General features: G+C 41.5%; 47 protein-coding genes and 8 pseudogenes (1 of these 55 cut by a window edge). 31 read left to right on the top strand and 24 right to left on the bottom strand.

Annotated features, from left to right (window positions below; translation table 11 throughout):
* Nucleotides 1–347, top strand: a 347-nt coding sequence (locus SYN7509_RS0222835; RefSeq protein WP_148298173.1) for a transposase, incomplete at its 5' end; no start/stop codon positions are given.
* A gap of 263 nt (nucleotides 348–610) precedes the next feature.
* On the opposite strand, the gene SYN7509_RS0222830 is transcribed toward SYN7509_RS0222835, so the two are convergent.
* Entirely contained in the window at nucleotides 611–1570 is a 960-nt protein-coding gene (locus SYN7509_RS0222830) for an orange carotenoid protein N-terminal domain-containing protein (RefSeq protein WP_028954542.1), read from the bottom strand.
* A 105-nt stretch (nucleotides 1571–1675) separates the two neighbouring features.
* Entirely contained in the window at nucleotides 1676–2500 is an 825-nt protein-coding gene (locus SYN7509_RS26975; protein ID WP_148298172.1) for a tyrosine-type recombinase/integrase, read from the bottom strand.
* Nucleotides 2501–2883: 383 nt separating this feature from the next.
* Between SYN7509_RS26975 and istA (SYN7509_RS31945) the strand changes: the two are divergent.
* The 9 genes and pseudogenes from istA (SYN7509_RS31945) to SYN7509_RS0222780 form a co-directional block, all read left to right on the top strand.
* A pseudogene (gene istA / locus SYN7509_RS31945) lies at nucleotides 2884–4539 on the top strand (IS21 family transposase); the annotation flags it as partial.
* Nucleotides 4433–5143 (top strand): IS21-like element helper ATPase IstB, encoded by a 711-nt coding sequence (istB, locus tag SYN7509_RS0222815; RefSeq protein ID WP_071994212.1) that lies wholly within the window; start codon nucleotides 4433–4435, stop codon nucleotides 5141–5143. The pseudogene istA (SYN7509_RS31945) and the gene istB (SYN7509_RS0222815), both read left to right, overlap by 107 nt.
* A gap of 131 nt (nucleotides 5144–5274) precedes the next feature.
* A complete protein-coding gene (locus tag SYN7509_RS26965) occupies nucleotides 5275–6906 on the top strand; it encodes a Mu transposase C-terminal domain-containing protein (protein ID WP_009629964.1) in 1632 nt (543 codons plus the stop codon).
* Nucleotides 6907–6947: 41 nt separating this feature from the next.
* Nucleotides 6948–7940, top strand: a complete 993-nt coding sequence (locus tag SYN7509_RS0222805; protein ID WP_202807374.1) for a TniB family NTP-binding protein — start codon at nucleotides 6948–6950, stop codon at nucleotides 7938–7940.
* An 11-nt stretch (nucleotides 7941–7951) separates the two neighbouring features.
* A complete protein-coding gene (locus tag SYN7509_RS0222800) occupies nucleotides 7952–8797 on the top strand; it encodes a TniQ family protein (RefSeq protein ID WP_158506191.1) in 846 nt (281 codons plus the stop codon).
* Between the two features lie 23 nt (nucleotides 8798–8820).
* Nucleotides 8821–9174: a hypothetical protein gene (locus tag SYN7509_RS0222795; protein WP_009629961.1), complete on the top strand. Its 354-nt coding sequence runs from the start codon at nucleotides 8821–8823 to the stop codon at nucleotides 9172–9174.
* 117 nt (nucleotides 9175–9291) lie between these two features.
* Nucleotides 9292–10215 (top strand): tyrosine-type recombinase/integrase, encoded by a 924-nt coding sequence (locus SYN7509_RS0222790; protein WP_202807373.1) that lies wholly within the window; start codon nucleotides 9292–9294, stop codon nucleotides 10213–10215.
* Between the two features lie 187 nt (nucleotides 10216–10402).
* Entirely contained in the window at nucleotides 10403–11065 is a 663-nt protein-coding gene (locus tag SYN7509_RS0222785) for a hypothetical protein (protein ID WP_009630110.1), read from the top strand.
* Nucleotides 11046–12374 (top strand): glycoside hydrolase family 15 protein, encoded by a 1329-nt coding sequence (locus SYN7509_RS0222780; protein ID WP_009630111.1) that lies wholly within the window; start codon nucleotides 11046–11048, stop codon nucleotides 12372–12374. Before SYN7509_RS0222785 ends, SYN7509_RS0222780 begins: the two co-directional genes overlap by 20 nt.
* A 134-nt stretch (nucleotides 12375–12508) precedes the next feature.
* On the opposite strand, the pseudogene SYN7509_RS26960 reads toward SYN7509_RS0222780, so the two are convergent.
* From SYN7509_RS26960 to SYN7509_RS29930, 8 genes and pseudogenes are all read right to left on the bottom strand, one after another.
* A pseudogene (locus SYN7509_RS26960) lies at nucleotides 12509–13002 on the bottom strand (tyrosine-type recombinase/integrase).
* A gap of 215 nt (nucleotides 13003–13217) precedes the next feature.
* Entirely contained in the window at nucleotides 13218–13784 is a 567-nt protein-coding gene (locus SYN7509_RS30830) for an IS630 family transposase (RefSeq protein ID WP_009630113.1), read from the bottom strand.
* Entirely contained in the window at nucleotides 13724–14131 is a 408-nt protein-coding gene (locus SYN7509_RS30825; RefSeq protein WP_202807372.1) for a helix-turn-helix domain-containing protein, read from the bottom strand. Before SYN7509_RS30825 ends, SYN7509_RS30830 begins: the two co-directional genes overlap by 61 nt.
* Before the next feature lie 303 nt (nucleotides 14132–14434).
* A pseudogene (locus SYN7509_RS26950) lies at nucleotides 14435–15064 on the bottom strand (IS982 family transposase); the annotation flags it as partial.
* 211 nt (nucleotides 15065–15275) lie between these two features.
* Nucleotides 15276–15761: a DoxX family protein gene (locus SYN7509_RS0222755; RefSeq protein ID WP_009629896.1), complete on the bottom strand. Its 486-nt coding sequence runs from the start codon at nucleotides 15759–15761 to the stop codon at nucleotides 15276–15278.
* Between the two features lie 20 nt (nucleotides 15762–15781).
* Nucleotides 15782–17101 carry an NAD(P)/FAD-dependent oxidoreductase gene (locus SYN7509_RS0222750; RefSeq protein WP_009629897.1) on the bottom strand — a complete coding sequence of 440 codons (1320 nt, stop codon included), beginning with the start codon at nucleotides 17099–17101 and terminating at the stop codon, nucleotides 15782–15784.
* Between the two features lie 613 nt (nucleotides 17102–17714).
* A complete protein-coding gene (locus SYN7509_RS0222745; RefSeq protein ID WP_028954538.1) occupies nucleotides 17715–18020 on the bottom strand; it encodes a Dabb family protein in 306 nt (101 codons plus the stop codon).
* Between the two features lie 39 nt (nucleotides 18021–18059).
* Entirely contained in the window at nucleotides 18060–18254 is a 195-nt protein-coding gene (locus SYN7509_RS29930) for a hypothetical protein (RefSeq protein WP_148298171.1), read from the bottom strand.
* Between the two features lie 379 nt (nucleotides 18255–18633).
* Between SYN7509_RS29930 and SYN7509_RS26945 the strand changes: the two genes are divergently transcribed.
* The 3 genes from SYN7509_RS26945 to SYN7509_RS0222735 all read left to right on the top strand — a co-directional run bounded on the left by SYN7509_RS26945 (nucleotide 18634) and on the right by SYN7509_RS0222735 (nucleotide 19725).
* The gene (locus SYN7509_RS26945; RefSeq protein ID WP_009630086.1) at nucleotides 18634–19092 is read left to right on the top strand and encodes an ISAs1 family transposase; all 459 of its coding nucleotides are present in this window, start codon (nucleotides 18634–18636) and stop codon (nucleotides 19090–19092) included.
* A 65-nt stretch (nucleotides 19093–19157) separates the two neighbouring features.
* Entirely contained in the window at nucleotides 19158–19310 is a 153-nt protein-coding gene (locus SYN7509_RS30330; protein ID WP_009630085.1) for a hypothetical protein, read from the top strand.
* 31 nt (nucleotides 19311–19341) lie between these two features.
* The gene (locus SYN7509_RS0222735) at nucleotides 19342–19725 is read left to right on the top strand and encodes an ISAs1 family transposase (protein ID WP_009630084.1); all 384 of its coding nucleotides are present in this window, start codon (nucleotides 19342–19344) and stop codon (nucleotides 19723–19725) included.
* 310 nt (nucleotides 19726–20035) lie between these two features.
* Here the strand turns inward: SYN7509_RS0222735 and SYN7509_RS0222730 are convergent, their stop codons facing one another.
* Nucleotides 20036–20986 (bottom strand): glycosyltransferase family 2 protein, encoded by a 951-nt coding sequence (locus SYN7509_RS0222730; RefSeq protein WP_009630082.1) that lies wholly within the window; start codon nucleotides 20984–20986, stop codon nucleotides 20036–20038.
* 261 nt (nucleotides 20987–21247) lie between these two features.
* On the opposite strand from SYN7509_RS0222730, the pseudogene SYN7509_RS31115 reads away from it, so the two are divergent.
* Nucleotides 21248–22021, top strand: a pseudogene (locus tag SYN7509_RS31115) (ISNCY family transposase); the annotation flags it as partial.
* A 14-nt stretch (nucleotides 22022–22035) separates the two neighbouring features.
* On the opposite strand, the gene SYN7509_RS28860 reads toward SYN7509_RS31115, so the two are convergent.
* From SYN7509_RS28860 to SYN7509_RS26930, 3 genes are all read right to left on the bottom strand, one after another.
* Nucleotides 22036–22419: an ISAs1 family transposase gene (locus SYN7509_RS28860; RefSeq protein WP_009630084.1), complete on the bottom strand. Its 384-nt coding sequence runs from the start codon at nucleotides 22417–22419 to the stop codon at nucleotides 22036–22038.
* A gap of 31 nt (nucleotides 22420–22450) precedes the next feature.
* Entirely contained in the window at nucleotides 22451–22603 is a 153-nt protein-coding gene (locus tag SYN7509_RS30320; protein WP_009630085.1) for a hypothetical protein, read from the bottom strand.
* A 65-nt stretch (nucleotides 22604–22668) separates the two neighbouring features.
* Complete coding sequence (locus tag SYN7509_RS26930) at nucleotides 22669–23127, bottom strand: ISAs1 family transposase (RefSeq protein WP_009630086.1); 459 nt, start codon at nucleotides 23125–23127, stop codon at nucleotides 22669–22671.
* 71 nt (nucleotides 23128–23198) lie between these two features.
* Between SYN7509_RS26930 and SYN7509_RS28855 the strand changes: the two are divergent.
* From SYN7509_RS28855 to SYN7509_RS0222700, 4 genes and pseudogenes are all read left to right on the top strand, one after another.
* Nucleotides 23199–23414, top strand: a pseudogene (locus SYN7509_RS28855) (IS1 family transposase); the annotation flags it as partial.
* A gap of 266 nt (nucleotides 23415–23680) precedes the next feature.
* Complete coding sequence (locus SYN7509_RS26925) at nucleotides 23681–23992, top strand: hypothetical protein (RefSeq protein ID WP_009630091.1); 312 nt, start codon at nucleotides 23681–23683, stop codon at nucleotides 23990–23992.
* Between the two features lie 358 nt (nucleotides 23993–24350).
* A complete protein-coding gene (locus SYN7509_RS0222705) occupies nucleotides 24351–24686 on the top strand; it encodes a hypothetical protein (protein ID WP_009630090.1) in 336 nt (111 codons plus the stop codon).
* Nucleotides 24687–24719: 33 nt separating this feature from the next.
* Nucleotides 24720–25616, top strand: a complete 897-nt coding sequence (locus SYN7509_RS0222700) for a tyrosinase family protein (protein ID WP_009630089.1) — start codon at nucleotides 24720–24722, stop codon at nucleotides 25614–25616.
* A gap of 168 nt (nucleotides 25617–25784) precedes the next feature.
* On the opposite strand, the pseudogene SYN7509_RS29400 reads toward SYN7509_RS0222700, so the two are convergent.
* The 6 genes and pseudogenes from SYN7509_RS29400 to SYN7509_RS0222670 form a co-directional block, all read right to left on the bottom strand.
* Nucleotides 25785–26615 (bottom strand): annotated as a pseudogene (locus SYN7509_RS29400) (IS1 family transposase).
* 273 nt (nucleotides 26616–26888) lie between these two features.
* Nucleotides 26889–27095: pseudogene (locus SYN7509_RS29925) on the bottom strand (IS1 family transposase); the annotation flags it as partial.
* A 61-nt stretch (nucleotides 27096–27156) separates the two neighbouring features.
* Nucleotides 27157–27995 (bottom strand): IS5 family transposase gene (locus tag SYN7509_RS27925; RefSeq protein WP_227501586.1). Its coding sequence is split into 2 segments (ribosomal slippage): nucleotides 27157–27611 and nucleotides 27611–27995, totalling 840 coding nucleotides; the frame shifts between segments, so codons are not numbered across the junction.
* Nucleotides 27996–28012: 17 nt separating this feature from the next.
* Nucleotides 28013–28156 (bottom strand): IS1/IS1595 family N-terminal zinc-binding domain-containing protein, encoded by a 144-nt coding sequence (locus SYN7509_RS28840; protein ID WP_084610784.1) that lies wholly within the window; start codon nucleotides 28154–28156, stop codon nucleotides 28013–28015.
* Nucleotides 28157–28331: 175 nt separating this feature from the next.
* Nucleotides 28332–28541, bottom strand: coding sequence for an IS1/IS1595 family N-terminal zinc-binding domain-containing protein (locus tag SYN7509_RS31940; protein ID WP_432205689.1), 210 nt, complete (start codon nucleotides 28539–28541; stop codon nucleotides 28332–28334).
* Between the two features lie 234 nt (nucleotides 28542–28775).
* Complete coding sequence (locus SYN7509_RS0222670) at nucleotides 28776–30611, bottom strand: asparagine synthetase B family protein (protein WP_009630801.1); 1836 nt, start codon at nucleotides 30609–30611, stop codon at nucleotides 28776–28778.
* A 356-nt stretch (nucleotides 30612–30967) separates the two neighbouring features.
* On the opposite strand from SYN7509_RS0222670, the gene SYN7509_RS0222665 reads away from it, so the two are divergent.
* Nucleotides 30968–31678, top strand: a complete 711-nt coding sequence (locus SYN7509_RS0222665; RefSeq protein WP_009630802.1) for an IS6 family transposase — start codon at nucleotides 30968–30970, stop codon at nucleotides 31676–31678.
* Nucleotides 31679–31764: 86 nt separating this feature from the next.
* Here SYN7509_RS0222665 and SYN7509_RS31490 read toward each other — a convergent pair whose 3' ends face one another.
* Nucleotides 31765–31899, bottom strand: a complete 135-nt coding sequence (locus SYN7509_RS31490) for a hypothetical protein (RefSeq protein ID WP_255327339.1) — start codon at nucleotides 31897–31899, stop codon at nucleotides 31765–31767.
* 31 nt (nucleotides 31900–31930) lie between these two features.
* On the opposite strand from SYN7509_RS31490, the gene SYN7509_RS26910 reads away from it, so the two are divergent.
* The 3 genes from SYN7509_RS26910 (at nucleotide 31931) to SYN7509_RS0222650 (ending at nucleotide 34636) form a co-directional block, all read left to right on the top strand.
* Nucleotides 31931–33343, top strand: a complete 1413-nt coding sequence (locus tag SYN7509_RS26910) for an FAD-binding domain-containing protein (RefSeq protein WP_255327338.1) — start codon at nucleotides 31931–31933, stop codon at nucleotides 33341–33343.
* Complete coding sequence (locus SYN7509_RS0222655; protein ID WP_009629903.1) at nucleotides 33340–33612, top strand: hypothetical protein; 273 nt, start codon at nucleotides 33340–33342, stop codon at nucleotides 33610–33612. Before SYN7509_RS26910 ends, SYN7509_RS0222655 begins: the two co-directional genes overlap by 4 nt.
* Before the next feature lie 319 nt (nucleotides 33613–33931).
* A complete protein-coding gene (locus tag SYN7509_RS0222650; protein ID WP_009629902.1) occupies nucleotides 33932–34636 on the top strand; it encodes a hypothetical protein in 705 nt (234 codons plus the stop codon).
* A 62-nt stretch (nucleotides 34637–34698) separates the two neighbouring features.
* On the opposite strand, the gene SYN7509_RS0222645 is transcribed toward SYN7509_RS0222650, so the two are convergent.
* Nucleotides 34699–35493 (bottom strand): RecB family exonuclease, encoded by a 795-nt coding sequence (locus SYN7509_RS0222645; RefSeq protein WP_028954533.1) that lies wholly within the window; start codon nucleotides 35491–35493, stop codon nucleotides 34699–34701.
* 301 nt (nucleotides 35494–35794) lie between these two features.
* Between SYN7509_RS0222645 and istA (SYN7509_RS31845) the strand changes: the two are divergent.
* The 8 genes and pseudogenes from istA (SYN7509_RS31845) to SYN7509_RS26905 all read left to right on the top strand — a co-directional run.
* Nucleotides 35795–36844, top strand: a pseudogene (gene istA, locus SYN7509_RS31845) (IS21 family transposase); the annotation flags it as partial.
* Between the two features lie 466 nt (nucleotides 36845–37310).
* Entirely contained in the window at nucleotides 37311–38054 is a 744-nt protein-coding gene (gene istB / locus SYN7509_RS0222635; RefSeq protein ID WP_227501584.1) for an IS21-like element helper ATPase IstB, read from the top strand.
* Nucleotides 38055–38221: 167 nt separating this feature from the next.
* Nucleotides 38222–39361: a GIY-YIG nuclease family protein gene (locus SYN7509_RS0222630; RefSeq protein WP_009631548.1), complete on the top strand. Its 1140-nt coding sequence runs from the start codon at nucleotides 38222–38224 to the stop codon at nucleotides 39359–39361.
* A 56-nt stretch (nucleotides 39362–39417) separates the two neighbouring features.
* Entirely contained in the window at nucleotides 39418–39831 is a 414-nt protein-coding gene (gene parS / locus SYN7509_RS0222625; protein ID WP_009631549.1) for a type II RES/Xre toxin-antitoxin system antitoxin, read from the top strand.
* Nucleotides 39831–40292, top strand: a complete 462-nt coding sequence (locus SYN7509_RS0222620; RefSeq protein ID WP_009631550.1) for an RES family NAD+ phosphorylase — start codon at nucleotides 39831–39833, stop codon at nucleotides 40290–40292. Before parS ends, SYN7509_RS0222620 begins: the two co-directional genes overlap by 1 nt.
* Nucleotides 40293–40358: 66 nt before the next feature.
* Nucleotides 40359–41048 (top strand): thermonuclease family protein, encoded by a 690-nt coding sequence (locus SYN7509_RS0222615; RefSeq protein ID WP_009631551.1) that lies wholly within the window; start codon nucleotides 40359–40361, stop codon nucleotides 41046–41048.
* Between the two features lie 236 nt (nucleotides 41049–41284).
* A complete protein-coding gene (locus tag SYN7509_RS0222610) occupies nucleotides 41285–42076 on the top strand; it encodes a ParA family protein (RefSeq protein WP_009631552.1) in 792 nt (263 codons plus the stop codon).
* On the top strand, nucleotides 42076–42849 hold the full coding sequence (locus SYN7509_RS26905; RefSeq protein WP_009631553.1) for a ParB/RepB/Spo0J family partition protein: 774 nt from the start codon (nucleotides 42076–42078) through the stop codon (nucleotides 42847–42849). The genes SYN7509_RS0222610 and SYN7509_RS26905 overlap by 1 nt, the downstream gene beginning before the upstream one ends.
* Before the next feature lie 449 nt (nucleotides 42850–43298).
* Here SYN7509_RS26905 and SYN7509_RS27920 read toward each other — a convergent pair whose 3' ends face one another.
* On the bottom strand, nucleotides 43299–44312 hold the full coding sequence (locus SYN7509_RS27920; RefSeq protein ID WP_009631554.1) for a response regulator: 1014 nt from the start codon (nucleotides 44310–44312) through the stop codon (nucleotides 43299–43301).
* Nucleotides 44313–44506: 194 nt separating this feature from the next.
* Here SYN7509_RS27920 and SYN7509_RS0222595 point away from each other — a divergent pair, with 194 nt between their 5' ends.
* The gene (locus tag SYN7509_RS0222595; protein WP_148298170.1) at nucleotides 44507–46189 is read left to right on the top strand and encodes a ShlB/FhaC/HecB family hemolysin secretion/activation protein; all 1683 of its coding nucleotides are present in this window, start codon (nucleotides 44507–44509) and stop codon (nucleotides 46187–46189) included.
* A 71-nt stretch (nucleotides 46190–46260) separates the two neighbouring features.
* Here the strand turns inward: SYN7509_RS0222595 and SYN7509_RS26895 are convergent, their stop codons facing one another.
* On the bottom strand, nucleotides 46261–48401 hold the 3' portion of the coding sequence (locus tag SYN7509_RS26895; protein ID WP_009631556.1) for a two-partner secretion domain-containing protein. 373 nt of this gene lie beyond the right edge of the window; the window shows 2141 of its 2514 coding nt (coding positions 374–2514); its start codon lies beyond the right edge, outside the window; its stop codon occupies nucleotides 46261–46263.

Below are 48401 nucleotides of genomic sequence, written 5' to 3'. Positions count from 1 at the left end.
ATCGAGCGTGCGAAGACACTGAAGTGTTGAGGCCTCTGATAGCACAGCACCCAGACCTAGCAATTGCAGTAGAGTTAGCAGAGGAGTTTTTACGGCTGCTACGCCAGCGACAAGGTGAGGCGTTTGAAGCTTGGTTGACCAAGGCTCTCAAAAGTTCGTTGAAGCCATTTCAATCATTTGCATTCGGTCTTTTTGATGACTACGTGGCGGTTAAGGCAAGCATGATGTTAAACGTGAGCAATGGACCAGTGGAAGGATTGAATAACCGATTAAAAATGTTGAAACGGCAGATGTATGGACGCGCTGGATTAGCATTACTCAGCAAACGTTTCATTCTGTCTCAGTAACTCATATCCAATAGTCATCAGTTCCTCATATTATGACTAGATCACCAAAAGCTCGGAAGAACCCAGGATAGTTGACATTCAACAGATTGCTTTCCTTACGGTGCGAAAGCCCTGAAAGAGAAAAAATTAGGAGCGCTGATTGTCCCCTTGTTTATCACCAACGCTCGGAGTGAATTATCGTTATTTATCAGTTGGCAAACGATTTTTGACGGGATTGCCTGTAAACATTCTGAAGAAATTCTCTGTGTCAACCTCAGAAAGTTTTACTTTATCAAACCAAGATTTAGTAGTTCTTGGGGAGAGGCAAGCACGTCAATTGCTACAAAGAAAATCTCACTTTGAGGATTAAGCAAAAACCGCCATGCGAGAAGAATACCAACACTGTCACCCACCCACGGAGTTTGCACTTTACCTGTCACTTTAATCTGGGTAAATCCCTCTGCTGCTGGCTCCGAGATCCCCCGTTCAGGTATCAGCTTGAGTCCGTAGCATTCTTCACGCATATAAGTGAGGATAGACTCTCGGCTCACAATTGGTTCCTCGAAGGGCGGTTGCAATGCACCGTCTTCAGCAAATAAAGCCACCGCCGCCGGAAAGTCAAAGGCGTTCATATTCTCCATGTAGCTCAAAACTGTAGAGTTGTTGATGCCCTCAATGCTGATTTTAGTTCGGGGTTTAACATCTTTAGGTGGAACCACAGGTTCTGCGACTTCTGGGGTAACCATCGTTGAGCTATATCCCATGTTGAGGACAATATCTCGTAATACCGTCAGTTGCTGACCCCCTTCAAGTTGACGGATGGCTCCAAGCACTTCTGATGCCGTTGCTGACAATTTATAACCTTCTGGAATCGGAGCAACAAGCCCTTGTTTCATCCACTCGCTTAACTGATACCAAAAGCCTAACTTAACATTTGTGCCAAAAGCTGAGTAAGTGCGGCAGATAGGAGTGTCAGTATGGTTAACCAAATCGCACATAACTTGCGTTTGCTCCAATTCAGGCATTTGTTTAATTTGAGTCAGGGTTTTCTCTGCAAAAACCATATCGACTACCTGCATAGCGGCAGCAGTGATTGTAACTCCCATCTCCGTATAGGCAAACCAAAGTAAAGCTAACTGATCCTCAGCCTTGAGTCGCTCAAAAGATTCAACTGTCGCTGGAACCGCATTAGCAACTTTAGTGTCCGGAAAAATAGAGCGTGCAGACTCGATAGTAAAAGACATAATCTAACTCTCCAAAACTAAATTACATTTGATAATATTTGTCGTCAAGCCGATATTGCACAGCATACAATTAACCGAGTTGTTGTAGCTGATAAGACATAAAATTTAGGATGTTTCTCCCTCCACAAAGTTAAGAATTGGGGTAGTGACAATTATTGCTACCGGAAATCGAAATAATCCTAGAATCTCCATTAGAAGTGCGACCGCACGTAAGGAGTATGCGTGCAGATTCGCCGCCTTGCGTTCAGCCGCTTCTCCCCGCCTGTCATACCGCGCTGTCGTCACAGGACTCGCGTGACCCGCCAATTTCTGCACCGTGCTAATGTCTGCCCCCCGGTCTAGCAAATTACTAATAAATGTGCGGCGAAAATCATGGGGAGAGAAAGAAGGAATTTGTGCCTCCAAACCCCGTTGCCGTAAAATATCCAATACTGCCTGGTCGGTCATCCTCCGTTGTTCAACCTTGCCGCCTTTGCGTGTCGGATAAAATAGCGCCCCTAATACGTCTCCCCGCCAGATTAGCCAGTCTATTAATGCCGCCGTCGCCCCATCATCCAGATAAGTCGTCCGATCTTTATCACCTTTGCCCGATCGCACCGTCAAGCAATTATCCACTATATTCCAATCAGACAAATCCATTGCCACTACCTCAGAACGCCGCAGACCCGCTCCATACAACACTGCAATTAACGCTGCATCGCGGCTGCCCTTGACAGATTTATCTTGGGCGCACACATGAAATAAAGCCTGCACTTCTCCTATACTCAAAGCCCTACCCTTCAACAACCTTTGCCCAGTTTTACGCTCGATGGCGATCGCCCTATGGTAATCCTCCGCCGATATTTGCCCTAGCTTCCAAGCTTCTTCTAATACCCGACTCAGCGCTGCCATCATTTTGTTGGCGTTGCTAAAGGCGTATCTTTCGCTCAATTGCGTGTAAATAGCTTGAGTGTGCTGATACCTGAGTTCTGCCCAAGGAAAGCTGATTGCGTCTAGCTCCCCAGCACTGACTATTTTGGCGATCGTTTTCAGCGCCCTCGGGACAGAAAACCGAAATAAGCCTGGAACTTATACTTAGTAGGGATTGAGCCGAGATACGTGTAATTTAGTGCCACTTCACTAGAAACGCTTACCTCATCTCCGTTTCAGCCATACTACATTAGGTGTTGCTGATGTCTGCTAACTAGAATTAGCAGATGTAAATTGACTTAAAAAAGGGTTTTATGTCTGCTAATGCTACTCAAAACTCCCTAAAATCATGTCTGCTAAGGTAAGTGGCACTTTTTTACAGCTATCTCGGCTCAACCCCGTATATGAACGCAAGAGAAATTGGCTTAACACAAGCCAACGCAGCGTGCATCGCTGAAATATCCGAGCGAACGGGTCAACGCATTGAAGCCGGGCAACATCAACCCAATCGTGGTAAAGTCAAAAGTCATAGCAGCACCCAAGATCCATTAGGGGAGGTATGGGACAAAGAACTAGAGCCAATGCTCAAAAAGGAACCTCGGCTCAAACCGATGACCCTGTTTGAATATCTACAAGACACTTATCCAGGCAAATATACCCAAGTCCTGCGAACGATTCAACGACGAGTTCAAACTTGGAAAGCTCTACATGGGCCAAGTCCAGAAGTAATGTTTGAGTTGCGCCATGAACCAGGCATGATGGGACTATCCGACTTTACCCAACTCAAAGGGATGGAGATAACCATTGCTGGCAAGCCGTTTGAGCATTTGCTCTATCACTATCGACTGGCTTATAGCGGCTGGCAATATGCCCAAATTATTCAAGGCGGAGAAAGCTTCATCGCCCTCGCTGAAGGATTGCAAAATGCACTCACAGCATGTGGTGGAGTACCCAAACAACATCGGACAGATAGTCTAAGCGCAGCATATCGAAATCTAGGAGGAAACAAATCCTTAACCCGTCTGTACGATGATCTGTGCGACCATTACCGAATGCAGCCAACCCGCAACAATACAAGCGTTGCCCATGAAAATGGGGCAATTGAATCTCCCCACGGGCATCTCAAAAATCGGATTAAACAAGCAATTTACTTGCGTGGTAGTAATGATTTCCAAAGCCTGGAGAAATATCGATTACTGATTGAAGGCGCGGTTGCCAAACTCAATCAGCGGTGTCAACAGAAGTATGAGCAGGAAAAACCCCATCTCCAATCATTACCAAAATATCGCATTCCTGACTATGAAATTTTAACCGCTTGCGTCAGCACCAGAAGCACGGTTGAAGTTCGGTGCATTCTTTATACAGTGCCATCCCGATTGATTGGACGACAATTAGAATTACACCTTTATCACGACCGAATTTTAGGCTATTTGGGTACGCAATTAGTAGTCGAGCTACCACGACTGCGGGTGACTGATCCCGATAAACGACGGGGGCGGTGCATTAACTACAGACATATAATTGAAGGTTTGCGCCGCAAGCCCAGAGCCTTTATTTACTGCACCTGGCAACAAGACTTACTACCCACTCCAGCATTTCGAGAACGATGGTTAGAATTGACTGCTCAATTTGATTTAGATACGGCAGCCGTGTTGATGGTCGAAGCCCTGTATATTGCCGCCATCCAAAACCAAGAAGCGGCTGTCGCTGACTATTTAGAACGAGAATTAAAAGCTCAAACCCTAACTCTAAAAAGACTCCAACAGCAATTTCGGCAGCATTGTCTTGAAAGTTTTCCACAATTGACCGTTACACAACACGATCTCTCTAGCTATGACCAACTCATTGAGTCCAAACCCCACGGGCATAATCCCCAGTCCGATTTCCCCAATAATAGCCCCCAGTCCTCACCAGCAGCTAATTCTTTACCTCAAGCAACTCAAACTGACTCATATGCTCGCTCACTGGGAATCATTGGAACACCAGGCTATACAGGAGCAATGGTCTTATGCCAAATTCTTACTAGCATTATGCGAACAAGAAACACATCGCCGCAACGCGCTCCGGTTGCAACGGACCCTCGCCGAAGCTCAACTTCCCACCGCAAAAAGTTTTTCCAACTTTGATTTTAGGCATTGCCCTCAGTTCAATCCTGCACCGCTAATGCAGTTGGCTGAAGATCCTGCTTGGTTGGAGCGGGCTGGAAATTGTCTAATTTTTGGTCCCTCTGGAGTAGGGAAGACTCATCTGGCTGCTGGTTTAACTCGTCGGATGGTGGAGTTGGGCAAGCGGGCTAAGTTCTTTGCGGCTAATGCTCTAGTCCAAGAGTTGCAGCACGCTAAACTGCAATTGCAACTGCCAGCTTTACTCAGAAAGCTCGACCGCTTCGACTTGCTGGTGCTTGACGATCTGGGCTATGTCAAAAAGTCTGAGGCGGAAACTTCGGTCTTGTTTGAGTTGATTGCTCATCGCTATGAGCGCAAAAGTCTTCTCATCACTGCTAATCAGCCTTTCAGTCAGTGGGATACGATTTTTTCCGATTCAATGATGACGGTTGCTGCTGTAGACCGCTTAGTTCATCATGGCACGATCTTTGAGATTAAGTCTGACAGCTACCGTCGTCAGGCTGCTACTAATCGCTCGAATAATTCTCAATCATCCTAACCGAGCTATTTTTTATGTTTCTATTCGCAAGCGATCTGTAGTTGTCGTTTCGATCTGAACTTCCTTTTCGCGTCAACTAACCGACAATACTCTGTCGCGACACGTTAAAACACTTGACATTTAACAACCGAGTGATTATCGAGATTAACCAATCTAATCGCCTCCTAGAAGCCCTTGGTCAAGAAAAATTAGCTTTGCCCAATATCATTACTATTTATCGTGCAATTGAGACATTAGACCCAAACTCCAAAGCGATTAGCCGCTATGGCAAGAGGATAGCTTCTCAAATGTATGACCCAGTACTCATCGGTCCACGTCCTACTCGTCCCTTAGAAAGAGTAGAAATAGATCATACAAAACTGCCACTGTTTGTAGTAGATACAGAAAGCCGGATGCCTATTGGCACTCCTTGGCTCACCAGTGTTGTAGATAAGTATTCAGGCGTAAATTTAGGTTATTACGCCAGTTTTAGCAATCCCAGTTATTTATCAGTAATGCAATGTCTACTACACGCTATCGGTGCCAAAAATTATCTTCACTCCCAGTATCCGAGTGTGGAGAATAGCTGGGATACTTACGGACTACCAGAAGTGATTGTGGTTGACAATGGAAAAGAGTTTCATAGCACTCATTTTGAAGATGCTTGCCTACAGCTAGGAATTGTCATCCAATATTGCCCTCCCAAAATGCCCTGGTACAAGAGTGCTATAGAACGCTACTTTGGAGCTTTAAATAGTCAACTACTTTCGGACAAACCAGGGAAAAGCTTTTCTAATTTAATGAAGCAGTATGATTATGACCCACTTAAGAATGCAGTAGTTTCTTTTAAAGCTTTGCAAGAAATTATACATCTGTTTATAGTAGATATTTATAACCAAAGCTCACACCCCGAATTTAAGTCTCCCCGTTCATCTGTCTGGTCAAAAGCCATATCCGAGTTTCCTGCAGCTTTACCTCCATCTAGTCAAGAACTAAAAGTTCTGATTGGTAATATAATTGAGCGCAAAATCACTAGAAGAGGAGTGGAGTTTGAAGGTCTAATTTATAACAGTTATGAATTAGCTCGCCTCCGTTATTCTCAAGGAAAATCTGAAAAGACAACAGTTAAATATGACCCTACTGATTTATCTCGAATTTATGTTTTTGACCAAACAAATCGTCATTTTTTAGAAGTTCCAGCGTTGTCCCAAGAGTATACTCTTGGATTGACCCTCTGGCAGCATCAAGTAGTGAAACAACTAGCACGCTGTGAAGCAGAAAAAGTTGACATTGTAGCTCTAGCCTTAGCTAAAGAGAAGATTCAACGCATTGTCGAGCGGGAATGGGTTTCATCGAAGAAAGGTAAAACTCGCACGGCAATGGCGAGATGGAAAGGCATAGGGTTAGAAGGATTTAACACAAATAGGTGTGAATCCTCTCAAGTTGAGCAACCGTTGATCAATGCTAAAAATCACAGTTTAAGTAATGCCCAAATAATAGGAGATAAATGTGAACCTAGTGTACTAACAGGCATATCTGATATTGGAAATGCCTTCAATTACATATCATCACCAGACTCAAAGTTAGATGTAGTAACAAGAACTAAGCTTGTTGATGACGAACCGAATTCAGATATCAGTATAACTAAAGCAAATTTAGAAACTGGCAATCCTAAAAAAATAAATCCTGGTTCTACTAAAAAGGTTTTTGTTAGTGATAAAGAGAATGATGAATGGCAACCAGATTTATCTGGATGGGATATTACTATTGGGTTACCTGAGTAAGTTTACAGTTTATGCTCCTAAATAAAGAGTCTTTAACAGAGATGGACTGGAAAGAGAGATTATACATTGCTAATAATATTTATGTTGCCTACCCTCGGTTTAAGGAAATTTTATCAGCGATAGATGATTGTCATCATTTTTCTGACCTTAAAGATGAACCTGAATGTTTATTTTTAAAAGGAGAAACTGGAACTGGTAAAACTACTATTCTCAAGAGTTACGCTCAAGCTTATCCAAGGCAAGAAACGCCCTATGGTAGCATTGTTCCATTACTATCTATATCAATTCCTTCTCCGGCAACAGTTAAAAGTGTTGTAAGTAAACTACTTTGGGAATTGGGAGATCCAGCTTACGATAAGGGAACCACAAGTAATCAAACTATTAGACTAATTGGATTGATGAAAGAATGTGAGGTATCTCTGGTTTTTTTAGATGAGTTTCAGCATTTTATTGATCGAGATTCAGCTAAAGTACTTAAAACGGTATCAGACTGGTTGAAAAATTTAATTTTAGATACCAAAGTCCCAGTAGTTCTTGTTGGACTACCTGAAGCTGAAGCTGTTTTTAGATTTAACTCTCAACTAAGCCGGAGGTTTGCTAATAGACATAATCTTAGTTCTTTTTCTTGGTCAAATGATGAAGGAAGAGAATTCCGTACTTTTTTGCACGCAGTAGAATCACAGCTTCCTTTGATATCAAGCTCAAATTTAGCTCAGTTAGAAATGGCTCTGCGTTTTTACTATGCCTCTGACGGAGTTATTGCTTACGTGATGAAGTTAGTTCGTTATGGAACGCATTTAGCTTTAAAACAAGGTCAAGAAAAACTTGATTTTCCAATATTAGCTAGAGCTTTTGAGAAGTATGTAAAAGCTGACAAGTTTCATAAATCGAATCCTTTTATTACCGATAATTTCCTTCTAGATACAGAAAATTATCCCTTTGAAAAACAAAATTTTAACAAGGTAGAAGCTACTAATCAGAGAATTCAACCGAAGAAGAAGAAGCTTAAGGCTTCTGATGTTTTACATAAATAAAGAAAATGCGTTTGTCTTGTAATAAAAAACTTCTGCGTAGACCTCGCCCTTACCCAATGGAGAGTCTAGCTGGCTATATTATCCGACTTACTGAGAATAATCATTATCCTTCGGTTAATTGGATTTTTCAAATGTCTGGTTTAAAGAAAAGAGGAATGTATGCAAATGTATTCAGTCCTACAATAGATAATTTATCTCAACTGTGTCTCCTATCTGAAACAGAAGAAGATGTATTATGGTCAATGGCATTTCCTTGTGTCACCCAAACTTGCTTTCCAACTTTTAATACAATTCAGGTATTTGGAAATGTTGTCTCACCTTATGCTTTGAAGAAAAATTATGTAAAACTTTGTCCAATTTGTTTGAATGAATCAGCTTATTATCGTCAAATTTGGAATTTATCTATTTTTACCTCTTGTCCATTTCATCAGTGTTTACTAATTGATAGATGTCCGCAGTGCCAGCGAGGGATTAGCTGGTCTGGAGCTTCAGTAGTCAAATGTAAATGCCAATTTGACTGGCGCTCGATTCAACCAAAATCTATTGAGAGCGAACAGCTTAATTTATCTATTCATGTGTATAAGCTTTGCCAATCACCTAGTAATTGCTTAAGCAATAATCAAAATTTATTAGCTAATAATCTAGTTGAGCGACTTGACTTAAAGCACCTTATTACTCTTTTAGACGCTCTTGCTAGATTTTGTCAAATTCCTGCTATTAAACAAAGTCTCTTCGTTCAGGATAGCTGTCAGCTTTCCCCGGATAATTCTGATATTTATTTCAACTATATTTGGGGGTTATTTAAAAATTGGCCCGATTTTTTTTTCAACTCATTGAGGAATATGAAATTTATTTGAATCAACTATATGGCAGCTATTACATGACTAGCAAAGCTGACCTAGATATGTTCGCTTTTTTTCAAACTATCCTGAGTTGTTTTGCACCAGATAGTTGTCGTCCGATGAGAGAGGTTCTTGAAGATTATTTTTGGAAGTTTTTACTAAAAATGTCTCTCACAAAGCTTGTAGTGTCATTTTATAAACACTCTAAATTTTATTCCATTGACGTTCCCCTTAAAAAAGCGAGTAATTTCTTAAGGAGGTTAACTGATGAATTGGGTCTGGAAGGATTAACTTTAGCTAAACTTTTAGCTGGAAGTCAAATTGGTATTTATGAACAAACCATTTTCCTGAAAATGCCGTACTGTCTCTCTTCCTATTTAATGCAGAGATGAGTTATCGTTAGTTACTAGCCAATAGCAGAAATTTTCATCTATTGAGTAAATTTGTTCAGAAAATTTCACTTTTTGTGCAAATTATTTTCAACTTATGTGCAAATAGCGAGGCTGAAAGTGCCTAAATCCGTGGATGATTTTTCAACTTATGTGCAAACCGACAATAACGCGATCTCTCACTCCAGTGCGTCAATTACTCCTACGGAGGGGTTGCTTGACCTTTGGCTTCACGGTAAATCACCCCATACGCAGCGTTACTATCGCCGCGAAGCATTAAAGTTTCTGGGGGTTGTAAATAAACCCATTGATTCGATAACCTTAGCTGATATTCAGGGCTATTCCACTGCACTGCATCAAAGCTCCCTGGCTGTTTCTTCTGTTGCTAGGGCGATCGCGGCAATTAAATCTCTGTTTACTTTCGCTCATCAAAAAACGGGGTTGCTGAAAGCTAACCCCGCCGGAGCGGTAACTCTGCCCAAGGTGAAGGATTCCTTGGCAGAACGGATTTTACCAGAATGGGTGGTACAAACGATGATTGGTTTAGAACAGAATAAGCGCAACCGAGCGTTACTGAAGCTACTGTATGTTGCAGGGCTAAGGGTGTCAGAGGTGACGCAATTGCAGTGGTTCTCGCTGCAACCAAGGGATGTTGGGGGACAGGTGTTGGTCTACGGTAAAGGTGGTAAAACACGAGCAATTAAGCTGCCTGCATCACTTTGGCAGGAATTGCAATCATTGCGGGGTGATGCGGCAATTGGTGAACCAGTGTTTACTAGCCGTAAGAAAAAGGGGCATTTGAAGGAGATGCAGGTCAATCGCATTGTCAAAGCTGCGGCGAAAAGAGTGCCAGGATTAGAGGAGGCTGTAGCTGACGCTGTATCACCGCACTGGCTGCGTCATGCTCATGCCAGTCATGCAATGGATCGGGGCGCTCCGGTTCACTTGGTCAAAGAAACATTGGGTCATGCCAATATTGCTACAACTGGGCGCTATCTTCATGCGCGACCAACTGATAGCTCTAGTTTATATTTAGAATCTTGAGAGCATCCAATTAAAATTGACAAAGCCTGAAATCTATGCAAGTCCCATGACTTGGGTGCAGTATGACAGGCAAGGGGGGCGGCGCTGGCGTAGGGCGATAGCAAATAGGTTGCATACTTCTTATAGGAGATATTATATTTGATTCAGCTACCTACTTAATCTCACTTAAAACAATAGAAGAAGCCTTATGATGGAAGCTTTTAGGGATGAAATTGTCGAAGCAGAGAAGGGTAGAACGGATTTATTAAAGTGGAAGTTAATATTAGTTGCCGCATTGGGCGCTATTGGATTAGGTATAAGCAATCTTAGTTCAACTGCAAAGCCAATACTATCTTTGCATCTTACACTTTGTTTAATTCCGCTTGTATGTGTTTACGTTGATTTATTATGTAAGCACTTACAAATGCGTATACTTGTTATCAGCAAGTTTTTTCAGTCCGATGAATGCAGGAATAATACTGGTGAAATTTCATACTTCTGCTTATATGAAAGTTTCTGTGAAAAGTATCGTTCTGTATTTAGCTTGGAAGATTGGGCACAGCAATGGTCTACTCTGTTTTTATCTGTATTGATTATAGTTGCAACCCTGATTCTTAAGCTGCCAAGAACAGATTTATTGGTTCTTGTATTCTCTGGTATGTGTGGAATTATATTTACGCTTCTGATTGATAGAGCATATAAACGTAAAGGGGACAGCATAGGAAAGCCAAAAGAGAAAGACAAAAAGCTTACTTTAAAACAATTGATAGCTAAATTGTTTTCTAATAGTTTAGAAAAGCCAGAAGAGGAAGAGGTAGATCTCAAGGAGTCGGTACAAGGAGAAACAGGAAATGTTGATTATACAAAATAAAAAGATTCTCGACTTGATAAGAAATGAATACACAGTGGAAGAAATCCATGAAGTTATTGAATTTTTGAAAAACAAAAATACATTTGATTTCTGTTCACTCTCGACAGGATTATTTCCTGCTGCTCTGACCAGACACGAAACTCAATATACTGGTTATAAGTACGTTTGGGTAAGAGATAACATTTATGTTGCATATGCTCATTATGTTATTGGAGACTTTGATGTATCAATTAAATGCCTTAGTTCTTTAATAAAGTATTTTAAAAGCTATAGATACCGATTTGAGAAAATTATAGAAAATCCAAACCTAGCCAATGATATTATACAACGACCCCATGTAAGATTCGATGGAGAGAATTTGCAGGAGGTAGATGAAAAATGGTCTCATGCTCAAAACGATGCATTAGGTTATTTCCTGTGGCTCTACTGCAAATTATTAAACGAGGAGCTTTTAAAGCTAGAAAAAGAGGATATTGAGATTATTGCACTTTTTCCTTTATATTTCGATGCTATTTCTTATTGGAAGGATAAGGATAGTGGTCATTGGGAGGAAGAACGGAAAATAGAGGCTTCGAGTGTTGGTGTTGTTAAAGCAGGGCTAGAAGCGCTTCGACAAGCATTGATTGAATTGCCCAGTGTATCAAGTTACCTTGCTTACAAAGACAGACTCATTACTCTTGATTTTCTAAACGAACTGATTCAAAATGGTACAAAAGTGCTACATGAAATTTTGCCATATGAATGTAAAGAACCAAGTTCTAATGTAAGAAGGTATGACTCTGCCTTACTATTTCTCATATACCCTTTGAAAATTATTGATGGTGCAATTGCCGATCGAGTTCTTCAGGATGTAATTGACCATCTTCAAGGCGATTATGGAGTCAAAAGATATATTCGAGATTCTTTTTGGGCTGCTGATTATAAGAAAAAGCTTTCTCCCCAGCAAAGAACTATTGATGTAAGTGACGATATGTCATATCGCAACTCATTAATTCAAGAAGGTCAAGAAGCTCAATGGTGCATTTTTGATCCTATTATTTCAGTAATTTTTGGAGCTAAGTTCAAAGAGACAAATCAAGATGAGTTTCTGAAGCAACAAATATTTTACTTAAACCGTTCTTTGGGACAGCTAACGGGAGAAGAATGTGAAGCGGGCGAGTTTAAATGTCCAGAACTTTATTACATTGAAGACAATAAATATATTCCTAATGATGTTACTCCACTTCTCTGGACGCAAGCTAATTTGAGGATTGCACTAAAAAAAATGGAAGAGAGCCTATGTTTGTATCACCATAAAACATTACAGTAAAACCTGACGAGTGGCTGTACTCGGAACGGATTTGAACGCCGTGGGTTAAATGGCACTAAGTTAACGAAAAGTGTTAACAGGAGAGCGATTTTTTTCGGGGGAGATAGGCAACAACTAAGCAGGAGCTTTAAACATCAATCATCCCAAAGTCCTTGAAACTTGGTAGATGCGAGTTCGGTGTAACGAACAGTATGCTGAATATTGTTATGCCCTAGATAACTTTGAATTGTCCGAGTATCAGTACCTCGATTAGCCAGATAATAGCCCGTACCATATGGGCATGAACAGGAAAAGGTAGACCAGCGAGCGTGCCTGCCCGCTCAACAATTCCGCCTACAGTATCCTGTGCCAACGGTCCGTGTCGAGAAGATTGAAAAACATAGGGACTAATAGGATAATCACGTTGAAGCTTACGGAGTGAGCGAATTTCATCCCCGTAAAGTGGTTGAACCGAAGGAGTTCCCTTTTTGACTCGCTTAACGTAAATCGTTCCGCCGCTAAAGTCGATCTGCTCCCACCTCAAGGCTGTCGCCTCTACCACCCTCAATCCGTGGCGGTAGATCAACAAAATTAGGATGGAGTCCCGATGAGCATGGCGACCCTGAGATTTTTTGATGGCTCTCCGCATTGCCTCAACTTCTGCTGGTAACAAATGCTCTCTAGTTCTGACTTCGGAATACTTGCGAGCGTTAGGAGATTTACGAAGGGATTTTTCTGTTTTACCAACTTTTGGTAGTTGGATAGTTTTAGTCGTCATTGCCCAACCCCGTGCAAAACTTGGGGTGTATGCTCTAATTTTACCAACTTATGCTCCAAAGTTGGTAAGTACAGCAGATTGTAGGTTTATTGAGTACAGTAACAACAGTTGGCAAACCAGTTGCGTAAATGTTTGGGATTGATTAAATCAAGAGCAGTGGCCAGGAGGACATCAACCATGTTTGTAGTAGCAGGAGAAAATTGACGTAAGAAAGACTTGAGCTGCGACCACCATAGTTCAATAGGGTTGAAGTCTGGAGAATATGGGGACAAATTAAGTACCCTTGCACCGATAGATTTAATTATTGGTTCAATTGAAGCGATTTTGTGAGCGGGAAGATTGTCCATGACCACCACTGCCCCTGCCCATAATTGCGGCACTAAACACTTTTCAATAAAGACTTTAAAAGCATCACCATCCATCGCCCCATCTAGAGTCATTAATGCCACAACACCAGTTAAACTAATTGCACCAATCACCGTTACCCTTAGACCTCGATAGAAAGGTTTTAAATCATACACTCTACTACCACGAGGGGAACGAGCATAAGTTCTGGTCAACCCCAGCATCACACCTGTTTCATCTAAGAATACTAGATTGTGAGGTTCAATATTCTTAACTTGCTGCCAATACTCGCCTCTGAGCTTTTGCACTCTCTCCGTTGCTGCTTGAGTGCTGCGTAACGTCTTTTTTTTCGCGTCAACTGCTGTTTTTGTAAGGCGCGGCACATTGTACTGGTGCTGTACCAAGAAGAGTAAGTTTCTCCCCAATGCTCACAATATTCACTTAGCGTTGCATCTGGATAATTTTCCACCATTTGAGCAAGTTCCATTGAGTATTCCTCCAACTCACTCTTCATTGCGCCGCCCTGTTTTTTTGGTTGCACATGACCAGTCAGCTTCTTCTGTTTCACCACTCTTTGGACAAATGCTTTACTCACATCGAATTTGGCTGCTAACTTCCGAATAGATGTGTCTCCTCGCGCATAGGCTTTGACCACTTTTTCTCGGAAATCAATAGAGTAAGCTTTCATTAGACCTGTCGATAATACTTACAGCCAACTGTACTCTATCTCGTTGAAATCTGCTGTAACCCTCTTCTGTCACTCTCCGAAAAGATTTATTATTTTTAAATTCTAAAGTTCTTATATAGTAAGCGATAGCAGCTTTTTTTCTTAATACCAATTCATGAAAGCGTGGAACTTACTAAAATTATATTAGCAAACGCCGTATTGCCTAGTATACCTTGTGTTCAGAAAGTATTAATAAGAGAAGAAACCGGAGTCTGACAAAAGAGGGGTAAGTTGGATGCCAGCACTTTTCCACAAATCTTTGGCAAGTTGTAGAGAAATGTAGCCTTTATCTGCAAACACTTTACCGAAAAGTTGTTGTAGCAATTTAGGAACAGGTTTACGGTCGTCAATATTGCCTGGAGTTATTTGACAGTTAAGTAACTCACCTTTGTCATTGACGACCAAATGTAGTTTAAAACCAAAAAACCAATCTACCGAGGTCTTGCCACGAGCAGCAAGATTTTGAAATACTTGATGCTGATGGATGCGCTTATTGTGACAGACCCGGAGGCTAGTGGAGTCCATGAAACTGATCCCACTACAAGCGCCAAAACGAGAACGTAGATAGGCGCATAAGGGTATTAAAATGCTAGGGAGCCATTCCACAAACCGATTGTAGCTTACAAGTCTGGGAAAATAAGCCTGCCAATGTTTTTGCACCTTTTCCAAGTAGTAAGTTTTAAAATTCCGGTAACAAGACTGATGAAAGCTAATCACAATCGTCATGATTTCGCTCAAGCATAGGGTACGTGAACGTTTGCGCTTTCTTAAATTATGACTGAGCAATTGCTGCTCCCACCGTGGTTCAAAGATTTGGCAAAAATCATCGACGGAGCAGAATAGGTCTTCTAAACTAAGCATAAGGCATCCAGGTAGATTGATTAGTTGGTACTTTCAGACTACCTGTTTTGCCCCTTTTTTAGCTTTTTCCTTATCCCGAACTGACGTTATTTAAGAGTTTGAAATTAAAACGTTTACTCAGTAGAGATTCTAGGCTTAATCCGGTTTTTTGTTTCGATGATCGTCGCTACCCAGTTATGGGTAAAGTCACATTAATTGGTGTGATCGCCGATTAACTGGAATAGGGTGGTACTTCTTGACGCATATCTGCGGTAGTTTTAGCTTTATTTCGGTTACGCCACCAGCGATCTAAGGAAAAAACATTATATTGGCACGTTGCCAGCAAAATAAATAGCACAATGCCATAAACAAGTTGGCTTCCGGCGGCTTGCCAATTTTGTACCGATGTTACACCCATCATCAGCATGACCATTAAGGCAAACGTTACCACTAAAGCTAGGCGGGTTGAGAGTCCTAAAGTAATTAAAATGCCTACCACTAACTCAATAATTGGCACTAAAAAGGCATTGATGCGTACTAAAGGTTCGGGGAAATACGAACCTTCCAGGGTTTTAACGGTTTCTTCCACAAAGCCGGGAATATTGCCAATGCGGGTAAAGCCATGATTGAAAAAGTTGACACCAAGAAGCAATCGTAAGAATAAGTGAGCTAGGGCGAGGTCCTTGGGTTTGAAACCAGTAGTTGTTTTGTCTAGCATAATCAAGTCTCCAATAATAATTATTTACGTCCTAAATATTTGCTGATAACTTCCGTTGCTAGGAGGCGACGGGGTGACATAATTAAGCGCACTGGGCGATCGCGTAACAGATAGGTTTGCAGCCAACAGAGAAGCACAACCAATCGATTTCGCAATCCAGGCAAATATACTAAATGCACTCCCAGCCACATAATCCACGCGAGAAAACCTGTAACTTTCCATTTGCCAATTAAACCAACTCCTGAATAACAACCAATGATCGCTAATCTCCCTTTATTAAAATAGCGAAATGGTTTTGGCTCTTGACCGCGCAGTTGCCTGGTAATATTTTGAGCTACGGTAACACCTTGCTGGAGAGCTTCTGGCGCGACACCACTTAAGGGTTTATTTGCTTGTTCGACGTAAGCCGCATCACCAATTGCATAGACATTTGGATAGGTAAGGGATTGTAAAGTTGGTCTAACAAGCAACTTGCCTTTACTTGACTTTAAAAGCTCCTCCGATAAGTCAGGAATTGCTGCTTCCAAACCCGCTACCCAAATAACAGTAGCGGTGGAGATTTTTTGACCATCACTGAGGTAGACTTCTGTATCTGAAATTTGTTTAACGCGCGTTTCCAGACGAACATCAACCCCTAGTTTTTGCAGATACTTTTGTGCAGCCAGACCAAGTTTAGCAGGCAATTCTGTAAGTAAGCGATCGCTCGCTTGCAATAGACTTAATTTAACTTCGCGCCAGTTTAAACTAGGATACTCGCGGCGGATGCGGCTGCGTAACAATTCCACAAAAGCCCCAACTATTTCTACTCCAGTAGCACCACCACCCACAATCGCAAAGGTAAGTAAATGCTGACGATGTTCTGGTTCGAGTCGAGAGGCAGCTTCAAAGCAAGCGAAAATGCGATCGCGCAGTGTCACCGCCTCCTCTAATGTCCGTAAGGGCAATGCAAATTCTGCCGCTCCAGCAACTCCTAAATACTGCGTTTGACTTCCTGTTGCTACCACCAAATAATTGTATTGGATATCTAATCTATCTGTGCGGATAACTCGCTCGGAAAAATCAATTTGTTCCACTTCTGCCATGAGAAAATGACCGTAGCGACGACGCAAAATAGTCCGCACCGGGTAAGCAATAAGTTCCGGTTCTATCTGTGCTGTTGCCACCTGGTACAGCAACGGCACAAAAGTGTGATAGTTATTGCGATCGATGAGTAAAACATCTTTGCCAGAACGAGCTAAAGATTTCGCCGCTTGCAGACCACCAAACCCCGCACCAATAACTACAATGGAAAACTTTTGCGCTGTTGCCGATTTGAGCCAGTGCGATCGCCCATAATTCATATTTATTGCTCATCTCAAGTCAACTGGCTTCAATAGTAGCTAAGTTGCTCAAAAACTTCCGTTAAAAATCAGATTATTTTGCTCTGTAGTTATATGTAGCGACCCCATATTACAGTGAGGCGATTGCTCAATGAACAGTGCTGAAAGCGATCGCCTCCTTTGACTGCAATTTAATCACTGTCACAGCATTGTGTTTTATCCGCCACAGGACTGTAATACTCAAGTGCTTAACTATTGATATGAGCAAAGATGATGCTTGCTCCTCACACCCGATTCAACTTTTGCCCTCCTAATGCAATGCCGCGTAGGAGGGTATTTTATTGACTCAGTTTTTGTTGTCGGCTAACTACGGCATTATGCTTCAAGCCTTGCTGTTTACAGGGGTATGAGTATCATTCGTGCAGAAAACCGGGCTAAGAGAAGTTACAGGGGTAATACAAATGTTTTTAAAAGCTGAAACCCTTATTCTATCGTTGAGCAGTGACTCGACATCGGCATTAGCCAATGCTCTTGGTTATCACGATAATTCTTACCTAACAAAGCTTTTAAGCTTAACTCGGTTTTCGTCGGCTCCGATAATACTCATACCCCTATCTAACGGTTTTATCCAGGTTCACTCGGCAACAAAATCAAAAGCAACAGCGTCTTCGAGAATAGCAAACAAGGCGTTTTTAACAATTTCGTGCTTGGGATGCGGTAGATAGAAGTCGCGTGCTGCTGCGCTTTCAAAAGTGGTGAGAAAGCCATGCGTAAAGCCTTTGTTAAATCCTTCAGGACTGGAATAAGCACCGCTAGAACAGTAATTAATTCCAGGAATAGACTGCTTTAATTCCTCAACTGCTTGCAGAACTTCAGCGATTGTCGTGTCGTTCACATCTTGTTTAAATTTGAGCAGCACCATGTGATGAACTTGAGGCATAATTAGGCTCCAAAACTATATGATATGCAAACAGCACTACTAAAGATGGCAATTGAGTTCAGTCAAATATATCAGCTTTAATAAAGCTATCAGGGATACCAAGGGAAGAAATTCGGAACTTTTTCGGGCTAAAGGTAGCAAGTTGTAAAAGCTCAGGTAGTGCATTGAGGGCGATCGCCACCAATTAGTCAGGAAAGCTTTTGCACTATTGCTGACGAGCTTAAATCGAATCATCCACCCATCCACAATTGGGGCAATCGAAATGAATAATATGAAAATTCACTTGTGGGAAATGGTACTTGCACTTAGGGCAAACGCTAGTAAATAGCGGGTGATTGTCTAACAGCCATAACTGATCCTCTATTGTTTTTTGCTTGGGCTGTAAGATTAATTCGCCGTTGTAATAAGTAGCTCCTTCTGGCTCCCACTGCTCCTCATTAGGGTTTAGGCTGAAAGGATTTCCAAATGGCTCGTCACTATTTTCTGACGATTGGGGCTGCAAACCTAGAAAGTCTATAAAGTGCCTGTTCTCTGAGTCGGGGTCAGGTCGCAGGGATAATTCGTTGCTTAAAAAATATTATAATGATTGAGAAGAACGAGTTGGAGAAAAGAAATGGGGGCGAACTTAATCACTTCACTCCAGGAAATTAGAGATTTTCGAGCATCTCAAGGTAGACGTTATCCTCTATGGCTAATTTTGCTATTAGTAATTATGGGAACGATAAGTGGATGCCGAAGTTACTACGCCCTAGAAGACTTTGGGGCGCGCCACTATGGGACAGTGAGTGAGAAATTAGGACTAACAGTAACTCGCCTGCCATCAGATACTACTTTTCGCCGCATCTTACAAAAGCTCGATTTTCAAACATTGGCACAGCAGTTTGAGCAATGGGTTAACAGCACATTTACTCTCGAACCTAATGAGTGGGTGGCAATAGACGGCAAAAGTATTAGAGGAACGGTCACAGAACCGGGAACAGCTTACCAAAACTTTGTTTCTTTGGTTTCAGTTTATAGCCATCAACAAGGAGTCGTGCTTGCCGCCCAACAGTTTGAATTCGCTTCACAATAGTGAATTGAAAGTAGTGCAAACAATTCTGAAGGCATTGAATCTTGAAGGAGTGGTGTTCACCATGGATGCACTGCACTGCCAAAAAAAATACTAAGCTGATTATTGAGGGCGGCAACGATTACGTTATCACCGTTAAAGAGAATCAACCACGACTCCTAACACAACTTAAAACGATTGCCGAAACTCAAGAACCCTACGAACGATTTGTTGAGGCTTGAGAAGACTCGTGGGCGAACTACTTGTCGAATCGTGAAAGTCTTCACTGAACTCAAGAACATTGACCTTGATTGGGTAGGAGTACAAAGCTTGATTCAAGTAGAACGCATCGGCATCCGCTCAGGAAAGAAATATTTACAGACTAATCATTACATTAGCTCCTTAGTTTCACAGGCTACTACCTTTGCCAATGGGATTCGTCAGCATTGGGGAATTGAGAATCGCCTGCACTGGGTCAAAGATGTGATTTTTGGTGAAGATAATGCGCCGTTGAGTAACTATAATGCTGCCACCAACTGGTCTATTATTCGCAATATCGCCATCAATCTTGCTCGTTTCAGTGGATATGACTCTCTGACAAAGGCGGAACGATTTCTTGCCCATGACATCGACAAGCTATTTTTACTTCTAGAATGAATTATCCCTGGTTCAGCATCCCACCGCGCTCTTCCCAACAAATGTTGAAACCGATAGGGATTAGGGTATCCCACCTGCTCTGACATTTGCCAGCCATTTTTGTGTTCTACCGGACACATCAAAGCTTGAATGTAGTCAAACGCTGTTTGACAAGCTTCTGCACGGGCGTAGTACTTCCCTATCCGTTGCTGGAATGACTTGAGGCTATCGCTCCATCCACAGAGTGCTTCCAATGCTGCTCCACTGGGAAATAGATTGAGAGTCTCCTGCATCACCACCGCCTGCGCTTACTTTTACTCTCTCATTCTATCTACAACTGTAATGGTATGAGGCTGTGTTGCAGTATCGATCTTTTTAAAAAAGTGTAGATTTTATCGCCCAACAATTGTTTTGCCCAGGTTAGTAAAGTCAATCGCTTGTAGTTAGCGCTGTTGCGTAGCTCTGGAAAGTAGATTAGCGACTGTTTGCGATAGGTATTCGCTGTTTTATAATCTTTTTGCAGCAGAGGTTTCCAGGCTATTGCTAAATACGCACGCCCATAGGCTCGATCTTTTAAGTGTTGTAATGGCAAAGGAACAGATTCAAACGTCTTATCAATTGTTCTGAGTCTATGCAATAAATGTTTTTCTATGTTATTGGACTTGCTTTGAAGATGCTGGCGGTAGGAAACTAGAGGTTCTCTAATTAAAGCAAAAGAACAATTTGCCGCAATCCGAATCCACATATCCCAATCTTCTGCCGAAAGCAAATTAGAGTCAAATTCCCCAACAGATTCAAAGCAACAGCGACGAATCATTGGCACGCTACCGCATAAAACTAAATTTTCTTCGATTATCTGATTCCAGACATTGCCCTCTGCTTCTGGGGCAGGTACAGTAGCTAAATAATTGCCTTGTTTGTCTATATTTTCGATCCAAGTATTAACTAAACCTATACCAGGATTTGCCTCTAAGCACTGCACTTGTTTTTCTAGTTTTGTTGGCTTCCACAAATCGTCGCTGTCTAAAAAAGCTATGTAATCTCCTGAAGAAACAGCAATCCCAATGTTTCGAGCTACAGCTACACCTTGATTAGCTTGAACTACTGTTTTTATTCGTGGGTCTTCAAGATTACTAATCCACTCTTGTGTATTATCCGAACTTCCATCATCAATAATTATTACCTCAAAATCAGTGAAAGTTTGGTTAAGGACGCTTTCTACTGTTTTTGGTAAGTAAGTTAGGGAATTGTAAGTAGGAATAACTACTGAAACAGTCACCATAAATTTTTTTAGCTGATTTTATAAAAACTCAACAATATTTTACTGAATTTTAGCACTTAAATTTCGGGCGCTGATAAAAGGTCATTTATAAAGAACAGCCACCTCTAAATTTTCGGTTGATAGGTAAAAAGAGGCTAAGATGCCAGCAATTCTCATTATGACTTTGGACTATTCAAGCAGATGAAAACGGGGTAAGGTAAAAGAGTCTCAACCTAGCTAAGGGAGTCGAAGATGTTGACCCCGAAGTGCAAGTTCGAGAGTCTGATAGGGTTCTTTCGTAACGTGCTGCAAAAGTTACCAGACAAGCGAACAGGCAAGAATACGCGCTATGGGATGGAAGATGCAGCTTTAAGTGCGTTTAGTGTGTTTTATACTCAAACGCCATCGTTTCTGTCGTATCAACGGACAATGGCAGCTACCAAAGGACGCAGCAATGCCCAGAGCTTGTTTGGGGTGCATCAGATACCGTGCGACAACCAGATTCGCGACTTGCTGGATGGGGTGAAACCGCAGTGTGTGTTTCCTGTATTTGAGGAAATCCTGCTCTTGCTGGAGCAAAGTGGAGAGTTGGAGGCATTGCGGTCGTTTGGAGAAACGCTATTAGTGGCAATGGACGGGGTGGAATATTTCAGTTCTCACTCAATTCATTGTCCTGAGTGTTCGACGCAGACTGCCAAGGATGGAACGGTGCGGTATTTTCATGGGGCGGTGACTCCTGTGATAGTCAGTCCAGGACGCTCGACAGTGGTGCCAATGGTGCCGGAATTCATCGTGCCGCAAGATGGGATGAACAAGCAGGATTGTGAGATTGCTGCCGCGAAACGCTGGTTGGCGACTCACGCTCAGACCTATCGCTCGATGGCAATTACAGTGCTGGGGGATGACCTGTATTGTCACCAACCGTCCTGTGAGGCCTTGCATTTTCACTCGTTCAACTTTATTTTGACCTGTCGCCCCGACTCCCACAAGACACTGTATAAACATCTCAGCGGCATCGCCTTACCCACGGTTATCTGTAAACGCTGGACGGGTAAAACCGCAGGGATAATTCATTCTAGAAGTAAAAATAGCTTGTCGATGTCATGGGCAAGAAATCGTTCCGCCTTTGTCAGAGAGTCATATCCACTGAAACGAGCAAGATTGATGGCGATATTGCGAATAATAGACCAGTTGGTGGCAGCATTATAGTTACTCAACGGCGCATTATCTTCACCAAAAATCACATCTTTGACCCAGTGCAGGCGATTCTCAATTCCCCAATGCTGACGAATCCCATTGGCAAAGGTAGTAGCCTGTGAAACTAAGGAGCTAATGTAATGATTAGTCTGTAAATATTTCTTTCCTGAGCGGATGCCGATGCGTTCTACTTGAATCAAGCTTTGTACTCCTACCCAATCAAGGTCAATGTTCTTGAGTTCAGTGAAGACTTTCACGATTCGACAAGTAGTTCGCCCACGAGTCTTCTCAAGCCTCAACAAATCGTTCGTAGGGTTCTTGAGTTTCGGCAATCGTTTTAAGTTGTGTTAGGAGTCGTGGTTGATTCTCTTTAACGGTGATAACGTAATCGTTGCCGCCCTCAATAATCAGCTTAGTATTTTTTTTGGCAGTGCAGTGCATCCATGGTGAACACCACTCCTTCAAGATTCAATGCCTTCAGAATTGTTTGCACTACTTTCAATTCACTATTGTGAAGCGAATTCAAACTGTTGGGCGGCAAGCACGACTCCTTGTTGATGGCTATAAACTGAAACCAAAGAAACAAAGTTTTGGTAAGCTGTTCCCGGTTCTGTGACCGTTCCTCTAATACTTTTGCCGTCTATTGCCACCCACTCATTAGGTTCGAGAGTAAATGTGCTGTTAACCCATTGCTCAAACTGCTGTGCCAATGTTTGAAAATCGAGCTTTTGTAAGATGCGGCGAAAAGTAGTATCTGATGGCAGGCGAGTTACTGTTAGTCCTAATTTCTCACTCACTGTCCCATAGTGGCGCGCCCCAAAGTCTTCTAGGGCGTAGTAACTTCGGCATCCACTTATCGTTCCCATAATTACTAATAGCAAAATTAGCCATAGAGGATAACGTCTACCTTGAGATGCTCGAAAATCTCTAATTTCCTGGAGTGAAGTGATTAAGTTCGCCCCCATTTCTTTTCTCCAACTCGTTCTTCTCAATCATTATAATATTTTTTAAGCAACGAATTATCCCTGGGTCTGGCACAGATGGGTGGGGCGCTTATGAGCGCCATCTTCCTGTAGAGCGGCATGAAGTAGGAAAGCAGAAAACTCAGACCATTGAGCGTAAGCATCTGAATTTGAGAACGAGGATTAAGCGCCTTGCGCGTAAGACAATTTGTTTTTCCAAGTCGGAATTGATTCATGACTTGGTCATTGGACTATTTATCAATCGCTATGAGTTTGGTCTACCAATATAAAGCAAAATAACACATCTAAGACACTACCCCTATTAGTAGGTAGAGATCGACGTTTCCGGAATCGTCTCTTGTTCCTGTGAAGTAAATAATAACCAGTTGAACAGTTCGTTTTAGCTGCCTGTTGCAGGTTGTGTTACCAAAATTAGACAAATACTATTTGTAGTAATACTACAAATAGAAATACTATTAATGATGGTATTTAGGCAAGTTTTCGCAACATAACCAAGAATTTGAGCGCGTCAAACCTCTATTAGGAGATTAAACTAATGAAATCAAAAGCTTTGCTTTTAGCCTTAACTATACTCGGTGCTGGTGCTGTCAATTTTCCTGTAAATGCTTCCCCCATCACACTTAAAGGTGAACAAGGTGTATACGTTGTAGATTTTGAAGCAGGGACTTATCAGGGTTGTGTGAAAAGAAACAAATGTCTTTACTTAGGATCAAAGCATAAGATTGGATCTAAGACTTGGCAGAATGGCAATTATAAATATGAAATCACTTATGAAGGAGTGGTGGTCACTAAAAATGGAAAACTTATCTTTAGTGACTATATACCTTCCTTATCGGGAGCAGAATAAAAAAGTTGCTACTATTGCGTTTTGGTGAAATAAAAGTAATTCAAGCGTAGTTAAGCAGTCTTCAGACAGAGGATGGCAGGAAAGCGGAAGGTATCAACGCAATTCATCAACTGAGGGATTGCGCGTTGAAGGATTACAGCAACTTACCCTTCCCTTATAAGCAACCCACTCCAGTCCTCCCTTAAGTGCAGCTTCAGAGGTGTAGTAAATCTTGCACTCCCCAAATACCGCCCCACCAGAGCTTATCAATCGGAACTGCCAGCAGTGGGCTTCAGTGTAGAACACCATTAGGGTCGCACTATCAATCCCGATAATCCTTTACTTTATTGATGTCACTTTTTATACTAAAAGGAGAGCTATGTTTTCTTCTAGAAGAAAATTTCTTGTTTTAATTTCTGCATTTGTAGCAACACCAGTTGTTTTGTTAGGTACCCAAAAGTTTGTAAAAGCACAAGTGGTGAAAGGTAGAAAATTAAAGATTACAAAGATTAGAAATAAGGATGTGCAGATTGAAGAAGGTGGTGAAAGAAGCGCAAGAATTACAGTGAGAGGTAATAAGCGAGCGAGGTCTTTTGAGGCAGTAGATAAAGGTAATAAATATATTACAGGCTACTTTCCTTTTGGGGAGGAGTTCTCTTCACTGGAAGATTTAACAGCTTCGGTCATTGAGTCAGGACAATTAGACATTGATTAAAAATTAAACAAAATAGCTTAAGAGTTATAAAAAATGGCAACTAGAAAGAATGTTAGAAGTCTAACAGTAGCAGAGAAACAAGAATTTGTTAATGCTTGTTTAGCTTTAAAAGACGGCGGTAAAGCTGGAAATAAATGGGATGAGCTTGTAGTTGTACATGCTCAAATGAGCAATGTATTTACTCCTAATGGAAGTAATAGAACACAACCACATGGAGGTCCAGCTTTTTTTGCTTGGCATAGATATCATTTATCTTTATTTGAAAAGGCATTGCAAGCTGTAAGTGGCAACAAATATTTAGGAGTTCCTTATTGGGATTGGACAGATGATGCTAGTAACCCATTTAACTCACCTATTTTTGCTAACGATTTTATGGGTGGTAATGGAGATACCTCAGACGGGTCTTATGTTGTGAGAACAGGACCTTTTAGATATGGTAATTGGACGATTGTAAATGAGTCTGGTAATCCTGTGATTTATTGGAATAATAGATTTAATGGCGCTTTAAAACGCAATTTTGGAGCTGCAATTACTGGATTTCCTACTCTAGACCAATTAAATAATGCTGTCTGGATAAGGAATTATGATTCTCCTACTTATGACCAAAATAGCAGCAACTCAGCTCGTAATGCTATAGAAGGTTTTGCAAATGGTCCTCAACTTCATAACAGAATTCATAGATGGATCGGGGAAACTATACGCAATTCTACTGCCCCTAATGATCCTATTTTCTATCTTCACCATTCTATGATTGATAGATGTTGGGCTAGATGGCAATCTGGTAATGGGTCTGATACTTATATCACTAATCCTAATCAAGTACCTTATCGACATGGCTTAGATGACCCTATGTTACCTTGGGGCAACGTTACCCCAAGACAAATGTTGTACTACGGCAACCTAGACTATTCTTACGATAGGTTACGCTAAGATTAATTTAAGTTAAATATTAACAGAGTGTTAACAATTAACACTCTTTTTTACTAAAAAGAAAACCTTAGAAAAAATTTATGGGTTTGTCAAATTGTTTGTGTCAAGCATGAAAGTCAAGTTGGAAATCGCTCTTCATAGACGATCGCAAATCGATTCGGTAGTGCATTAGAGTATTGTGGGATAGGTGGCAATGTCGTTCCAAGTCCAGGATAGAGAGGCTAATCCTGCTCGTTGTGCAGCCGTTGTGTTGAGGCGACTATGCCGCCAAATCCAGTTAAAGTAGCTGACTACTAATCGTGTTGTTACCTCTGTCTGCTCCCATACTTTGCCAAACTTGTTCTGTCGTCGATGCCATCTCCCAGTCTGTTGTCGAACAATGCCATTGGTGCGCTCCAGTCGCTGTGTTCTATTTTTGCCAACATAGTGCTGAATCTCAGGGGGTAAGACGCGCTCATAGCCACCCCAATCATCGCTGTTGAATTGTTTACAGTCCGTTTTTCCCTCTGTACTCATAACCAATTGTTCAATCAGTTCATCAGTGTGTTTACCGACTCGTGCTGCCAGGATTAAGCCACTCGAATCGGCAAGGCTTAACCCAATCCAGCAATCTCCGACCTCTCGTTCTTGGGAGCAACACTGTTTCTGTTTTTTGAAACAAATGACCACATTTCATCTCCACTCACTTCCTCAGTTTGAACGGCTTGAACTTCAGCGTTATGCACCAGTTGTGCTTTCTGACTCGCAGCGCGAACAATACTCAAGGGCAGTATTGTAAGCAAGTCCGGTGATGCGACTAATCCCGCGCAAGCTACTGCCTTCGCTGTGGGCTTGCAGCACTTGGCGAATTTGCTCAGGATTGACATGACGGCGATAGTACAAACTATCAAAGCTTTCCGAGAAGGTTTGCTTGCAAACAGGGCAAAGATAGCGTTGATGTCCGTTGGGCATCTTGCCGTGTTTATGGGCTTTAAAATGACCACACAAAGGGCATTGCATAGATGAGTTGCAGATGAGAGATCCTCTCTACTCTACCAATCCCACGTTCGTTTGACGCACTACCATCGATTCAAAGTAGCTTTCCAATCCTGGTAAGTAGAACGAGGTGAAAAAACCAAACCGTGTAAAGATAAGTAAATATGTATAATGTGTCTACCAAGGTAACAGGGATATGGGCAGCCGTTTAAGGGTGTTTCTAAGCAGAGAACAAGATAAAACTCTTTTCAACTTGAGAACGGCAGATGGGTAGTGTCTTAGATGTGTTATTTTGCTTTATATTGGTAAACCAAACTCATAGCGATTGATAAATAGTCCAATGACCAAGTCATGCATCAATTCCGACTTGGAAAAACAAATTGTCTTACGCGCAAGGCGCTTAATCCTCGTTCTCAAATTCAGATGCTTACGCTCAATGGTCTGAGTTTTCTGCTTTCCTACTTCATGCCGCTCTACAGGGAGATGGCGCTCATAAGCGCCCCAATACTGTTCGGTTAAGTCTTAAGCCGTGCTGTGAATAATAGACCTCTTGCAAAAATAAGCTTTAAGATTGATTTGTATTTAAGTTAAGCTCGTAGTTATAAATAGAAGCTATTAAATTAAACCTTAATCCAAATCTTTTTCTTCTATTTCTATATCTCCCTTGTAAAATCCTAAATCTTTTTAAATGAGCAAAAATATTCTCAATAATTATTCTCTCTTTAGCTAACTCTCTATTCTCTTTTTTCTCTGCTACAGAAAGCTTACTTTTTCTTGGCTTCTTTTTAGGTGTTTGACTGAAATGATGATGCTTCTTAATTCCTTGGTATCCCTTATCTGCTAAACATCTAATCTTTTTTCTAATTCTTATTTTACTTCTTTTATATAACTTGAAGTCATGCTCTCTCCCTTTGCCATAAGCGGTACATAGTATTTGCCCATTCTTTTGATCAATAATCACTTGGGCTTTCAACGTATGTCTTTTTTTCTTGCCGCTATAATAGGTTTTTTGTTTTTTTTAGGTCTTTCTATGGGAGTTTCGCTTACATCTATTACTACGGTTTCTAGCTGACAATCATCGGCGATTAATCTTTTTTTTCTTGGTAGTCTTAGTTGAGGAGCTTTGATTAAAATGTTTTCAATTTTCTGAATAATTCGGTAGGCTGTGGACTCATTTACTCCCCAAGTAGCACCTAAATGAAAAAAAGTTCTATACTCTCGTAAATATTCTAAGAGCATTAAAATTTTGTCTTCGATCCTTAATTTTGGTGGTCTGCCAGGTTTCTTTCGTGATTTTTCCGCTTGCTTGACTATTTCTACCCTTTGATTAAAAGTGTCAAAGTGGATTCCAGTCAAGCGTTTAAAATCTTCCGCCTTTAAGTTTTTTACCTTTTTATAAGTCACTTTTGCTTCTACGCAGGTCACTTCTCTATGATTTTATCACTAACTTTTGCAAGAGGTCTATTGAGGCAACTATAACGCCGCTTCCCATTGGAGGATGTTCCATGTTTCTTTACCTCTGTACTTTGGCAGTGAGGGCAGTGAACAGCTAACCAAACAGTCATAGTTATTCGTCAACCTAATTTTATTAAACCTAATTATTATCTACCATTTCTAAATTGCTTTTTAACAAATCTAAGACACTACCGTTTTTTTGAACTAACTGCAACTTGTTGAGCTACGGCGGTGTATTTCCCCTCAGCGTAGCTTTGAATCCAGGTTTCTGAGATCCCGCTAACTCTACAAATAGCGGCAATTGACAAGCGTTCGGCGGAATAGCCTATCAATCAGCTTTTTGTTTTCTTCTGTAACTGGACGATTGCGGGGGTTTAGCACAAATTGTCTATTGCAGGTTCGGCATTTATGATTTTGGTTGCCGTTGTGGATAAAGCCATTTTTTACTATCCTTTGTGACCCGCATTTTGGACACTTTAGCTTCTCCTCACTCATACAACTCTCTCTACATACTCTTTACACTTATCCTTACATATTTGGCACTACCAACTGTTCTAGTCAACCGTATACCCAAATAGTTCAAACCAAAGCCAACTTATATTATGTTCGTAGATAAATTGAATGTTTCCAACAAGGCGACTTATTCCAGCCGGCAGGGGTTTATTGACTATTGTAACAGGGAATCACAATACTAACTAAGGGTTCATTGTACATTTTTATCCCTTTAAATTAAACTTGAGAGTAATTACTTTTAACCGGGGATACTCTAAACTTATCGAATTTATAATTACCTCTCATGTATACAATAAGACTAAGGATTCTAAATATTTTCCTTTCTTCAGACTTGGTAAAGAACTCTAAAGGTTTATACCAATTAATATGTCCATAAAGTGTATCAATTAATTCTTTTTCTAAAGGAGTAATAGATAACCAAATTTCGTGTAATAATTGACTATTTTTTAGATAATAGGTGAAGGTAGGCCAACTAGTTGTATTAGCTAGGCTGGGAGTGAGATAGTCTTTAGTTTTAAATTTAGAACTAAAAATAGTTTTGTCTAATAAAAAATCTATAAAACTAAAATCAGGTTTAAGATTGTTATTAGCATTTCTTACTGTGGTACCACAGATATTAGTAACAACTTTCCTCCACAGTTTTGCATTAATACGCCAATCTGCTTTCATACGATCATAGCAATTAATAACTTCTAAATCAGATAAGAAATTGTCATAGGGGAAGATCCGAAACATACTATTAAAGGAGAGACCTGCAGAATAGCATAGAGGTCTACAACGTTTATCAGCTAAATACAATCTATATTTATCTGATACTTCCTTAGGTGAAGAACCGAACCAAGCATTAAGTCTGTCGTGTAGGCATTTAGCCAAAGGTGTAAATATATCCACCGGGGGGTCTATATAGTTATTAAAATTGTTATTAATTACCGGAGGGTTTGCAAAAACATACCAGTAATAAGCGACCCATCCTAAAATCTTGGGGTGTTTTCTATCTATACCACATTCTTTAAATAGGAAGTCTGCTGAACAAGAAGATAAAACAGATTGAGCATTATATTTATAAACTATTTCATCCCTAAAACCTAAGAAGTGGCTATCATAGATAGACCACATACCTTCAGAATACTTTACACTATCCTTTAAAGTTCTAGGATAATAATCTTTATCTCGTTGTAATCCTACTAAAGGAACTTTAGTGTCTTTACATAATAGATGAGCTACTTCATTTTCATTATTTAATTCATCATATAAATTAAAAGCAGTTAAGTTTTCTGGATTATCGGCAGCGTACAATACTAATCGAGAGTCTAATCCACCGGAAGTAAAGGTACTTACATTAGGTAAGTAGGTTCTATTCTTTATAGCTTTCTTTATAGCTTTAGTAGTTTCTTCAACAGCTTCTTTTAAATTGTTAAATGGTATTAGTTTAAAAGGTTCCCAATAAGTTTCTACTGAGTAGGTATTTGTTTCTAAATTCCATGTGTGTATAGTTGCTGCTCCAGCATATTTTATTTCTTTATAAAAAGTATGGGGTGGCGTACACTTATGATAGTGCAGAAATTCCGATACAGATACTAAATCTATATTTGTATCTACAATACTAGATATTGTATTCGGAGAACTACTAACAATACAATTATCTATATCTTCAGGATTATAAATAAAAGTAGGTACATACCCTAATCTATCTGTTACAAGATAAACTATATTGTTATGTTTAATAATGATAGTGGCGGCTCCACTAAGATTTAAAGCTACCTTATCTATTCCTCCATTAATAAAGTTATCTAAAATTAATTTATTACTTAAAGACGTTCTATCCTTAAAACTTTCATAAATCTCTTTTTCTATAGTTGGTTTTCCAAAACAATATATAGATATATTAAATTCTGTTAAGTGTAGTGGTTTGTATAAGAATAAGGAATCAAATATAGAAAATAAAGAATTATTATCTGTATAACTAATTTCTGAATTCATAGGTAAAGATTTTAATGACTGCTCTAAATCTTTATCTAATAACTTCTTAAGTTTGTATAAAAATCCTGCCATGTATATTGTTCCTCTCAAATAGTTTCCAACAAGGCAACTTATTCCAGTCGGCGGGGGGTTCAAGTTAAGACTCTGACTGAGTATAGCATACAGGGCTGTTTTGCGGTTGTATTGCAAAAATAGGAGCAGGTAGTAGAGTGAGAGATCGTGTCTGTTTGTTCCCTTTTCTATGTCTAATTCCAACGTCTTCAAGTAGCGGCACTTCCAACTAGAAATCATCCTACTATGCGTCCGCTGGTATCTTCGATATCCGCTTTCATATCGTCACTTGGAAGAAAGGAGATATTATGGTTGTGTTGCAAAAAATGGTAGGCTGAAATAATTCCCGCGCGAGAAAATTATTCTGCCTGCCTCTAATGAACTCATCTTCCCCCTTCAAGTGGCGGCACTATCAGTCCGAAATCATCCTACGTTGTGTCCGATGGTATCTGAGCTATCCTCTTTCTTACCGCCAAGTAGTAGAGATGGTGAACGAGCGGGGATTAGATATCCATCACACCAGCGTGTTCCGTTGGGTACAAGAATATAGCCCAGAAATAGATAAGCGGTTTAGACCGCACTTGCGCTTGAACAATGACTCGTGGCGGGTAGATGAAACTTACATCTTGGTTAAAGGTAAGTGGAAATATCTGTATCGAGCCGTTGGTTCGGCGGGAAACACCTTAGACTTTCTACTCACGGCGAAGCGAGACGCGAAAGCGGCGAAACGGTTTTTTCGTAAGATGTTGAAAGCAATTCACACTTCCGTACCACGAGTTATCACTGTGGATAAAAACCCTGCTTATCCAAAAGCGATATCTTTACTCAAAGCCGCCAAAAAGCTCCCCGAAATAGTGAAATTGCGACAGATTAAATATCTCAATAACATAGTGGAGCAAGACCATCGTGGCATCAAACGATTAGTCAAGCCAGGGATGGGATTTGGGTCGTTTAATACCGCAAGGCGAACCATCAGAGGTTATGAAATCATGAATATGATGCGGAAAGGGCAAGTTGTGGGAGTCCCTAGAGGAGCTATCAAAGAGCGACTTGTCTTCATTCATCAAATTTTCGGATTAGTTGCATAATCAGAATTCCTGAAATAGGGGTTTTCTGTTCTCACAAAGTTTTTGCAACACAACCGATGTATTTGTATAGTATTACAGTTGTAGATTTAAGGTTGAGAGCGTTTGCGGTAGTGATGGTATCGAGCAACGGCTTGATGCACTCTGCGCCAGTAAGACCAGTGCAAGATAAATTCAAGTGACCAAACTTTTGGAAACAAAAGTCGCCAAACCCAACGCTGCATAATCGATCCTTGGTTCTACGGGCAAGCAGAAGTGGGCAAAGCTAGGGTCAAATTCTTATTTGAGTCTTTAGAAAACCTGGATAGAAACCTCAAAGGGCGGGGAAGTCAACTCTACTTGTTTGAAGGTAATAGCACTGACGTAATCCAAGAGCTTACCCGCCAGTTAATCCAAAAAGGTGATTGCCCTAAACTATTTTTCAACCACGATGTACAAGTGCGGTATGGCATTGAGCGCGATCGCCAAATCACAGATTTCTACCGCGAACACAGCCTTGAATACCACCAGGGACTAAACAACTTTCTGCAAACTGATGAAGACCGCCGCGATGAATGGATGGAAGAATACTATACCTACCTGCGCCAGCCGTTGCATCCAACGCCAGAACAAATCAACACACCAGCACTACAAATCGATCTGCCGCAGCTTACCTTCGATCAATTGAAGCAAAAGTATAGCCAATTCTGGGAAACAGAGAACACTTATTTTAGTGGCGGCGAAACACAGGCGATCGCTACCTTAAACTCATTTCTTAGTTCCCGTTTTTGTGGGTATCACTGGAAAATCTCGCGCCCTTGGTTGACTCAGCAGGGCGCTACATCCCACCTATCACCTCATCTGACTTTTGGTAATATTTCTGTTCGCCAAGTCTACCAAAGTACCAAGGCTAAAGCCGCCGAATTAGCTAATAATCCCAAAGCTCAGTTTTCGCTCAAAGCTTTCCGCGATCGCCTGCGCTGGCACGATAGTTTTACCCAACGGCTGTACTTCCACCCAGAATTGGTACACACCAATCGCTACCCAGAATTTGATGAATACTACTCACCTGCCGAGTTAGACGAAGAAAAGCAAGGTTTATTTGCCGCCTGGAAAGAAGGACAAACAGGCTTTCCATTGGTAGATGCTTCGATGCGTCAACTCAAGACAATGGGGTGGATGAATTTTCGGATGAGGGCGATGTGCGCCACTTTCCTGTGCATCAACTGCGGCATTTCTTGGCAGCATGGGGCTGGACACTATACGCAGCAATTAATAGATACGGACTTAGCAATAAATAATTGGCAATGGCAGATGCAAGCGGGAGTAACTAATCCGTTGTCCGATACCTTCCGCATCTACAACCCTAATAAAAATCTAGAGGAGAAAGATGGCGATTTAAAGTTTATCTACCACTGGATTGAAGAACTGCGCGGCTATAGTTTGCCAGAAATCCTCAACGGAACATATTTGAATGAAAGCCCATACCCTGAACCGATCCTAGACTGGGCGCAGACTCGGAAGAGCAACGGCAAAATTGTCTCAGACTTGCGTAAGCGGGTGAAAGGGCGATTGTTAGCCGAGCAGGGGGTAGAGCTTGAGCAGGCAGCGATCGCTCGTATGACTGTGGATAAATATTGGGAAACCAGAAACAAGCAGTACCAGGAATACACAGCACAAATGCCATGAATTTTATTAAAGGGTTGTTAGGAGTTGGATTGCTGGCAAGCGCTATTTATATGGGCTTTGCTAATTTCCCCTTGTGGAGCATTTCGCTATTAGCCTTATTCTTCACCGCCGCCTATATTCACGGTAAGTGGTACTTGTGGAACAGGTTATTTCAGCAACAAAATCGTAAACTGTATCAATCCTTACTTATCACTTATATGACTCAAACAGTTGTTGTGTCTATTTTTTACTTAATTGGTAGAGGCGTGGCAAGATTGTTTACTCAGTGATACTACTTCCCCTCGTATACTTGCTTAATCAGTTTAAATTACCCGTAATGTATAACTACCTAGCACTAATCGACGTACTAAGATAGTGTAGGTTTAGAACTTAAGGATAGTAGTCCTTAAGCTGATATTAAGAAATTGGCATTTACTCAGTAAGTTGTTGCAACAACAGATAAAGAGGTTATTGCTCACTTAGCAATAACCTTTTAAAAATTGACATCCTGCCGGAAAGGACAGATATAACCCTGAAGTAATAATCAAAGGTACAAAATCATAGATTCTGTAGATTATAGACACACTTTAACTTTGAGATAAAAACAACATGAGTCTTCTTAGCGCAGTTCAGTGGAACTCAATGGCAATACTTAAGGAAATTGAGCCTCAAGATATTAAAGTAACAGACAAGCTGTTAGAGGAACTCCACGATATTATCTGGGGGGATCTTTATGCCGAACACGATGCCGAAAATTTTTGTGAGTATCTTCAGCAGAGCGGTATAACATTCACGCCAGAATTCAAAAAAATGGAGAAATTATGGCGAATAGATGAGTTTAACCACTATCAAGGCTTTCGCCAAATCTACTCGCTGTTATATCACAAGAGTTTTGAGGAAATCGAGCGGGAACTTGCCGCCTACCAATCTGATTTCCTCTCTATCCAAGAGTTTCTGCAAGATGAATTTAGCATTTGTGTAGTTTTAGCCTACGATGAACTGGCAACGACAAAAGCCTACTGCCAGGACTTTGAACTTTATAAACTTCTTGGTTCCAAACCTATAGTGGATTGGATTAAGTACGTCACTAAAGACGAAGCATTCCACTATAGCAATGCTATGGAGTTAATTGCACAACGACATAGGCATCGGCTTCCAGAACTACCAATGCTAGTAGAACGCCTAATTAAATACGATCTGGCAGTCAGCAAGTACAAATTTACTTTTGTCTTTAACCACCAGAATCGTCAATATTTCACTTCTGATTTCTTGCACGAGTGTAGCGACATCATATACAAACGTTTTGAGCTTTAATAACGTTTTTGAATACGTCAAGATACTGTCTAAGATTATGAAGTTGACACCTATAGGGTGCGCTACAGATTTAGTGATAGTTGTATTTGCCGGGGAGCATTAGCAGATGGTGGCAAAGGTTCGGGCTGGTCAGCCACCGCAGAGCAATATCTCACATAAGTACAGACTTCGCACTGTTCTCCAGTCTTTGGTTCCCATTGTTCATCAGTGCGTAGTCGCCAAGCTAATTCGCCGATAACAGTTTCCACCTGCTGCTTGTGTTCGCAACTTGCCTCGAAAACAATCTTCTCGCCTGTCCGCAGGTATAATAAGCTCAACTGCTGTAAGCAGGATTGATATTTTTGCTCTAGGGCGATGTAATACAGACCAATTTGCAAGTCAATTTCATCGGGCTTTGGCAACTTTACTTCTTTGGTTGATTTATAGTCAATTAGTTCTAACCCGTCTGCCAGAAAATCAAGGCGGTCGTAGCGCCCAGAGATTTTGAACTCTAAGTCATTAACGAGCAAGCGCCCTTTAATTAAACCTTCGATTGCTAAAGGTCGAGCAAGCGCCGTTTCACCCGCGATGAACTGATAATAGTAATTTTCTAAAATTTCTTGTCCTTCCTCTGCTTGATTTGGACTAAGATTATTAGAACATCGCTGCCAGCAGGAAGAAACCCAGTCTAGGGGCGGTATAGGTTCAAGGTAGTCCCAATCACGGTAAATTTTAGCAAGAGCTTGATGTAAGGCTGTGCCAAGGGCGGCATTACCAAAGAATCCGGGAGCTTTCAAACCTAACTCATAACGGAAATAGTAAGCTTGGGGGCAACGGTGATAGGTTTGAAGTTTCGTAGCAGAAATTTGGTAAGCCATTAGGGAGAGGACGCGAAGTCAGTGCTTTGGATAATATTAGCCCGAAGTCCTCGTAAGTATTGGTACGGAGGAGGTAATCGTATCATCTAGCAATGGTTATTAGACGACACTGTTAATGGCGGGTTATGACAGGGTATTGGCGGGTAGGTGAGACAAAGAAGCGATTTTGTAAGATGGACGCTGAATGAACCAAAAGTAGAATCAAAGTCAACCAAAAAGAAAGACACTAGAAAATCTCCCCGCAAAGAGAAAAAGTCTAGTGTCAAGAAAAACTATCCATTTATACCAAAAAAGAGCGTATATGAACGCAAGAGAAATTGGCTTAACACAAGCCAACGCAGCGTGCATCGCTGAAATATCCGAGCGAACGGGTCAACGCATTGAAGCCGGGCAACATCAACCCAATCGTGGTAAAGTCAAAAGTCATAGCAGCACCCAAGATCCATTAGGGGAGGTATGGGACAAAGAACTAGAGCCAATGCTCAAAAAGGAACCTCGGCTCAAACCGATGACCCTGTTTGAATATCTACAAGACACTTATCCAGGCAAATATACCCAAGTCCTGCGAACGATTCAACGACGAGTTCAAACTTGGAAAGCTCTACATGGGCCAAGTCCAGAAGTAATGTTTGAGTTGCGCCATGAACCAGGCATGATGGGACTATCCGACTTTACCCAACTCAAAGGGATGGAGATAACCATTGCTGGCAAGCCGTTTGAGCATTTGCTCTATCACTATCGACTGGCTTATAGCGGCTGGCAATATGCCCAAATTATTCAAGGCGGAGAAAGCTTCATCGCCCTCGCTGAAGGATTGCAAAATGCACTCACAGCATGTGGTGGAGTACCCAAACAACATCGGACAGATAGTCTAAGCGCAGCATATCGAAATCTAGGAGGAAACAAATCCTTAACCCGTCTGTACGATGATCTGTGCGACCATTACCGAATGCAGCCAACCCGCAACAATACAAGCGTTGCCCATGAAAATGGGGCAATTGAATCTCCCCACGGGCATCTCAAAAATCGGATTAAACAAGCAATTTACTTGCGTGGTAGTAATGATTTCCAAAGCCTGGAGAAATATCGATTACTGATTGAAGGCGCGGTTGCCAAACTCAATCAGCGGTGTCAACAGAAGTATGAGCAGGAAAAACCCCATCTCCAATCATTACCAAAATATCGCATTCCTGACTATGAAATTTTAACCGCTTGCGTCAGCACCAGAAGCACGGTTGAAGTTCGGTGCATTCTTTATACAGTGCCATCCCGATTGATTGGACGACAATTAGAATTACACCTTTATCACGACCGAATTTTAGGCTATTTGGGTACGCAATTAGTAGTCGAGCTACCACGACTGCGGGTGACTGATCCCGATAAACGACGGGGGCGGTGCATTAACTACAGACATATAATTGAAGGTTTGCGCCGCAAGCCCAGAGCCTTTATTTACTGCACCTGGCAACAAGACTTACTACCCACTCCAGCATTTCGAGAACGATGGTTAGAATTGACTGCTCAATTTGATTTAGATACGGCAGCCGTGTTGATGGTCGAAGCCCTGTATATTGCCGCCATCCAAAACCAAGAAGCGGCTGTCGCTGACTATTTAGAACGAGAATTAAAAGCTCAAACCCTAACTCTAAAAAGACTCCAACAGCAATTTCGGCAGCATTGTCTTGAAAGTTTTCCACAATTGACCGTTACACAACACGATCTCTCTAGCTATGACCAACTCATTGAGTCCAAACCCCACGGGCATAATCCCCAGTCCGATTTCCCCAATAATAGCCCCCAGTCCTCACCAGCAGCTAATTCTTTACCTCAAGCAACTCAAACTGACTCATATGCTCGCTCACTGGGAATCATTGGAACACCAGGCTATACAGGAGCAATGGTCTTATGCCAAATTCTTACTAGCATTATGCGAACAAGAAACACATCGCCGCAACGCGCTCCGGTTGCAACGGACCCTCGCCGAAGCTCAACTTCCCACCGCAAAAAGTTTTTCCAACTTTGATTTTAGGCATTGCCCTCAGTTCAATCCTGCACCGCTAATGCAGTTGGCTGAAGATCCTGCTTGGTTGGAGCGGGCTGGAAATTGTCTAATTTTTGGTCCCTCTGGAGTAGGGAAGACTCATCTGGCTGCTGGTTTAACTCGTCGGATGGTGGAGTTGGGCAAGCGGGCTAAGTTCTTTGCGGCTAATGCTCTAGTCCAAGAGTTGCAGCACGCTAAACTGCAATTGCAACTGCCAGCTTTACTCAGAAAGCTCGACCGCTTCGACTTGCTGGTGCTTGACGATCTGGGCTATGTCAAAAAGTCTGAGGCGGAAACTTCGGTCTTGTTTGAGTTGATTGCTCATCGCTATGAGCGCAAAAGTCTTCTCATCACTGCTAATCAGCCTTTCAGTCAGTGGGATACGATTTTTTCCGATTCAATGATGACGGTTGCTGCTGTAGACCGCTTAGTTCATCATGGCACGATCTTTGAGATTAAGTCTGACAGCTACCGTCGTCAGGCTGCTACTAATCGCTCGAATAATTCTCAATCATCCTAACCGAGCTATTTTTTATGTTTCTATTCGCAAGCGATCTGTAGTTGTCGTTTCGATCTGAACTTCCTTTTCGCGTCAACTAACCGACAATACTCTGTCGCGACACGTAAAACACTTGACATTTAACAAATGGTTTTATAGGAAGCTGTCAAGTAAGAAGCGAGATTTGTATGTGGCTGAGGTACGGCGTTGATACCGATAATCAACTAATCGAAATTGAGGATGTAGCCAGTGGGAGAACTAATTTAATATGTCCGTACTGTGGCAAAGCACTAATCGCCAAAAAAGGCAAGATTAAAGAGCATCATTTCGCCCACGCTGGAGAAACTTGCAACTTAGTTATCAAGCGAGAGCCGCGCGACGTACCGCATTTACCGTTGTACGATGCTTTCAATATCTATTTGACAGGCGAGGAGCTAGAGCAGCTAAAAAAACTTTGGCAAAGACACAAGGCTCACAATAATGGCATCGACCGCCTAGAGGTATTACCAGCTTTTACCAGAGAAAATTTACTAGAGACTTCGCCAAACGTAAACGCCGCGACAGAGCGAAAAGCTTACCAATTTACTCAGCTAGGGCAAATCCCGGTTGGCACATTGCCTCTATCCGTATTCAATAGTGTACAAGAGCCATTGATAGAGCAAAAGCTGGCACACCTGGAGGCTACTATTTTCGACAACTCTGGCTCGGTGCTGCCGCTTGAGGAGCTACGGGTTCGCTTGGCTGATCTGCGGATTTACAGCGCTCAGATGCGGAAAATTTTGGAAGCTAGTTTGTACTACCTGAAAGTGCAGGCTGATGGGCAGGTGTTTCACAAAATCGGTATAACAACTCGTTCTATCGACAGTAGGCTAGTAGAAATATATCGAGATATGCGATCGCATTATGAGGTAGTAAAAATTGAAGTGCTGGGAACTTGGGCCCATCGAGCCAACGTGGAACGTTATTTTAAATATCGCTACTCTGAATTCAACTACCCAATCGGCAGTTTAACGGAATACTTTAAGTTCACGAACGAAACTCAAGTAGTAGAACGCGACCTGCACCAAATGCAAGCAAAAGTGCTATCAAAAGTAGAGCAAGAGGTTATCGGCGGCAAGCAGGATGATTTTCTCTCTATGGTTTTAGCAGATGGGCAGGTCAGCGATCGCATATCAGCAAATTTACACCAAAATTTCCTTGCTAAACCCTCATCACAGAGAATAATTGCCGCGCTGCACCAGGGCGATCGCCTGCGGGATGCGGCAGCCTCGGCATTAGTTCCGGTGGAGGTAGCGCGAAAGGTTTTGGCGGTGATGCAAAAACAGTAAAACTATTGGTGAGTTTCATTTGATAGAATTAAAATATCAAATGAAGTAAAACAATTATGGTTAAAGCTACTACCCAAGTTGATTCATTTCGTGCAGTCGCAGTGGGCAAACAACAGAATGCTTCAACAAGCGACAAAAAGTATCACTCTATTAAAGAGATAGCCAAACGCTTTGATTTAAACAAAACCGATATAAGATACTTATTTGGCATCCCCGAAAGCACTCAGTTTCGCTATGAAAAGCAAAATCTCGTCCTCAAAATAGCTGTTGTTGATAGAATAGAACGCTTTAACCGTATTGTTAAACAAGCGCTGGAGTTATTTGAGGACGAAGGCGAAACTAAGCGCTGGCTTTCTACTCCAAAAACTGCACTGTCGGGAGAAACACCCTTACAAGCCCTAGCTACCGATGCTGGAGCTAAAACCGTTGAAGAAATGCTGTATCGTGCTGAATATGGGATGTTTGGGTAGTGCAGGTTTGGCGAATTTGTAACCGAAAACACCTGGATAGCGCCTTTTCTGGGATGGGTGGGCTTTACGCTTCAGCAAGATGGACTCCTCAAGGATTTAAGGTTGTTTATACGGCTGAAAGTTTAGCTCTTGCAAGCCTAGAGGTTTTTGTCCATACCGAGAGCGATCGCATTCCTTTGGTTGCTATCCGTGCTTTTTTGCCAGAAAACATTGCGATGACGGTAGTAGACGTAGATAGCTTACCGGAGAATTGGCAAAGTATAGCCGCTTATCCTGTTTTGCAGAATATTGGTAAGCAGTGGTTACAAAAGCAAGAGACAGCCGTGCTTAGAGTTCCATCCGCTATTGTTCCCGTCGAATTTAACTACCTGCTTAATCCTCAGTACCCTGATTTGCAGATTACTTTGGAGCCACCGTTAGAATTTAAGTTTGACGACCGGATGTGGAAAATTAAGCAGTAAATTGTTTAAGGTGTTAATAATTTGGGAATACTAATAGCATCCACTTCCTAACTCTGCAAAATCCCCTTGAAAAGCTTATTAGCTAGAACCTTTTTAGTTTTCCCCCTATTGTTAGCGCCCTCCATAGCCCTAGCTCAGAATACCCCCGCTACCGTCATCAGCATAGGCGACGGCGATACCCTGCGTGTCCGTAAGTCAGGTCAAGTGACCACAGTACGACTTGCTTGCGTTGACGCTCCAGAACGCGCTCAAAATCCTTGGGGACAACAATCGACTTCTAGGCTCAAGCAATTGCTACCCCCAGGTACGGCGGTACAAGTCCGCACGATAACGCGCGATCTCTATGGTAGGACTGTAGCCGAGTTATATGCGGGAAAGAAATCGGTTAACTTGCAAATGGTCAAAGACGGTCAAGCAGTGGTTTACCGCCAGTACCTCAGTGGGTGTGCTGCTACTAAAGACCAGTATTTACAGGCAGAAACACAAGCGAAAAAGCAACGGTTTGGCTTTTGGAATCAAAAGTCACCTGTGATGCCTTGGGATTACAGGCGGGGGAAGCTTAGTAGTAATCCTCAGACAGTTAAAGTAGCTCCATCTGTAAAAACTCAATCCCTACCAAATTGCACCAATAGCGATTGCAATTGTAGCGATTTCAAAACTCAGGCTCAGGCGCAGCAAGTGCTAAAGGCTTTTCCTGGGGATAAATTTAGACTGGACGGCGATTCTGATGGGGTAGCTTGTGAAAGTTTGCGGTAGTTGAAAGCGCGATCGCATTACTGGTAATTTTCCAGTTCTGAAAATAATTTTTTGAGCAAGCGATCGCATAGTATGCTCAAGCACACTAATAAGGACGGATAACAGGCTAGTTCTATTACTAGCTTAGTAACCCAAATTGTAGAAGGTTGAGAGCTTAGTATGCACCTCCCGAAAAAGCGATCTAAGCTGTAGTATTTTAATATACGACACAAATAATAGGACTGTTATTTTCTACTATGTCCATTGTCCTCTCAATTTTGGCAAATGCTGGTGGCGTAGGAAAAACGACTTTAGGCGTACACCTAGCCTACGAAATGAGTCGTCGCAACTTTTCTGTTGCCTTACTTGACCTAGATCCGCAAAGATCCCTAGATGTTTTTTGCGGATTACCAGCATCGGAAAGCGATCGCACTATAGCTCAGTTGTTTTCTAAAGATTTTAAAGGCAACTATCCTTTGGTTTCTTGTTGGGGCAACGATAAAGTAGAAGTATGTCAGGGTCATCCACGATTAAGTGAAGTAGCTAACGAGCTTGTAATTCGCAAGCGCGGAGAGTATGTACTTGCTGACAGATTAAAGTCCTATCCATTACCTCACGATTTAACGATCTTAGATTGTCCGGCAACCTTGGGAATGCTAAACGTGAATGCTCTAGCTGCTAGTAATTATATTTTGGTTCCAGTCCAGTTAGAGATGAAAAGCATAGCCGGAGCCGCAGAATTGGTCGAGTGGTGTATAACTACAGCAGATGAACTACACCTTAGTCCCCGACCGCCAATATTAGGATTTGTCCCAAGTATGTACGATGAAAGACGGGCTATCCACAAATCTTATTTGCAACAACTGCCTGCTATAGCTGAAACACTAAAAATTAAGGTATATCCTAAAATCCGCGATTCCAGTGAATTTAAAAATGCCTCAGCAAATGGATTACCTTTACAAAAATATCGTCCGGCTCATCAAGCTTGCAACGACTTTAAGGCGATCGCTAACGATCTAAGTAACTTAATCAAAACTGGCAACAAATAATGGTACTACCAAAAATAGGCGATAGATTTAGTGGCGCAGTCCAAAAAACTGTTCAAGAAAACAAGATTATCGAACTACAAGAGGAAATTCAGAAATTAAGAACCAATTCCCAAACAGAACAATTAGAGTTGCAAATTGATTCGTTACGCGAACAACTAGAATTGTCGGGTAAAAAGCAAGTAAAAGTCGATTTAATCGATCCTAATCCAGAGCAACCAAGACAAACTATCCCAGCCTCCGCTATCACTGTAAAAGCTCATTCTCTAAGTAAGCACGGTCAAATCACTCCGATAATTTTAATCCCTCAAGAAAATAATCGTTACATACTTCTAGACGGGCAATTACGATGGGAAGCGGCAAAGGCTTTAGGATGGGAAACAATTTCTACGGTAATTGTGCCAATGCCTAAAGACCTCAATCATGACTCCTTGCTTACTTTTCTTCATTTTGAAGACTTGAATCCGCTCGATAAAGCTGAAGCTATCGTGCGAGAAGTTACTAAGATAACAAAACTTGAATCTGGAGAAATCTCTACTACCTTAGCTACTGTTTTAAAACGGATTGAACGGGATGGAAAAAATAAGTTATTAACCCAGCTTGTAGGTGTTAGTAGCCAAGAACAAACCTCTGCCCTAGCTTCTATGAAGGTTACTGAAAAAGAACAAAGCTTACTAATGGTGCTGTTAGACTTAGGGCTAAATCCGGGATCTGTTAAGGCAAATTTACTCCCGATGCTATCTCTACCTACGGATTTGAAAATAGCTATCCGGTAACAAGGACTGAAGGGCGCTCACGCGCTTGCTATTGCGTCAATATCTGGCAAAGGATTAAACGTTTCTGAAGAAGAAGCTTATCAAGAAAGAGACAAAATAATAAAAATAGTCTTAGAACAAGACTTAAGCGTTTCTGAAACTAAGGCTTTAGTTACCTCTGTTAAATTAAGGTTAAAGCCAGAGGAGAGCGATAAATCTCCAAAAAATGAGATTGCAGACCGAATTTTAATAATAGCGAAGCAACTAAAACAGACCAAAGCATTAACTGATGCTAAAAAACAAAAAAAACTAGAACGATTGATTGCGGAAATAGAAATGATACTTTCGGATAATTGAAATTGGGTGAAATGCAACCAATGTCATTCGCAGGATTGATTAAACCGTCAAAATCTTCTCACAACTTTATAAACACAATTATTTTGTTTGTGATTCTAAATCTTATAAAATAGCTATTTCGCTTTAAAATCTTTGCCATACAGTCTAATTGGGTTCTTAAACGTAGATTTTACCTCTATAGTATCGTTGCTCGGTGGTTCTATCACGTCTTTTTTAGGTAAAGCTTGAGCGAACTGTTTTTCATCCTGAGAGTAGCCTATTATGGAAAGGATAGTTTTGGCTTTTTCATCAAGAGCGGCGGCTGGTCCTAAATAGTACCCTTTGCATCCCTCATCAGTCCAGCGTAGATATAGGTGAATACTGGGTTCTTTAATTTCTCCAGAAGCAGACTTTCTTTGCACAACTCGCTCCTCAATATATCCCTGTTCTAGAGCAAGTAGAGGTAACTTTTGTTGATCCAATCCCAAGCGCTCATAAACTTCCTGGGCAATCTCCTCCCTCTTTTCTTGTCTCTCAAGCGCAATATATTCTTGAGATTCTAGTCTATATTTAAGATCGTCTATTTCTTCAATATTGAAGTTTTCGATCAGCCGATTGATAACTCCAATTTGCTGAGGTACTTGTAATTGTTTAACGATCTTATAAGCAATACTTGGAGTTATTTTCTGACTTGAGGGGTCAGACAGTAGAGACTTAATTTTCCCAGCTTGTTTAGTTTCTGCTGGTCTTGCTAACTTCGTACTTTGTTTATTTAGCTGAAAAAGCTTGTTAATACATTCTTCTAGTTCTTTAAGGTCAATTGGTTTGACTAAAAAATCAAATGTTCCCTCATTCATTGCTTTCCTAATATTAGGTATATCTGGATAAGCAGAAATGATGATTGTTTTAGCCGGGACACCTTTTTCATTTAATTTTTTGATTAATGTTAGACCATCCATCTCTGGCATCCGAATATCAACCAGCACTATATCTATTTTCAGCCCAGAGGTAAGTTTCTCCAAAGCTTCCTTACCATCGGTAGCGTAATAAAATTCGTACTTACCCTCTTTAATTCGTAAATCAAAGAAGTGATTAATTACTCGCTTAAAAAGTATTTCGTCATCTGCAATTAAAATTTTGATTGCCATAGCTCAATTTTTGAGGAATAAATAGAGTAAAATCTAATTCACTATCGAAGTCTTCAGTTTTGCCAAGAGCTAACTCAAACAGGCAGATTGACCGCAAATTTTAAAGATCGCCCCATTATTTCATGAACTTTTACTTACTCATGGCTTGCACAAGTTCGATGTGCTTATGCTGGAATTATCCTATCTTAGCAAAGATGTCTGCTAGTGCAGTAGACTACAAGCAATCTAGAAAAGTTATTGCTCAAGTTCCTTCTATTCCATTAGGAACTCTTGAAGAACAACCTACACCACCACCTTTACCCAGCACACTACCAACTCCTAATCCTTCACCCCTGCTTGCGCCCAAGCTATCTCCTAGCCCTCCTCTTACTCCTGCTGTAACCACAAAAGTCAAAGTAAAGAAGATAGAAGTAAATGGAAGTACAGTCTTTTCTTCTGAAGAACTAACACAGGCTGTACGCCCATTTGTAGGGCAAGAATTAAGTTATGAACAGTTATTAGAGATCAGAACGGCAATAAATGAATTGTACGTTAGCAATGGTTATGAAACATCAGGGGCATTCTTGCCTCCCCAAGAGATTGACGATGGCGTAGTCCAAGTTCAAATAATAGAAGGAGAATTAGAAAGAATTGACATTTACGGCTTAACAAGGTTGAAACCAGGTTATGTACGTTCTCGCCTTCGCCTTGCGGGTTCTAAACCCCTGAACCTACAACAATTAAATGCAGGATTACAACTGCTGCAAAACGACCCCCTCTTTAGCCAAGTGCAAGCTGAACTAACAGCCGGGACAAGACCTGGGCTAAATGTTCTGATTGTGAAGTTCAAGGAAGCTCCGCCAATAGATGCTGCTTTAGTTATCGATAATCGGGAAGTCCCTAGCGTGGGTTCTGTTGGTGCGACAGCAGCTTTAGGTTACAACAATTTGCTAGGAGTAGGCGATCGCTTCAATGCAGCAGTAGGAATTACCAAAGGGGTAAATAGTTACAGCTTTAGTTATGAAATTCCCATTAATGCTCGTAATGGTAAACTTGGCTTTCGCTACACCAGAGGCAGAAATAGAATTATCTCTGAGCCTTTCGCACCGCTTGATATTACAGGGCGCGCTCAAACCTACGCTTTTGATTTTCGCCAACCAGTTATTCTTACTCCGACAGAGGAATTGGCATTTGGGGTGTCTGCTCAGTTGCGTCGCAGCCGCACGTTTTTGTTTGACGACGAACCTTTCTCTTTTACCGAAGGACCGGAGAATGGGGAGTCCAAAGTTAGCGTCTTACGGTTTAGCACTGACTGGCTTAATCGCCGTAGCCCTAACACAGTATTAGCCGCCAGGTCTACTTTTAGCTTGGGCGTGGGAGTATTGGATGCCACTGTTAATAACACGGGTACAGATGGACGATTTTTCAGTTGGCAAGGACAAGCGCAATGGGTACAGGCATTGAACGAGCAGAAAGACGCGGTAGTGATCTCGCGTATCGCTGCCCAACTGACACTCGATTCTTTATTGCCCCTAGAGCAGTTTGCGATTGGCGGCGTGGATACGGTACGAAGCTACAGAACAAGCCAGCGAGTAGGGGATAATGGGATTGCTGGTACGGTAGAACTACGTTTGCCCATTGTTCGAGATCCTGAAGGCTTTGGGTTGTTGCAAATTGTTCCTTTTATTGATGCAGGAACAATCTGGAGCAACGGCAATAATGAAGCAAACTCTGCGGATGGGACGCTTTTGAGTACAGGATTGGGGTTGCGGTGGCAGTTGAATGACTCGTTATCAGCTAGTTTGGATTGGGGTATTCCACTTATCTCTATCGAGCGGCAAGGCAACTCGCTTCAAGACAATGGGATTTCATTTTCTGTTCGAGTTGCACCATTCTAAGATTTTGTCCTTAGCTAGTAAGTTTCTAAATCATAATTATTTTTGATTATGATTCGTGATTGATGTTTACTTTAGGATTTTGCTTGCTCTGCCTGACAAACCTGCAAATCAGCATTGGATATTTCTGGTTGGGGTGACGAAGCTATCAGCGAGGCACGACCGTCTGCTTTCAGAATTAAGGCTTGCGCTTCAACAATTGGATCTCCTGGCTGCCATTTTCTAGATAAACTCTGGTTAGCATTGTTATTAACTGGTGGCAGTGACAATTCTTGAGATTGAGCTTTTTCATTTTCTACTGATTGGACTTCTGTTAGATTGTCCCATCTTTCAATTCCAGAATAAGGATTGATGGGCAAACCGCCAGTACCAGTGATGAGAAAACTACCGCGCTCAACGTTGCGACGAGCTAAACAACTGCCTGCGGTCACTTGTTCTGTAGTGACCAACCTATTTTGTAGGGGGGTAATGCTGTTTCTAATATCTAATCCAAATGTTTGAATATTTATATTACCATCAATTCCGAACTGGGAGCTTGCTGTAATATCGCTATCTGGAGATAGAAATAGCCCTTGAGTAGTAATTTGAATATTGCCGCCGCGTCCCTTAAAGGCATTAGCTGTAATATCGCTATTTCTTAGGGCAACTAGCGTGTCAGTATTAATACCAAGGTTGCCTCCGCTCCCTATTCCATTAGCAGTAGTAGTAATTGAGCTACCATCTATGATTTGCAATTTTCGTGTTTGTAAATCTACATTTCCTCCCTCCCCTGAAGCAGTAGCTGCTGAAATTCGTCCCTGATTTTTTAATAAAATATTACTAGCATTAATTCTAAGAATACCAGCGTCACCTTCTCCATCATTATTTACAGTTATTAAGCCACCATTATTGACACTCAGTTTATTAGTATTAACTGTAATATCGCCAGAACGACCAGAGGGTTTTAACGGAAGCCCAAATATCTGTTGAACAACTGGATCAGCGATGTAAGCTGATGAACTTATAATACCAGCAGATTTAATGTCTGGAAGCTTACCACTTACTTCTACCGAGTCAGATGCGTTGATAGTACCACTTCCAGCAGAAGCAGATGCTAAAGTAGAACTACTAACGGCTCCCCCATCCTCAATTATTAACTTTGAGGTATTGATTATTAAAGTACCAGCATCTCCAACATTAAAAGCTGAAGCTCCTATAAGGCTAGGTGCAAAAGTTCCAGGATTTGCGCCAGTTAATTTTACTGAATTACCTATATTCAGGGCAACACTACCACCTTTACCAATGCCCAAAGTTGATGAGTTAACTGCTCCCCCATTAGTAATAGTTAAGTCCTCGGTTGATACCGTGACACTTCCTGCATTTCCTACACCAAAAGCGTAAGCGGCAATGTTACTATTAAAACTAGGGCGGATGGGGGAATACCCAAGTACATCTGTAGCATCAGAGACATTGATACTTAGATTACCTCCTTTTCCAGAACCATAAGTTATACTGTTGATTCCCGCCCCATCTTGAACTAGCAAACGTCCAGTGCGAACTACAATATCTCCTCCATTTCCACTACTTATTGGTTGTGTTCTTATCGTAGTGGGAACACCGCCATTTGTAGAAGCTCCACTTAATTCTAAAAACTCTGTCGCATTAACACTTAAGTTTCCTGACGGCTGCGAACCTTGATTTTGAATTAGTATAACGGAACCGTCCGTAAGCTTCACGCCTGAACCTTGAACTTGAACAAAACCACCACCATTACCACTAGCATCTACTAAAGCACTTTGAGATAGCTGAATGTTCTTGAATGTAGAAACACCTTCGTAACCTAACGACCATCCTTCAGGAGTGGAGTTGAGTTTGACTAAGCCAGAGTCAACACTACCTATTTCAACTCTTCCTCCTTGTGCTGTCAAAGTACCACCTTCCAAAACTACATTTCCTCCTACTAAAGCTAAAGTTTTTCCCGGCTGCACTTGTAGACCAGTAACCCTATCTGCTTCAGTAAGCCGTGCAAATGTTGTTGTTAAATCAACTAAACTCCTGCTTGAACCTTGAACCTTGATCTCACCGTTCGACCCACTACTCAAGCCTAGTCCAATAGGTACACTTATTGTTAATAATGGTGTCGCCATAGAACTTTTAGCACTAAATTGTGTGCCATCAGCGAATTGAATATGACTTGCCGTACTTGCGAGAAAAGATCCTCCAATATTTAATGAAG

This window comes from Synechocystis sp. PCC 7509 (assembly GCF_000332075.2).
Taxonomy (GTDB): domain Bacteria; phylum Cyanobacteriota; class Cyanobacteriia; order Cyanobacteriales; family Chroococcidiopsidaceae; genus Aliterella.
Note: the sequence above shows the minus strand (reverse complement) of the source record. Positions and strands in the feature narration are given on the sequence as shown.

Bases quoted from the DNA above. Each gene is read 5' to 3' on its own strand.
- SYN7509_RS0222705 (WP_009630090.1), top strand. From the start codon at position 24,351: ATGTTTTCTTCTAGAAGAAAATTTCTTGTTTTAATTTCTGCATTTGTA.
- SYN7509_RS31940 (WP_432205689.1), bottom strand. From the start codon at position 28,541: ATGAGTGAGGAGAAGCTAAAGTGTCCAAAATGCGGGTCACAAAGGATA.
- SYN7509_RS0222645 (WP_028954533.1), bottom strand. From the start codon at position 35,493: ATGGCTTACCAAATTTCTGCTACGAAACTTCAAACCTATCACCGTTGC.
- istB (WP_071994212.1), top strand. From the start codon at position 4,433: ATGCTCGCTCACTGGGAATCATTGGAACACCAGGCTATACAGGAGCAA.
- SYN7509_RS0222665 (WP_009630802.1), top strand. From the start codon at position 30,968: ATGAACTCATCTTCCCCCTTCAAGTGGCGGCACTATCAGTCCGAAATC.
- SYN7509_RS0222700 (WP_009630089.1), top strand. From the start codon at position 24,720: ATGGCAACTAGAAAGAATGTTAGAAGTCTAACAGTAGCAGAGAAACAA.
- SYN7509_RS26945 (WP_009630086.1), top strand. From the start codon at position 18,634: ATGGGGGCGAACTTAATCACTTCACTCCAGGAAATTAGAGATTTTCGA.
- SYN7509_RS0222780 (WP_009630111.1), top strand. From the start codon at position 11,046: ATGTTGATTATACAAAATAAAAAGATTCTCGACTTGATAAGAAATGAA.
- SYN7509_RS31490 (WP_255327339.1), bottom strand. From the start codon at position 31,899: ATGCAGCGTTGGGTTTGGCGACTTTTGTTTCCAAAAGTTTGGTCACTT.
- SYN7509_RS0222755 (WP_009629896.1), bottom strand. From the start codon at position 15,761: ATGCTAGACAAAACAACTACTGGTTTCAAACCCAAGGACCTCGCCCTA.
- SYN7509_RS0222795 (WP_009629961.1), top strand. From the start codon at position 8,821: ATGACTAGCAAAGCTGACCTAGATATGTTCGCTTTTTTTCAAACTATC.
- SYN7509_RS0222730 (WP_009630082.1), bottom strand. From the start codon at position 20,986: ATGGTGACTGTTTCAGTAGTTATTCCTACTTACAATTCCCTAACTTAC.
- SYN7509_RS30320 (WP_009630085.1), bottom strand. From the start codon at position 22,603: ATGCACTGCACTGCCAAAAAAAATACTAAGCTGATTATTGAGGGCGGC.
- SYN7509_RS0222650 (WP_009629902.1), top strand. From the start codon at position 33,932: ATGAGTCTTCTTAGCGCAGTTCAGTGGAACTCAATGGCAATACTTAAG.
- SYN7509_RS0222595 (WP_148298170.1), top strand. From the start codon at position 44,507: ATGTCTGCTAGTGCAGTAGACTACAAGCAATCTAGAAAAGTTATTGCT.
- SYN7509_RS26925 (WP_009630091.1), top strand. From the start codon at position 23,681: ATGAAATCAAAAGCTTTGCTTTTAGCCTTAACTATACTCGGTGCTGGT.
- SYN7509_RS0222785 (WP_009630110.1), top strand. From the start codon at position 10,403: ATGATGGAAGCTTTTAGGGATGAAATTGTCGAAGCAGAGAAGGGTAGA.
- SYN7509_RS30330 (WP_009630085.1), top strand. From the start codon at position 19,158: ATGCACTGCACTGCCAAAAAAAATACTAAGCTGATTATTGAGGGCGGC.
- SYN7509_RS0222745 (WP_028954538.1), bottom strand. From the start codon at position 18,020: ATGCCTCAAGTTCATCACATGGTGCTGCTCAAATTTAAACAAGATGTG.
- SYN7509_RS0222805 (WP_202807374.1), top strand. From the start codon at position 6,948: ATGGACTGGAAAGAGAGATTATACATTGCTAATAATATTTATGTTGCC.
- SYN7509_RS0222610 (WP_009631552.1), top strand. From the start codon at position 41,285: ATGTCCATTGTCCTCTCAATTTTGGCAAATGCTGGTGGCGTAGGAAAA.
- SYN7509_RS29930 (WP_148298171.1), bottom strand. From the start codon at position 18,254: ATGATTCGATTTAAGCTCGTCAGCAATAGTGCAAAAGCTTTCCTGACT.
- SYN7509_RS27920 (WP_009631554.1), bottom strand. From the start codon at position 44,312: ATGGCAATCAAAATTTTAATTGCAGATGACGAAATACTTTTTAAGCGA.
- SYN7509_RS28840 (WP_084610784.1), bottom strand. From the start codon at position 28,156: ATGACTGTTTGGTTAGCTGTTCACTGCCCTCACTGCCAAAGTACAGAG.
- parS (WP_009631549.1), top strand. From the start codon at position 39,418: ATGGTTAAAGCTACTACCCAAGTTGATTCATTTCGTGCAGTCGCAGTG.
- SYN7509_RS0222830 (WP_028954542.1), bottom strand. From the start codon at position 1,570: ATGTCTTTTACTATCGAGTCTGCACGCTCTATTTTTCCGGACACTAAA.
- SYN7509_RS0222750 (WP_009629897.1), bottom strand. From the start codon at position 17,101: ATGAATTATGGGCGATCGCACTGGCTCAAATCGGCAACAGCGCAAAAG.
- SYN7509_RS0222670 (WP_009630801.1), bottom strand. From the start codon at position 30,611: ATGGCAGGATTTTTATACAAACTTAAGAAGTTATTAGATAAAGATTTA.
- SYN7509_RS0222655 (WP_009629903.1), top strand. From the start codon at position 33,340: ATGAATTTTATTAAAGGGTTGTTAGGAGTTGGATTGCTGGCAAGCGCT.
- SYN7509_RS26930 (WP_009630086.1), bottom strand. From the start codon at position 23,127: ATGGGGGCGAACTTAATCACTTCACTCCAGGAAATTAGAGATTTTCGA.
- SYN7509_RS26905 (WP_009631553.1), top strand. From the start codon at position 42,076: ATGGTACTACCAAAAATAGGCGATAGATTTAGTGGCGCAGTCCAAAAA.
- SYN7509_RS0222630 (WP_009631548.1), top strand. From the start codon at position 38,222: ATGTGGCTGAGGTACGGCGTTGATACCGATAATCAACTAATCGAAATT.